At 47.2% G+C, this 43245-nt stretch carries 36 protein-coding genes, 1 tRNA gene and 1 pseudogene; 28 read left to right on the top strand and 10 right to left on the bottom strand.

The genetic code is table 11. From position 1 onward, the window contains the following. Window positions 1-96: 96 nt before the first annotated feature. Window positions 97-780 carry a DUF459 domain-containing protein gene (locus AC2JC8_RS03010; RefSeq protein WP_484594183.1) on the top strand — a complete coding sequence of 228 codons (684 nt, stop codon included), beginning with the start codon at window positions 97-99 and terminating at the stop codon, window positions 778-780. Window positions 781-797: 17 nt separating this feature from the next. Continuing rightward, window positions 798-1397 carry an AAA family ATPase gene (locus AC2JC8_RS03005; RefSeq protein ID WP_484400418.1) on the top strand — a complete coding sequence of 200 codons (600 nt, stop codon included), beginning with the start codon at window positions 798-800 and terminating at the stop codon, window positions 1395-1397. A 12-nt stretch (window positions 1398-1409) separates the two neighbouring features. On the opposite strand, the gene AC2JC8_RS03000 is transcribed toward AC2JC8_RS03005, so the two are convergent. Continuing rightward, entirely contained in the window at window positions 1410-2444 is a 1035-nt protein-coding gene (locus tag AC2JC8_RS03000) for a Gfo/Idh/MocA family protein (protein ID WP_484594182.1), read from the bottom strand. 19 nt (window positions 2445-2463) lie between these two features. After that, window positions 2464-2535, bottom strand: a tRNA-Thr gene (locus AC2JC8_RS02995). Between the two features lie 56 nt (window positions 2536-2591). Here AC2JC8_RS02995 and AC2JC8_RS02990 point away from each other — a divergent pair. After that, window positions 2592-2846: a DUF3493 domain-containing protein gene (locus AC2JC8_RS02990; RefSeq protein ID WP_484594181.1), complete on the top strand. Its 255-nt coding sequence runs from the start codon at window positions 2592-2594 to the stop codon at window positions 2844-2846. Window positions 2847-3184: 338 nt separating this feature from the next. Here AC2JC8_RS02990 and infB read toward each other — a convergent pair whose 3' ends face one another. Genes infB through AC2JC8_RS02970 form a run of 4 tightly spaced genes read right to left on the bottom strand, consistent with a single transcriptional unit; the run spans window position 3185 to window position 8729 of the window. Then, on the bottom strand, window positions 3185-6520 hold the full coding sequence (gene infB / locus AC2JC8_RS02985; protein WP_484594180.1) for a translation initiation factor IF-2: 3336 nt from the start codon (window positions 6518-6520) through the stop codon (window positions 3185-3187). A 42-nt stretch (window positions 6521-6562) separates the two neighbouring features. After that, window positions 6563-6874, bottom strand: a complete 312-nt coding sequence (locus tag AC2JC8_RS02980) for a YlxR family protein (RefSeq protein ID WP_484400422.1) — start codon at window positions 6872-6874, stop codon at window positions 6563-6565. After that, the gene (nusA, locus tag AC2JC8_RS02975) at window positions 6871-8214 is read right to left on the bottom strand and encodes a transcription termination factor NusA (RefSeq protein ID WP_484400423.1); all 1344 of its coding nucleotides are present in this window, start codon (window positions 8212-8214) and stop codon (window positions 6871-6873) included. The genes AC2JC8_RS02980 and nusA overlap by 4 nt, the downstream gene beginning before the upstream one ends. 41 nt (window positions 8215-8255) lie before the next feature. Further along, window positions 8256-8729 carry an LSm family protein gene (locus tag AC2JC8_RS02970; protein ID WP_484400424.1) on the bottom strand — a complete coding sequence of 158 codons (474 nt, stop codon included), beginning with the start codon at window positions 8727-8729 and terminating at the stop codon, window positions 8256-8258. 399 nt (window positions 8730-9128) lie between these two features. Between AC2JC8_RS02970 and AC2JC8_RS02965 the strand changes: the two genes are divergently transcribed. The 3 genes from AC2JC8_RS02965 to rpiA are packed head-to-tail and all read left to right on the top strand — an operon-like array spanning window position 9129 to window position 11742. Continuing rightward, complete coding sequence (locus AC2JC8_RS02965) at window positions 9129-9851, top strand: metallophosphoesterase (RefSeq protein WP_484400426.1); 723 nt, start codon at window positions 9129-9131, stop codon at window positions 9849-9851. A gap of 42 nt (window positions 9852-9893) precedes the next feature. Further along, window positions 9894-10976, top strand: a complete 1083-nt coding sequence (locus AC2JC8_RS02960) for a trypsin-like peptidase domain-containing protein (RefSeq protein WP_484400456.1) — start codon at window positions 9894-9896, stop codon at window positions 10974-10976. Between the two features lie 52 nt (window positions 10977-11028). Continuing rightward, window positions 11029-11742: a ribose-5-phosphate isomerase RpiA gene (rpiA, locus tag AC2JC8_RS02955; protein WP_484400427.1), complete on the top strand. Its 714-nt coding sequence runs from the start codon at window positions 11029-11031 to the stop codon at window positions 11740-11742. Between the two features lies 1 nt (window position 11743). Here the strand turns inward: rpiA and hisD are convergent, their stop codons facing one another. Continuing rightward, entirely contained in the window at window positions 11744-13042 is a 1299-nt protein-coding gene (gene hisD / locus AC2JC8_RS02950; RefSeq protein ID WP_484400428.1) for a histidinol dehydrogenase, read from the bottom strand. 112 nt (window positions 13043-13154) lie between these two features. Here hisD and rpsT point away from each other — a divergent pair, with 112 nt between their 5' ends. The 7 genes from rpsT (at window position 13155) to rlmN (ending at window position 25227) form a co-directional block, all read left to right on the top strand. Further along, window positions 13155-13460, top strand: a complete 306-nt coding sequence (gene rpsT, locus AC2JC8_RS02945) for a 30S ribosomal protein S20 (RefSeq protein ID WP_484400430.1) — start codon at window positions 13155-13157, stop codon at window positions 13458-13460. Window positions 13461-13478: 18 nt separating this feature from the next. Further along, on the top strand, window positions 13479-14285 hold the full coding sequence (locus AC2JC8_RS02940; RefSeq protein ID WP_484400431.1) for a TatD family hydrolase: 807 nt from the start codon (window positions 13479-13481) through the stop codon (window positions 14283-14285). 270 nt (window positions 14286-14555) lie between these two features. Continuing rightward, window positions 14556-17846 (top strand): DNA-directed RNA polymerase subunit beta, encoded by a 3291-nt coding sequence (gene rpoB, locus AC2JC8_RS02935; protein ID WP_484400432.1) that lies wholly within the window; start codon window positions 14556-14558, stop codon window positions 17844-17846. Window positions 17847-17899: 53 nt separating this feature from the next. Next, window positions 17900-19804: a DNA-directed RNA polymerase subunit gamma gene (locus AC2JC8_RS02930; RefSeq protein WP_484400433.1), complete on the top strand. Its 1905-nt coding sequence runs from the start codon at window positions 17900-17902 to the stop codon at window positions 19802-19804. 60 nt (window positions 19805-19864) lie between these two features. Continuing rightward, a complete protein-coding gene (locus tag AC2JC8_RS02925) occupies window positions 19865-23986 on the top strand; it encodes a DNA-directed RNA polymerase subunit beta' (protein WP_484419981.1) in 4122 nt (1373 codons plus the stop codon). A 3-nt stretch (window positions 23987-23989) separates the two neighbouring features. Then, window positions 23990-24163 carry a high light inducible protein gene (locus AC2JC8_RS02920; RefSeq protein WP_484400436.1) on the top strand — a complete coding sequence of 58 codons (174 nt, stop codon included), beginning with the start codon at window positions 23990-23992 and terminating at the stop codon, window positions 24161-24163. Window positions 24164-24180: 17 nt separating this feature from the next. After that, window positions 24181-25227: a dual-specificity RNA methyltransferase RlmN gene (gene rlmN / locus AC2JC8_RS02915; protein ID WP_484400457.1), complete on the top strand. Its 1047-nt coding sequence runs from the start codon at window positions 24181-24183 to the stop codon at window positions 25225-25227. Here the strand turns inward: rlmN and AC2JC8_RS02910 are convergent. Next, window positions 25224-26501 (bottom strand): AmpG family muropeptide MFS transporter, encoded by a 1278-nt coding sequence (locus tag AC2JC8_RS02910; protein ID WP_484594179.1) that lies wholly within the window; start codon window positions 26499-26501, stop codon window positions 25224-25226. The two genes, rlmN and AC2JC8_RS02910, sit on opposite strands and share 4 nt — an antisense overlap. 185 nt (window positions 26502-26686) lie before the next feature. Between AC2JC8_RS02910 and AC2JC8_RS02905 the strand changes: the two genes are divergently transcribed. The 5 genes from AC2JC8_RS02905 to AC2JC8_RS02885 all read left to right on the top strand — a co-directional run bounded on the left by AC2JC8_RS02905 (window position 26687) and on the right by AC2JC8_RS02885 (window position 29668). After that, window positions 26687-27469 carry a HEAT repeat domain-containing protein gene (locus AC2JC8_RS02905; protein WP_484594178.1) on the top strand — a complete coding sequence of 261 codons (783 nt, stop codon included), beginning with the start codon at window positions 26687-26689 and terminating at the stop codon, window positions 27467-27469. Window positions 27470-27534: 65 nt separating this feature from the next. Continuing rightward, the gene (locus AC2JC8_RS02900; RefSeq protein ID WP_461556157.1) at window positions 27535-27753 is read left to right on the top strand and encodes a DUF2997 domain-containing protein; all 219 of its coding nucleotides are present in this window, start codon (window positions 27535-27537) and stop codon (window positions 27751-27753) included. Next, window positions 27731-28123 carry a DUF1257 domain-containing protein gene (locus AC2JC8_RS02895; RefSeq protein WP_295457697.1) on the top strand — a complete coding sequence of 131 codons (393 nt, stop codon included), beginning with the start codon at window positions 27731-27733 and terminating at the stop codon, window positions 28121-28123. Before AC2JC8_RS02900 ends, AC2JC8_RS02895 begins: the two co-directional genes overlap by 23 nt. Before the next feature lie 14 nt (window positions 28124-28137). After that, window positions 28138-28449 (top strand): ferredoxin, encoded by a 312-nt coding sequence (locus AC2JC8_RS02890; protein WP_255132567.1) that lies wholly within the window; start codon window positions 28138-28140, stop codon window positions 28447-28449. Between the two features lie 7 nt (window positions 28450-28456). After that, on the top strand, window positions 28457-29668 hold the full coding sequence (locus tag AC2JC8_RS02885; RefSeq protein WP_484400440.1) for an aldo/keto reductase: 1212 nt from the start codon (window positions 28457-28459) through the stop codon (window positions 29666-29668). Window positions 29669-29670: 2 nt separating this feature from the next. On the opposite strand, the gene AC2JC8_RS02880 is transcribed toward AC2JC8_RS02885, so the two are convergent. After that, the gene (locus AC2JC8_RS02880; RefSeq protein WP_484400458.1) at window positions 29671-30417 is read right to left on the bottom strand and encodes a 16S rRNA (guanine(527)-N(7))-methyltransferase RsmG; all 747 of its coding nucleotides are present in this window, start codon (window positions 30415-30417) and stop codon (window positions 29671-29673) included. 50 nt (window positions 30418-30467) lie between these two features. Between AC2JC8_RS02880 and AC2JC8_RS02875 the strand changes: the two genes are divergently transcribed. Continuing rightward, window positions 30468-30893 (top strand): J domain-containing protein, encoded by a 426-nt coding sequence (locus AC2JC8_RS02875; protein ID WP_484400442.1) that lies wholly within the window; start codon window positions 30468-30470, stop codon window positions 30891-30893. Here the strand turns inward: AC2JC8_RS02875 and AC2JC8_RS02870 are convergent. Next, window positions 30890-32299, bottom strand: coding sequence for a class II fumarate hydratase (locus AC2JC8_RS02870; protein WP_484594177.1), 1410 nt, complete (start codon window positions 32297-32299; stop codon window positions 30890-30892). The genes AC2JC8_RS02875 and AC2JC8_RS02870 overlap by 4 nt on opposite strands. 80 nt (window positions 32300-32379) lie before the next feature. Between AC2JC8_RS02870 and AC2JC8_RS02865 the strand changes: the two genes are divergently transcribed. From AC2JC8_RS02865 to AC2JC8_RS02825, 9 genes and pseudogenes are all read left to right on the top strand, one after another. Beyond that, window positions 32380-32880: a DUF2231 domain-containing protein gene (locus AC2JC8_RS02865; RefSeq protein ID WP_255134190.1), complete on the top strand. Its 501-nt coding sequence runs from the start codon at window positions 32380-32382 to the stop codon at window positions 32878-32880. Next, entirely contained in the window at window positions 32880-33509 is a 630-nt protein-coding gene (locus AC2JC8_RS02860; RefSeq protein ID WP_484400459.1) for a DUF2231 domain-containing protein, read from the top strand. The genes AC2JC8_RS02865 and AC2JC8_RS02860 overlap by 1 nt, the downstream gene beginning before the upstream one ends. After that, window positions 33506-34444 (top strand): cytochrome c oxidase subunit II, encoded by a 939-nt coding sequence (locus tag AC2JC8_RS02855; protein ID WP_484400445.1) that lies wholly within the window; start codon window positions 33506-33508, stop codon window positions 34442-34444. Before AC2JC8_RS02860 ends, AC2JC8_RS02855 begins: the two co-directional genes overlap by 4 nt. Before the next feature lie 3 nt (window positions 34445-34447). After that, complete coding sequence (locus tag AC2JC8_RS02850; RefSeq protein WP_255133987.1) at window positions 34448-36139, top strand: cytochrome c oxidase subunit I; 1692 nt, start codon at window positions 34448-34450, stop codon at window positions 36137-36139. A gap of 3 nt (window positions 36140-36142) precedes the next feature. Continuing rightward, window positions 36143-36748 (top strand): cytochrome c oxidase subunit 3, encoded by a 606-nt coding sequence (locus AC2JC8_RS02845; protein ID WP_481930776.1) that lies wholly within the window; start codon window positions 36143-36145, stop codon window positions 36746-36748. A gap of 12 nt (window positions 36749-36760) precedes the next feature. Beyond that, window positions 36761-38275: a GMC oxidoreductase gene (locus AC2JC8_RS02840; protein ID WP_484594176.1), complete on the top strand. Its 1515-nt coding sequence runs from the start codon at window positions 36761-36763 to the stop codon at window positions 38273-38275. Continuing rightward, window positions 38272-40926: an MGH1-like glycoside hydrolase domain-containing protein gene (locus AC2JC8_RS02835; RefSeq protein ID WP_484400447.1), complete on the top strand. Its 2655-nt coding sequence runs from the start codon at window positions 38272-38274 to the stop codon at window positions 40924-40926. The genes AC2JC8_RS02840 and AC2JC8_RS02835 overlap by 4 nt, the downstream gene beginning before the upstream one ends. Window positions 40927-40950: 24 nt before the next feature. Beyond that, window positions 40951-42507 carry a GMC family oxidoreductase gene (locus AC2JC8_RS02830; RefSeq protein ID WP_484594175.1) on the top strand — a complete coding sequence of 519 codons (1557 nt, stop codon included), beginning with the start codon at window positions 40951-40953 and terminating at the stop codon, window positions 42505-42507. Continuing rightward, window positions 42504-43245, top strand: a pseudogene (locus AC2JC8_RS02825) (MGH1-like glycoside hydrolase domain-containing protein); the annotation flags it as partial. The gene AC2JC8_RS02830 and the pseudogene AC2JC8_RS02825, both read left to right, overlap by 4 nt.

Raw genomic sequence — 43245 nt, 5'->3', positions numbered from 1 at the left:
GTTGATCACTAACTAAGCAAATCGCTTAATTAGAGGAATAGAAATCGCCCCCGCTGACGCGGGGGCTTTTTAATGGTTGAACTCGTTTGCTAATAGATGGAAATTCCTACAAAACTGATTGCTTTTGGCGATAGTGGCATCTTTGGTTGGGGAGATAGTGATGGTGGTGGCTGGGTTGAAAGATTGCGTCGTCATTGGATGCCAAGAGAAAATGCTCCGGTTTTGTATAACCTTGGAGTAAGGGGGGATGGGCTTGAGCGCATCACTGCAAGGTTTCAATCTGAATTTAAGGCGCGTGGTGAATTGCGACGCCAGAGCCCTGAAGGCCTAATTATTGGAGTAGGCCTTAATGATGCTGCCCGCATAGGTAGAAGAGATGGTAGGCCGCAATTAGATTCAGATGCTTTTCTTTTTGGTATGGAGCAGTTACTTGCGAACGCCAAGAAATTAGCCCAAGTTTTCGTAATTGGGCTAACACCTGTTAATGAAGCGCAAATGCCTTTTGCCCAATGTCTTTGGTATCTAAATCAGGATATTAATTTCTACAATAATCTCCTTGAAGAGGCTTGCCTTGGATCAGGTGTGCCTTTTTTGAATTTGTGGAATGGCATTTCTGCTGAAACTAAATCTGTACCGCATACATGGGTTGATTCACTCTGTAGTGATGGAATCCATAGCAATAGTGCTGGCCATCAATGGATATTTGAGCAGGTGAGCTGCTGGCCGGAGCTATTGTTATGGGCCGGGCTGCCGCCCGAGGGTTCATGCAGGCTTAATTAGAAAATTATTAGAAAATTATGCGCATTGCAATTTCTGGCTCCCATTCTCTTGGTAAATCCACTGTGGTAAAGGATTGGAGTGAAGCTCACCCGCGTTATCTCGTGGAGGAAGAGCCCTATCGAGTTCTTTCGTTAGATGGACCTTATGAGATTGAATTTATGGATAGATCAACTAAACTACATAATGGACTGCAATTATTTTATAGCATTAGTAGAGTGCACAGATATTCACATATCACTGATAATGTTATCTTTGATCGTTGCCCGATTGATTATCTAGCGTATTCTCAGTATACTGCTGAAACGGGTAGAACAGATATTGATTCTGATTTTGTTTTGAGTATGGTAGATGCGGTTAGGGAGTCTTTGGATCATCTTGATATTTTGGCATTTGTGCCAAGCTCGATGGAATGGCCTGTATTAATTGAGGAGGATGGTATCCGCCCCCTAAATGTTGAGTATCGAGATTCTGTTGATTTAATTTTTAAAAAGATATATAGAGAAAATTTATATAATCTTTCGGCAGCGCTTGGAAATTTAAGATTAATTGAGTTAATTGGTGATCAGACACAAAGGCTGCATCAAATTCAGGCAGCGATTGAATCTTTTTCCTTTTGATAATTTTTGCTCCTAAATCATTATAGTGGTCCCTTTGCTTGCCGACTCCACAATTGCATCGGCTAATTGCAATCCGTTTATTGCTTGATCAAGATTAGCAATCTTTGATTTGCTTTTTGCGGAAGCGCAGTTGCTGAAATCAATTAACTCTTCCCTCAAAGCTCCTTGTATTTTTTCATCTATTTCTGGCCATAGATTGCCATCTGGCGAATTGATTCCTTCCTTGTTCCACACTTGTAACGCGCTATCAAGTGAACGTAGCTGAATGCTTTTATTAGATCCTACAATAATTAATTCAGAGTCAATGCAGCCATGCCAAGTACTTGTGGAAACATTGGTTGGAGCACCTTTTGGTACAAACCAGCTGGTTTCTGTGATTCCAATACAGTTATTTTCAAATTTGATTAAAGCAATGCAGGCCTCTGGTGATAAGTGATCGCCAAGGCGTCGTTCGTGCGCTGTTACGCATATTGGCTTACTATGAGTTAGCCAAAGTAGTAAGTCGAGATCATGAATAGATGATTCATAAATAGTGTGTACCCGATCGGCAATCGCAGCAAACCATGAGCTGCTAAGATTCCGTTTCGTTCGAATTGATATTAATTCTCCAAATTCTTTTTGATTAATTTGCTGCTTGATTAATCTATGATTTAATTCATAGCGTAAGATGAAGCCAACCTGTAGAATTGACCCGCTGCTCTCAGCTGCCTGCCTTAATTTATTTGCTTCTACAAAGTTAGCAGCAAGTGGCTTCTCTATGAATACTGGCTTGCCTGTAGCAACGGCCGCTAGGCACTGCTGATGATGCTGATCATCAGGTGTAACTATTGCGATTGCATCTATTTCATCATCATTAATTAATTCCTCAGCACTTTTGTATTGACGTTTTACGTTGTATTTAGTTCCTATTAATGCCAATTGTTCTTCCCGGGGCTCTGCGATTGCAAAGAGTTCAACGTTTGGCAGTGTATGAAATATATTTGCGTGCATACTGCCAAAGCGGCCTAACCCCGCTAATCCAACACGAAGTAATTTTGTTGATTTCATTTAGATTTTTGTTTTATGAAGCCGGTGATCGGAATTGAACCGACGACCTACTGATTACGAATCAGTTGCTCTACCCCTGAGCTACACCGGCAGCCGGATTAAATTAGCATTATGGATAAGTAAATCAACCTGCAGCGAGAGTGCCTAATGTCTAAGCCTTCTCAGCTTGATCCAGTTTTACGCGAACGCTTGCTTAAGGAAGCGCGTACACCTTGGCGCAGCCTACGCAGGGCTTTGTGGTTCACTCTTTTCGCTTCCGCCGCTGTTGGCGCTGCCACCATGGCAATGCGCAGTGCCTCCGGCGTTGCTGTTCCCTTCAGCGACCTTGGCATCCAATCCGCTGCTTTGCTGATCAGTGTCGCTTTGATTTGGCTTGATCGCAATCGCCAACCCCAGCACTGATCTCAATTGCCACTGCATCGTTAGAAGTAAAATAAGTGCCCAGAACAAGCATGTAAAACGGCTTTGCCCATGCCACAGGATTAGTTCGCTAAATGCTCCTGCCCGTTGATCTAGCCAAAACAAGACAGGCAGCTGGCTTATAGCAATTAGTGGTTTGAATAAACCTATGGGTAGGTTCATATTTCCTTGCAGTTGGGGTAGTAAAACTGCAAGGCTCCATAGCAAAAGTATTTCTACCTGTGGTGCAGGGCCAGATGTGCCGCCAGCAAAAATCAACTGCAGCAATAACAATTCAATGGGTAGCAGGCCGAGGCTAAGCAGCGGCAGCCAGCCAACCATTAGCTACTTAGTGTGCGGCGTTGAGTAACCATCTTGTACGCAACAAGGCGATCACCATCTTGCCAATCAGCAAAACGATCACAACCAATACCGCATTCAAAGCCTGTATTTACTTCTTTAACATCGTTTTTAACACGTTTCAATGAATCAAGATCGCCTGCATATATTTGTTGTTTGCCGCGGAAGAGCCGGAATTTACAATTGCGTTGCAAGCTGCCACTTGTTACATAACAACCAGCCACCGCACTCTTGCCAATACTAAATACTGCACGCACTTCAGCTTCTCCGAGGGATTGCTCAACCAACTCGGGCTCCAGCAGGCCTTCCATTGCCAACTGAATGTCTTCTAATAGTTTGTAAATAACATCGTAATCGCGTACATCTACACCCGCTGCTTCTGCGGCACGTTTCGCGCCGGATGCAAGTGAGGTGTTGAAACCTATTATTACAGCTCCTGATGCATAAGCTAAATCTACGTCGGTTTCGGTTATTTCTCCAGGAGCAGAAAGTAAAACTCGAACTTGAACTTCTCCTTGAGGTAGTTGTTCAAGCATGCCAAGAATTGCCTCAACGCTACCTTGAACATCTGCCTTAAGAATTAGGTTTAATTCTTTTAGTTCCCCTTCACTTGCCTGCCCAGACATCGACGTAAGTGATACACGACGGGAGGCCATCTGCTGCGCTAGTCGTGTTGCCCGTGCCTCGCTGGCGCGATCACCAACAACTGCGCGAGCTGCTTTCTCATCGACGTACACCTCAAACTCGTCACCCGCTGCTGGCACTTCACTAAAGCCCAGCACTTCAACGGCAGAAGATGGCCCGGCCTGTTTAACCCGCTTACCGGTGTCGTCCACCATCGCTTTAACTTTGCCCAACACGGGGCCTGCAGCCAAAACATCGGAGGGATGCAATGTTCCGTTTTGAATTAACAATGTCGCCACCGGACCTTTTGCTTTATCGAGGTGTGCCTCAATAACAGTGCCCTTAGCCATTCGATTTGGATTGGCTTTTAGATCTTCTACCTCAGTTACCAAAAGTATCATTTCCAATAGGGAATCGATACCAGTGCCTTTCAGAGCACTTACAGGCACCATTACGGTGTCACCACCCCAATCTTCTGGCAGCAAGTTTTGATCTGTTAGCTCTTGTTTAACTCGATCAAGTTGAGCTCCTTCTTTATCTATTTTATTAATAGCAACAACAATGGGTACTTCAGCGGCGCGGGCATGGCTGATTGCTTCAAGGGTTTGAGGCCTTACCCCGTCGTCTGCAGCCACAACAAGTACAGCTACATCTGTTACTTTCGTTCCACGCGCCCGCATTGCTGTAAATGCTTGGTGACCAGGCGTATCTAGGAAGGTAACTGTGCGGTGCTCATCACCATGTTGTACCTCAACTTGATATGCACCGATGTGTTGAGTAATGCCACCGGCTTCACCTGCAGCTACGCGAGTTTTGCGTATCGCATCAAGCAAACTCGTTTTGCCATGGTCTACATGACCCATAACAGTTACTACTGGTGGCCTACGAATTAGATGCTCGAAGTCGCTCTCCTCGATCATCTCAACGGTTTTCTTAGCAGCTTCTTCAACGTCGTCTTGCAGCACGGGAACGCCAAATTCCTGCGATACCGTCTCAATTGATGAGAGATCAAGGGTTTGGGTAACGGTTGCAATAATTCCTTTAAAGAATAGGGATTTAATAATTTCAGAACTTTCAACACTGAGCATGTCTGCGAGTTCTTGCACAGTGAGATTCCCTTCTGGGATCACCAGCATTTCGGGTCTTATTTGTTTCGCGTCCCGTGCAGCGCGCAGTTCCATTGCACGCCGCCGTTGTCTTTGACGGGTGGTTTCTTTTTTGCGTCGACGCAAAGCGACAGGCTTAGCTCCGCCAGTTGCGGGTGAAACCCTCGGTTTGCTTGGTCTTGCCAGGCTCGCTTGCAGTACAAATGCTTCCTGTTCGCCTGCAAATCCGCTGGTTTCGGCCGTTAGGGAATCGTCATTTTCACCGATGATGTGAACTTTTTGACGTTGCTTTTGCGGCGTACGACTGCGTAACGCCTCCAATTTGGCGCTGTCGTCCCAATCTGGACGCCGCGCTTTGCCTGCAGCTGTACCAGGGGCTGCAGCTGGACGGAATCCAGGCCGTTTAGGTGCATTGGGAGCTGTAGGGGCTCCAGGGCGTGTGGGCCCTTCACCTGGCTTGCGTGGGGCTTCACTGCCAGGGCGACTAGGCACCACTCGCCTGGGGCCTTCTGGTGCTGGACCCCTTGGCGCTCCAGGTTTCTGGAGCTGCATTAACTCACCAGGTGCAACTGGTTTGCGCATGGCTCCTGGCCCTGGCCTGGTTGGTGGAGCAGCTGGATCCCGTCGCATTGGCTTGCCCACCAATTCCAGGGAGGAAGCTGGCGGCCTGCCGTCTGGTTCGGCTCGTTTCGGCTGTGGAGGGCCCCCAGCTCTTACAACCGGAGATCCTGGCCTTTGCGGTGCAGGGGGCCGTTGCGGAACCGGCCTTTGTGGAGTTGCTGTGCGCATTGGCACGGCCGGGCGATTTTGATCACCGCCTCTTAAAGGAGGGGTTACGGGCCTCGCTGGTTTGGCGACAACAACCGGTTTTGGGGCCGGTGGCTTGATGCTCGTAATTTGCTTCGCTGGAGTAACTGGCTTCGCTGTCGTTACCGGCTTTGGCGCAGTAACTGGCTTTGGCGGAGCACTAACAATTGACACCGGCCGCACTGGCAGCACTGGCCGCACTGGCCGCACTGGTACAACAGGTTTTACCGTCACCAGCGGTTTTGCGTTAACCGGTTTTGGAGTTGAGGCTTTTGGTGTGGGTGGCTTAACAACCACTGGTTTTATAACCACCGGCTTGGCTGCTGCTGGCTTAGCCGCAACTGGCTTGGCAGCAACTGGTTTTACAACCGCTGGCTTAGCTGCTGCTGGGCTTTGGGCAGGGGTTGGTCTTGCTGGCGGAGCAGGCGGTGCAATTACTGCCGGCTTGTTAACTACGGCTGGCGCAACCGGGGTAGCAATTGCAGGGGTTGTTGGTGCAGCAACTGAAGCTTTTTTGAGGGTCAGAATTTTGCTGGCTGGTGCCTCTGCGCTTTTGCTGGGTGATGGGGGTTGGTTCCTGTCCCCATTCCCGGCGCCACCTCCGTTTACGCCACTGCCACCAAGAAGTGAGCGGATTTTGGCCGCTTCGCTGTCGCTGATGGAGCTGCTGTGGCTTTTCGCCGCAATCGACAGTTTCTCCGCAGCATCGAGCACATCTCGGTTTTCGAGACCTAGGTCTCGCGATAGCTCATAGATCCGGACTTTGCCGCCGCTCGTCATGCAGGTCTCCATTGGACGGGGCACTTTGTGCCTCCGTGCCCGTCACAGTGACGGGACGGTATTCATATTGCCTGAAGGGATGCCTTTGAGGCTGATTCCCTCCGGCCCAAGCCTTGAGGCGAGGGCGCTATAGATGGCGTCTTCAACGTTTACCCGTAGGGCCCGCTGTAGTTTGCGCCGCTTGCGGGCTTCTTCTAGGCATTGCTGCGTTGGGCAGAGATAGGCCGAACGACCCATTCCCTGATCAAGCTGAATACCTTCGCCCCCTCCTAACCGCACCACTCGCCAAAGTTTCTGACGATCTACCAAGTTACGGCAAGAAACGCATCGACGCATAGTGGTCATCGGGCTCACCGAGCCTCAAAAGTTGATTCACTTTCTGAAATAGTTTCTTCTTGGAAATCCTCCTCAATTGGATAAAGTTCGCGGAGACGTGCATCCTCTTCGGCCCGAGTTGCTTGCTCGGCTTCTAATCTGGCCTCTGCTTCCGCCTGTTGTCTCTCATCTTCTTGTCGCAACACTATTAGTTCAGCAACTTTTTCATCTTCCGTACCTTGGTCATATTCAGCGGAGTTTTTAATATCGATTTTCCAGCCGGTTAAGCGAGCTGCAAGACGTACATTTTGCCCTTCACGGCCGATGGCCAAGCTCAATTGATCGGGTGGTACGAGTACGTGGGCATGTTGCCCCTCAGGGTCTACTAGACGCACCATTTCCACCCTGGCGGGGCTTAAGGAATTAGCAAGATATTGACCTGGATCTGCAGACCAGCGAATTACATCTATTTTTTCTCCACGCAGTTCATTAACAACTTGCTGGATTCTTGAACCACGAGCGCCAATGCAGGCCCCCACGGGGTCAACCTCCCGCTCAACACTGTCTACCGCCACTTTTGTGCGTGGTCCAACGGCCCTTGAAGGGGGATTTGCCTCGCGAGCTACAGCAACTATTCGCACTGAACCCTCCTGGATCTCGGGTACTTCGTTCTCAAATAAATACACAACTAAGCCTGCATTTGATCGACTTACAAACATCTGAGGGCCACGCCTTGCAATTTCTGATACCTCTTTAAGAAAAACTTTGAAAGTAGCATTTGCCCTATAATTATCATTTGGAAGTTGGTCGCGGCGCGGTAATTCAGCTTCAACTTCCGGGCGGCCTAAGCCGCTACTAACGGCCATAATTACACTTTGCCGTTCAAAACGAATAACTCGTGCGGTGAGTACTGGATCTTCTAAATCAGCAAATTCTTCTTGAATCATTCGCCTTTGCTGGTCGCGCAATTTTTGGGCTAACACCTGCTTGGTTGATGCGGCGGCCATACGGCCAAACTCATCTTTTTCCGGGGTAACATCTAGCACCACAGTGTCACCCAGTTGCGCATCTTCTGCAACCTGTTGTACTTCTTCTAGAGCGATCTGATGATCCTCACTTTCAACTTCTTCAACGATTATTTTAGAGGCGAGCACTCTAAAACCCTCCTCTTCAAGATCTAGCCCAACATCAAAATTACTGAAATATTCTTCATCGAATGGATCTTCACTAATTCCAAGGTAAAGGGTGCGCCGGTAGCGCTCATAACCCTTCAAAAGCGCTTCGCGTAAAGCTGCTTCAACCACGTTAGGCGGTAATTTTTTTTCCTCGCTGATGTCTTCGATGAGGGTTGTTAGGCCCGGCAGCATTACAAGTGCCATAAAAAATTCAGGTTGTAGGGAAAAAGAAAACGGTAGGGAGTTCAGGATTCAAGCTTTGGGTTAGCCAGGCGCACTTCGAAAACCTCTGGCCTGGGGATTCGCACAACCCGCCCCCGCAGGTTGATCTCCACTGCGTCGTCATCACGTCCTAGCAGTGAGCCCTCACGGCTAGTTTCAACGCCAGCTTTATCTCTGTGCAAAACGCTCACCGGGAAGCCACGAAAACTGCGGAAATCTCGATCATCAAGAAGCACATTCCCCACTCCGGGGCTTGTAACTTCAAGAACATAGGCCTCGCTAAGTAGGGGTTCCGCTTCAAGTGCATCACTAAATGCACAACTAAACGAAGCACAATCTTCAAGGCTTATATCGGTGCCATTGGTTCTGCCAAGAGCGATCACCAAAGCTTGGGGATTGCGGTGGCTATGCAATGCAACGCTGTTAATTTCAAACCCCATTGGATTTGCAATTAAAGTTGCCAGGTTTTCCAGTGGTGGTAGTGATGAATGAGCCAAGGGCAAGTAACTCGTAGGGCCTCCCGGCCCGCAATCGCAGGATAATTACGATTGCCCAAAAGCTTCAGCCTTAAGGCTGCTGCTGCTGGTTACCCGCCGGGCACTTGTGAATCTTAAGACTCCGCCGGCTTTGGGGGCAACTCAATAGAAGGTGCTTCGCCATAAAAATCAGTTGGTTGGGGCTCACTGCGAAGAGCTGCATTTGAATTGATGCAACCACCGCGCTCTTGCGCGTATTGGCATACGCGCGCCCACAGCTTGGCGCGGCTGCCCAAAGCACCAGCACTGAACCGCACTTCGTTAGCGCTGCCCGAAGCGGGATTGATGGTTGCCTCACATAGAGGGCAGACTTGTACTGAATTATCCAAATTGTTAGTTGGCAGTCGATTCAGTTTAGTTATGGCCGTTTCAATTCTCCAACTAAGTGATCCACATCTGCTGGCAAACCCCCTTGGTTGGTATCGGGGCGTGCAGCCATTTGTTGCTTTAAAAAACGGCCTGGAAAGGGCTCTCTTACAAATTGGACGCCCACCAAACTTGCTGTTGCTAACGGGCGATCTATGTCAAGACGAATCCTGGGCCGGTTACGCGCTTTTACGCAATTTATTGGTTCCTCTTGGCATTCCAATCGCTTTACTTGCAGGTAACCACGACCATCCCCAGCTGCTGAGAGCCTGTCTTGGCCGAGTAGCCCATGTGGCGCCAGCTCTAATTCCTATTGGCGGTTGGCAGTTGTTACTTCTTGATAGCCATTGGCCTGGGGAGGTGGATGGCTGGATCTCAAAAGCTCAGCTTCATTGGGCAAAAAAAGTCTTAAATAATCAATACGATGATTTGCTCGTGGCGGTGCATCATCCCCCTGAAGCGCAACGGGAGGGATCTTTATTTCTAGATCGGCTTGTAACTTTTGCTAAACCTAAAATTGTGTTGATGGGGCACATACATCAACATCGGCGTGATACCCACGCAAAAACTACTTTGCTGGGCTGCCCTTCAAGTTTTTTACAGTTCAAGCCCACCCAGATTTGCCCTTTGGGGTTACCGCATCAATGTGGAGCTCGTTTTGTGGAGCTCGAAGCCGATGGCACCTGGCAGGAAACATTGTTGCGCTGGCCTAACTAGGCTCATATGGTTCTGATCTGAAAACGATTGCTGCGGGCTTGCATAACAGTTTTATTTGGGCTGATCCTCGCTTTTTCAAAGCCGCTAGCAGCCAATGCCGAGCATGGTTTTGTAGCCAAAGCGGTTGCTAGAACTGCTCCAGCGGTGGTTCGCATAGATACTGAAAGGGAGGTGCGCAATAGCGGTTTTGAGCCTGGTCTTGAAGATCCTTTACTGCGCGAATTATTTGGCGATCTTCCTAACAGCCACCGTGAAAATGGCCAAGGTTCTGGTGTGGTGATCAATATTAATGGCTTGGTTTTAACCAATAATCACGTGGTAGACGGTGCTGATCGGGTTCAAGTAACCCTGGCTGATGGCCGCCAACTTGATGGCGATGTGGTGGGTACAGATCCAATTACAGACCTGGCAGTTGTGAGGCTTCCAGGGGGCACCAAAGATTTGCAGGCGGCCCCTCTTGGTGATTCCAACGCACTGGAGCCAGGCGATTGGGCTATCGCCCTTGGCAATCCTTACGGCCTTGATAGCACCGTTACTCTTGGCATTGTGAGCAGCTTGCATCGCAATATTTCCAGCCTTGGTTTTACTGATAAGAGATTGGAATTAATCCAAACTGACGCTGCAATTAATCCTGGTAACTCAGGTGGTCCGTTACTAAACGAAGAAGGCGAAGTAATTGGTTTAAATACCCTTGTGCGAGCTGGCCCTGGGGCTGGCTTGGGTTTTGCAATTCCAATCAATTTGGCCCGGGGGGTAGCCCAAAGCTTGGCTGCCGGCACACCAGTGGTGCATCCCTATCTGGGTCTCCAACTGGTTCCCCTCACCGCCCGTAGAGCTAAGGATCACAATGCTGATCCCAATGCTTTGCTGCAGTTGCCCGAACGAGATGGGGCCCTAGTGCAACAGGTTTTGCCCCAAAGCCCAGCAGCAAAAGCGGGATTGCATCGAGGTGATTTAGTAATTTCTGCCGGCCGTAAACCTGTGCACGCCCCCGCTGATTTGCTAGCGGTGGTTGAAGGTTCAACAGTAGGTGAATCGTTGGATTTGGAGGTGTTGCGCGGCAGCGAAAACCTTAAATTAGCGATTCGTCCCGCCCCGTTACCTGAATCGGCTTCCCAGGGATAGTTAGGGGGATTTGTGTTCCATTGCTAGGTTCGCGAAACACAGCAACCTCGTGATGCCAAATCTTCAAGATCAGATGAAGCAAGCCGTAGCACTGGCAGCCGTTGATCAAGTTGTTAGTGGCATGGTCTTGGGGTTGGGTTCTGGTTCTACAGCAGCTTTGATGATCAAGGAGGTGGGAGCACGCTTGAAAGATGGTCGCTTAAAAGATTTAGTTGGTGTTACCACATCATTTCAAGGGGAGGTGCTCGCAGCTGAACTTGGAATTCCTCTGCAAGCTCTGAATGCTGTTAACCGTATTGATTTGGCAATTGATGGGGCTGATGAAGTAGATCCTGCTTTTCAGTTGATTAAAGGTGGTGGTGCTTGTCATGTACAGGAAAAACTTGTGGCAGTGAGGGCAAAACGATTTGTGGTGGTGGTTGATTCCAGCAAACTTGTAGATACTCTCAATCTTGAGTTTCCTCTCCCGGTAGAGGTGCTACCAGGTGCTTGGCGGCAGGTTCAAAGCCAATTGGAATCTTTAGGCGGCATGGCTCAGCTGCGAATGGCGGTAAAAAAGGCTGGCCCAGTTGTTACAGATCAGGGGAACTTAGTCCTTGATGTGAAATTTATTGGCGGTATCAAAGATTCTGCCGCCTTGGAGTCAACAATTAACAACTTGCCTGGAGTATTAGAAAATGGTTTATTTATTAACTTAACTCATCAGGTTTTGGTAGGTGAAATAATTAATGGTGAACCAAAAGTTCGTGATCTTGTGAAGCGATGATTCAAGTTTTATGTTCAATTCTTAGTCGTACAGATTCACGATGGCTATGTAAACCTTCGCTGGCCGCAAGGGCCATGATTGCAGTACCTGTTGCTTGCAAAGCTTGGTGATTAAATTCAATCAAGCTTGTGTGACGCATAAAGGTTTCAACGCTGAGGGCTCCACTAAAGCGCGCCGTGCCAGAGGTGGGGAGGGTGTGATTTGGGCCAGCGAGATAATCACCAGCGGCTTCTGGGGTGTAACTACCAAGGAAGATCGCTCCGGCCTGTTGAATCCTTTCCGCCAAGGTATCTGGATCGCAAACTTGTAGTTCTAAATGTTCAGGGGCGAAGCTATCTGAAAGTTTTGCTGCCTCTTCAATGCTTTGGCAGAGCACCACCAAGCCCCAATCACGAATTGAAGCACTGGTGAGTTCTCGCCTGGGGTGATCTTGCAGTTGTTTTTCCACTTCAACAGGTACAGCGCGGGCAATACGCTCGCTTGTGGTGAGCAGGATTGCGGCGGCTAGGGGGTCGTGTTCCGCTTGAGCCAGAAGATCTGCTGCTACCAAAATGGGATCAGCGCTGTCGTCGGCGATGATCAAAACCTCGCTGGGTCCGGCAAGAGAATCAATGCCAACCCTGCCAAATAGTGCTTTTTTGGCGAGGGTTACGTAGAGATTGCCAGGGCCACTGATCACATCAACCCGAGGAATACTTTCGGTGCCCCAAGCCAACGCTGCAATTGCCTGAGCTCCACCAACGCGATAAATCTCATCAATGCCGGCTAGGTGAGCCGCGGCTAGTACTGTTGAATTAATTTGGCCATCAGGGCCTGGTGGGGTAACCATCACGCGATGTTTAACCCCGGCCACTTCGGCTGGAATTGCATTCATTAATACGGTGCTGGGATATGAAGCTCTGCCGCCGGGCACATACAAACCAGCCCGCTCCACCGCCCGCCATCGCCGCTTAAGTTTTTCGCCATGGGGCCCTTCAAGCATTATGTCGGCAGGTAATTGCTTGGCGTGAAACGTTTTTATTCTTGTTTTTGCGAGCTGTAAAGCCTCCTGTAGTGGTTCAGCTGTGAGTTGCCAAGCGCGCTGTATTTCTTCGGGGGGAACTCTTAGCTCCTCAAGCTTTGCGCCATCAAATTTTTCGGTGTAGTGCTTTAGGGCTTGATCACCTCCTAAGCGCACCTGTTCAATAATCGTGTCAACGGTGTGGCGTGCTTCTTGCGATTTCGGGTTGTTGGTGCGGTTGCCGATCGCGGCCAGCATCGTTGCGGCTTCCTTTGGATCGCTCAGCAACTTCAGCAACATGGCTGGATTTTTTACGCACTTTTGCCTAAAGCTACCGCTGTTTGGGTTTCGCAATGATGGGGGGCAGCAAGGAGCTAGGATTTTGGTTTGATGTTCTGCTCAGTAACACCAAGTGGCCAATAACAAATCTGCTGAAAAGCGTATTCAGATTGCAGAGCGCAATAGGGTGCAAAATCGCACCTACAAGTCTGCTTTACGCACTCTGATGAAGCGTTGCTTTACTGCCTGTGAGGCCTATGGCAGCAAGCCGGGAGCTGAATCTAATGTGATAGTCCAGGATTCATTGAGTGCTGCATTCAGCAAAATTGATAAAGCAGTGAAAGTTGGGGTGCTGCATCGCAATACAGGAGCTAACCAGAAATCACGTCTTAGTGCGGCAGTTAAAAAGGCAACTACAGAACTTGCTCCAACAGCCTAGGTTTAATTTCCTAAGTGGATGGGCGAAGTTTTGCTGCCGTTAATAGATAGCCATTGCCACATTGTTTTTCGTGAGTTCGACGACGACCTAGAACTGGTTGCCGAGCGTTGGCGAAATGCAGGTGTGCAGGCTTTATTGCATGCATGCGTTGAACCCGCTGAAATTCCAGGAATAAAAGCCCTCGCCGATCAATTTCCTGAGCTGCGCTATTCAGTGGGCGTACACCCTCTCAACCCTCAGCATTGGCGGCCAAATAGTATTGATGTTCTTAGGGAAGCAGCTACAACAGATAAACGCGTTGTTGCTATTGGGGAATTAGGCCTTGATCTTTTTCGAGCCACAAATTTGCTGGAGCAGCTGGAGATTCTTACAGCACAGTTGAACTTGGCTGAGGAATTGAAACTGCCGGTAATCATCCATTGCCGAGATGCAGCGGCTGCAATGCTTGAGCTTCTGCAGCATCGCCGCATTCAAGGCCATCAATTAACCGGGGTAATGCATTGTTGGGGCGGCACTCCAGCTGAGATGGAAGCTTTCCTGGAATTCGGCCTTCACATCAGCTTTAGTGGCACGGTTACTTTCCCAAAAGCCCACGAAACTCATCAATGCGCCCGCCAAGTGCCGGCCAACCGTTATTTAGTGGAAACAGATTGCCCCTTCTTGGCGCCAGTGCCGCGCAGAGGGAAGCGCAATGAGCCAGCGATGGTGCGCCATGTGGCGGAAAGAGTGGCGGAGCTGAGGGGGGAAACCCTTGAACAGGTTTGTATTCAAACAAGCGCAAATGCAGCTCTGCTTTTTTCTTTGCCTTATCAGGCTTTTGTTTAGGTTTCGCTTTCCCGACATGTTCCTTGACAGAATCCGCCCTCTTCTGGGTATGATTAGCTATTGGCCCAGAAGTGGGCTGAACTGCCCTCTCACTCCGCGGGCTTTGTTGCCGAAGGTTCCCCTGGTCTCCATCCATTGAGCAATTGTTGAACATGGCCGCCCCTTGTTTCTGCGAGGGGCGGCTGTTGTCTTGGCAATGCGCAATTTTTGGATCTCTTTGGCGCCGAGGTAACCGCTAATTAACCCTCCTTCTGACCTGCAGGTTTACGCATGAGCAGCGCGATTCAAGTCGCCAAGACTGCCACTTACCTTCCTGATTTAGTGGAGGTACAGCGTGGGAGTTTTAAATGGTTCTTAGAAAAAGGCTTGATTGAAGAGCTTGATAGCTTTTCGCCTATCACCGATTACACCGGCAAACTGGAGCTTCATTTTGTTGGTACTGAGTACCGGCTAAAACGCCCACGCCATGATGTGGAAGAGGCAAAACGCAGAGATGCAACTTTCGCCTCCCAAATGTATGTTACTTGTCGATTAGTTAATAAAGAAACTGGTGAAATCAAAGAGCAGGAAGTGTTTATAGGCGAATTACCTTTGATGACAGAGCGTGGCACTTTCATCATAAATGGTGCTGAGCGTGTAATTGTTAATCAAATTGTTCGCAGCCCAGGTGTTTACTTCAAAGACGATCAAGATAAAAACGGACGTAAAACCTATAATGCCAGCCTTATCCCTAATCGAGGCGCTTGGCTTAAATTCGAAACAGATAAGAATGATTTGTTACATGTTCGTGTAGACAAAACACGTAAAATTAATGCCCATGTTTTGATGCGGGCAATAGGCTTATCTGATAATGATGTTTTAGATAAATTACGTCATCCTGAATATTATCGCAAATCTATTGAAGCTGCCAATGAAGAGGGTATTTCTTCTGAAGATCAAGCACTACTTGAGCTCTACAAAAAACTGCGCCCAGGTGAGCCTCCGTCTGTAAGTGGTGGTCAGCAGCTTTTGCACAGTCGCTTTTTTGATGCCAAGCGCTACGATCTTGGCAAAGTTGGTCGTTATAAAATCAACAAGAAACTCCGTCTTGCTATTCCAGATGCGGTGAGAACACTCACCCCTGAGGATGTACTTTCAACTATTGATTACTTAATCAATCTTGAACTTGATGTGGGTGGTGCCAGCCTTGATGATATCGACCATTTGGGTAATCGCCGCGTTCGCTCTGTTGGCGAATTACTACAAAACCAAGTTCGGGTTGGTTTAAACCGCCTTGAACGCATCATTAAAGAAAGGATGACCGTCGGTGAGACAGATTCCCTCACCCCGGCTCAATTGGTTAATCCAAAACCACTAGTAGCAGCAATAAAAGAATTCTTTGGCTCCAGCCAGTTAAGCCAATTTATGGATCAAACTAATCCATTGGCTGAACTTACTCACAAAAGACGTATTAGCGCCCTTGGCCCAGGGGGTCTTACCAGAGAACGCGCTGGCTTCGCTGTGAGAGATATTCATCCATCTCACTACGGTCGAATTTGTCCAATCGAAACACCTGAAGGACCTAATGCTGGTTTAATCGGTTCTCTAGCAACTCACGCCAGAGTTAACGAATATGGTTTTATTGAAACTCCTTTTTGGCGCGTTGAAAACGGTCATGTAATCAAATCCGGCGATCCTATCTATATCGCCGCTGATCTAGAAGATGAATGCCGTGTTGCCCCAGGTGATGTGGCAACAAATTCAGACGGTCTTATTACAGCCGAATTAGTACCGGTTCGTTATCGCCAAGATTTTGAAACAGTTCCACCAAATCAAGTTGATTATGTGCAATTGTCGCCAGTTCAGGTAATTTCAGTTGCAACATCGTTGATCCCATTCCTTGAACACGATGATGCAAACCGAGCGCTTATGGGCTCAAACATGCAACGTCAAGCTGTACCACTACTCAGGCCAGAAAGACCCCTTGTGGGAACCGGCCTTGAAACTCAAGTGGCTAGAGATTCAGGCATGGTTCCTATCACTAACGTGAACGGAGAGGTTGTTTTTGTAGATTCAACTCAGATTATTGTTCGCGATGATGAAGGTAATGATCATTATCATATTCTTCAAAAATATCAGCGCTCTAATCAAGATACCTGCCTTAATCAACGACCTATAGTTGGTCAAGGTGATAGTGTGATAGCAGGCCAAGTATTAGCTAACGGTTCCGCCTGTGAGGGCGGTGAAATTGCTTTAGGTCAGAATGTATTAGTGGCTTACATGCCATGGGAAGGTTACAACTATGAGGATGCAATTCTTGTTAGCCAGCGTTTGGTTCGCGAGGATTTATATACATCCGTTCATATTGAAAAGTACGAAATTGAAGCTCGTCAAACAAAGCTGGGTCCTGAAGAGATAACTAGAGAGATTCCCAACGTTGCAGAAGACAGCCTTGGTAGTCTTGATGAAATGGGCATCATACGAATTGGAGCATTCGTAGAGAGTGGTGATATTCTCGTTGGAAAGGTAACTCCCAAAGGAGAATCTGATCAACCCCCTGAAGAAAAGCTCTTAAGGGCAATTTTTGGAGAAAAAGCTAGGGATGTTAGAGATAATTCTCTACGAGTTCCTAATACCGAACGTGGAAGAGTAGTTGATGTACGTATATATACTCGCGAACAAGGTGATGAACTTCCCCCTGGCGCAAATATGGTGGTAAGAGTTTATGTGGCGCAACGTCGTAAGATTCAAGTTGGTGATAAGATGGCTGGCCGCCACGGCAATAAAGGAATTATCAGTCGTATTCTTCCCCTGGAAGATATGCCTTATTTACCAGATGGAACGCCCATAGATATAGTATTAAACCCCCTTGGTGTTCCCAGCCGGATGAACGTGGGCCAAGTATTTGAGTGTTTGATGGGTTGGGCTGCAGATAACCTCCACTCTCGATTTAAAATAGTGCCATTTGATGAAATGCATGGGGCTGAAAAATCGAGAGAAACTGTACAGATGTATCTTGAAGAAGCTAGAAAACAACCTGGCAAAGAATGGGTATACAACCCAGATAATCCAGGTAAAATTCAGTTAGTTGATGGCCGTAGTGGCGAACCTTTTGATCAACCGGTAACAGTTGGCAGAGCCTATATTCTTAAGCTCGTTCACTTAGTAGATGATAAAATTCACGCTCGTTCCACCGGTCCATATTCTCTTGTTACCCAGCAACCATTGGGGGGCAAGGCCCAGCAGGGTGGCCAGCGCCTTGGGGAGATGGAGGTTTGGGCCCTTGAGGCCTATGGCGCCGCGTACACCCTCCAGGAACTGCTTACGGTTAAATCAGACGATATGCAGGGTCGTAACGAGGCTCTTAATGCAATCGTTAAAGGCAAGCCAATACCTCGCCCCGGTACGCCTGAATCCTTCAAGGTGTTGATGCGTGAACTGCAATCTCTTGGCCTTGATATAGCTGTATACACAGATGAAGGTGCTGAAGTTGATTTAATGCAAGACGTCAACCCGCGTCGCAGTACCCCCAGTAGGCCCACCTATGAGTCCCTTGGTGTAGCTGATTACGACGAAGATTAATACTTAAGCGTCCTGATCAAAGTTGTCCTGAAGCCCCCTTTTGCCCACCGGCCATGACCAACAGCAACACCCGTACCGAAAGCCACTTCGACTACGTCAAAATCACGCTCGCTTCCCCTGAGCGCATTATGGATTGGGGGCAGCGCACCCTGCCCAACGGCCAAGTGGTGGGCGAAGTAACCAAGCCTGAAACCATTAATTACCGCACCCTTAAGCCTGAAATGGATGGCTTATTTTGTGAAAAAATATTTGGACCATCCAAGGATTGGGAATGCCATTGCGGCAAATACAAAAGGGTTAGACATCGCGGCATCGTTTGTGAACGTTGCGGCGTGGAAGTTACTGAAAGTAGAGTGCGCCGCCATCGCATGGGCTTTATTAAGCTTGCGGCACCTGTATCCCATGTTTGGTATCTGAAAGGTATACCAAGTTATGTGGCGATCCTTTTAGATATGCCCTTAAGAGATGTGGAGCAGATTGTATATTTCAATTGTTATGTGGTTCTTGAGCCCGGTGATCACAAAACTTTGAAATATAAGCAGCTGCTCACTGAAGATGAGTGGCTGGAAATCGAGGATGAAATTTTTGCTGAAGATTCTGAGATTGAAAATGAGCCAGAGGTTGGCATTGGTGCTGAAGCATTAAAGCGTTTGTTGGAAGATTTAGAACTGGTAAAAATAGCCGAGGAATTACGCGAAGATATAAACGGTAGCAAAGGGCAAAAACGCGCCAAGCTCATCAAACGCTTGAGAGTAATTGATAATTTTATAGCTACTGGCGCTCGGCCTGAATGGATGGTTCTCGATGCTATCCCAGTTATACCGCCAGATTTGCGGCCCATGGTTCAGTTGGATGGTGGGCGTTTTGCTACTTCTGATCTAAATGATCTTTATCGCAGAGTAATTAATAGAAACAATAGACTTGCGCGGCTTCAGGAAATACTTGCTCCTGAAATTATTGTTCGGAATGAAAAAAGGATGCTGCAGGAAGCAGTAGATGCCTTAATTGATAACGGACGCCGTGGCCGAACTGTCGTTGGAGCTAATAACAGACCGCTTAAATCCCTTAGCGATATTATTGAAGGTAAACAGGGGCGATTCCGTCAAAACTTGCTTGGTAAGCGTGTTGATTATTCTGGTCGTTCCGTAATTGTAGTTGGTCCGAAACTTAAAATGCATCAGTGCGGCCTTCCTAAGGAAATGGCCATCGAACTTTTCCAGCCGTTTGTTATTCATCGCTTAATTCGTCAGAACATTGTTAATAACATTAAGGCCGCAAAGAAAATGATTCAGCGGGCTGATGATGAGGTGATGCAGGTGTTGCAAGAAGTTATTGATGGACATCCCATAATGTTGAATCGTGCTCCAACTTTGCACCGCCTTGGAATTCAAGCTTTTGAACCTAAATTAGTGGATGGCCGTGCAATTCAATTGCATCCTCTTGTCTGTCCAGCCTTTAACGCCGATTTTGACGGTGATCAAATGGCTGTGCATGTTCCTCTTTCTCTTGAGGCTCAAACCGAAGCTCGTATGTTGATGCTTGCCAGCAACAATATTCTCTCTCCTGCAACTGGGGAGCCGATAATCACACCTTCTCAAGATATGGTGCTTGGTTCTTATTACCTAACCGCTGTCCGTAAAGAGAATGCCATACCGGAATTTGGTGATCGGGCATGGAGCTTTGCAAGCCTCAGTGATGTGTGCAACGCATACGCTGAAAAGCGTATCAAGCTACATGATTGGTTGTGGGTTCGCTTTAGTGGTGAAGTTGAGGACGATGATGAAGCAACAGAACCACTAAAAAGTGAAACCCTCAGTGATGGCACCAGGGTGGAGCAGTGGAAATATCGCCGTGATCGTCTCGATGAAGACGGTGCCTTGATCAGTCGCTATCTACTAACCACCACTGGACGAGTTGTTATGAACCGCACGATTATTGATGCGGTGGTTACTAGGTAATTCGCCCTGCTTTTGTTTATCAGCTAAATCTCTCTTAACTATCCCCTTCCGTTTTAGGTCATGACCAGCACCTCCAAGCCCGCCGCCCGCAAATCTTCCAGCAAGTCGAAGGCAGCCAAGGCCGCAGAAGCCGCTGCGCTGGCAGCTGCAGAAGCAGCGGCAAAACGTGAGCCCTCGCGGATGGCTCCACCTTTCCGTAATCGAATTATTGATAAAAAAGGTTTGCGAGGTTTGGTTGCTTGGGCTTATAAACACCATGGCACAGCTACCACTGCTGCGATGGCCGACGATCTGAAGGATCTTGGTTTTCGTTATGCTACCCAGGCGGCAGTATCTATTTCTGTAGATGATTTAAAGGTGCCAGAGGATAAACCTCAATTGCTTGAAGATGCAGAGAAGCAGATAACCCAAACTGAAGAGCGTTATCGCCTTGGTGAAATTACGGAGGTGGAACGTCATACCAAGGTTATTGATACCTGGACTGAAACTAACGAACGTTTAGTAAATTCTGTTAAGCGTAATTTTGATGATAACTATCCTCTTAATTCCGTCTGGATGATGGCCAACTCTGGCGCTCGTGGCAATATGTCTCAGGTGCGTCAGTTGGTGGGAATGCGTGGTTTGATGGCAAACCCTCAAGGGGAGATCATCGATTTACCGATTCGTACTAATTTCCGGGAAGGTTTAACAGTTACTGAATATGTAATCTCTTCCTATGGTGCACGGAAGGGTTTAGTTGATACAGCGCTACGCACTGCGGACTCTGGTTATCTAACTCGCCGCTTGGTAGATGTTGCTCAAGATGTAATTGTAAGGGAGGATGATTGCGGTACAATGCGTAGCATTATTGTTGCCGCTGAAGATAACGGTCGATACCGTAATCGCTTGGTTGGAAGGCTTATCGCTGAGCCTGTTTTAGCTGCTGATGGCACCATCATTGCTGAACGAGATACTGAAGTTGATCCTCTACTAAGTAAGGCGATTGAAAAGGCAGGAGTTTTAGAGGTTCGAGTTCGTTCCCCCCTCACCTGCGAAGCGGCCCGTTCTGTATGTAGGAAGTGTTATGGCTGGGCTTTGGCATACAACGAATTAGTCGATTTAGGAGAGGCTGTTGGTATTATCGCCGCCCAATCAATCGGTGAACCTGGAACTCAGCTCACCATGCGTACCTTCCACACCGGTGGAGTTTCCACTGCAGAAACTGGGGTTGTTCGATCTTTGGTAGATGGCATTGTTCAATTTGATTCCAAGGCAAGGGTTCGTCCACACCGCACTCCCCATGGTGTTGAAGCCCAAATCGCTGAAGTTGATTTTAGTCTTACACTAAAACCAAACACTAAAGGTAAAAATCAGAAGCTAGATATTACAACCGGATCCATTCTGTTCGTTGCCGATGGCGCGAGTGTTCCTAATGATATGATTTTAGCCCAGATATCTACCGGTGCTGCAGTTAAAAAGAGCATTGAGAAAGCTAGCAAGGATGTAATTTGTGATTTAGCTGGCCAGGTGCGTTACGAAGATGTTATTCAACCTAAGGAAGTTCCAGATCGTCAAGGTAACATTACTCTCAAGGCGCAACGTTTGGGCCGGCTTTGGGTTTTCGGTGGAGATGTATATAATCTTCCTCCAAATGCATATCCTGTTGTTAAGGCTGCCAGTGATGTTCACAACGGTGATGTACTTGCCGAAAGTCGTCAAATTAGTGAGTATGGCGGAAGTGTAAGGCTTCGGGAATCTCAAGGTGACTCAAGAGAGGTGGAAATCGTTACATCTAGTATGCTGCTTAAAGACTGTAAGCTAATTGCCACCACTACCCATAGCGGCCAGATTTGGCATCTTGAAGGCAAGGATAATATCCGTTATCGGCTCAATACCGAGCCAGGTACAAAGATTGCAAATGGTGAGGTAATCGCCGAACTTACAGATGATCGCTTTCGCACTCAAACCGGCGGTTTAATTAAATTTGCCCCTGGTCTTGGTATCAAAAAAGCGCGCAGTGCAAAGCATGGTTATGAGGTTTCAAAAGGCGGAATTTTACTTTGGATTCCACAGGAAACCCATGAGATAAATAAAGACATTTCACTGTTAATGATTGAGGATGGTCAGTGGATTGAGGCTGGAACTGAGGTTGTTAAAGATATATTTAGTCAAACCGCAGGTATCGTAACTGTTACGCAGAAAAATGACATCTTGCGTGAAATAATTGTGCGCTCAGGTACTTTGCATTTAGTAGCTGATAGCAAGGTGTTGAGCCGTTTTGCTGAAGAGGGCAAAATGGTTAACCCCGGTGAGGAAATAGCTCCTGGTTTAGTGGCAGAAGCGATGTTATTTGTTGAATCTGTAGATACCCCAGAAGGTGGTGCATTGCTATTGCGTCCGGTGGAGGAATATGCAATTCCGGATGAAGCTCATCGGCCAGAACTTGGTAACGTAAAACAAGCAAACGGACCATCGTTGGGTCTTAAGGCTGTTCAGCGTCTCACCTTTAAAGATGCTGAGCTTGTTAAATCTGTTGATGGAGTTGAGTTGTTGCGCACTCAGCTTATTCTTGAAACATATGACACTACTCCCCAGATGACTGTGGACGTGGAAATGGTTCCAGATAAGCGCGCAAAAACTATTGATCGCTTGCAACTCGTAATTCTTGAATCACATTTAGTTCGTCGCGATACTCTCTCTGATGCTAGCCATGGTTCCACCCACACTCAGGTGAAAGTGGCGGATGGTGATTCAATTAAGCGTGGTGATATTGTAGCAACAGTTCAAATTCTTTGTAAGGATGACGGTGTTGTTCAACTTCCAGATAGTGCTGAGGGGGAACCGATAAGGCGCTTGATTGTTGAAAGGCCTGACGACTTACTGGAAGTAAAACTTCTACAAGGGAAGCCCACCGCGGTTATCGGCCAGCGCATTGTTGAAGGTGAACCTCTTTCAGATGATTTAGTTGCACCCTGCAGCGGTCAGGTTGAATTGGTTTCAGCCACATCTGTAAGTTTGCGAGTAGGTAGGCCCTATATGGTTTCACCAGATTCAATCTTGCATGTGCGCGATGGTGATCTCGTTTTGCGAGGTGACACCTTGGCACAGCTGGTTTTTGAACGCGCAAAAACTGGCGATATTGTTCAGGGTTTGCCTCGGATTGAGGAATTGCTCGAGGCTCGCCGGCCCCGTGAATCGGCGGTGTTATGTAAGAAAGCTGGCAGTGTAAAAATCGAACAAAAGGAAGATGAAGATTCACCTACAGTTTCGGTTGTTGAAGGTGAGGAGTTAAGTACTGAATATCCAATCCTGCTCGGACGCACCGTGATGGTGAGCGATGAGCAGCTTGTGGAATCTGGTGATTTGCTCACTGATGGGCCCATTAATCCCCATGAATTGCTGGAGGTTCTATTTGAGGATTTGCGTTCTCGCAATGCCTCGATGGATGCTGCAAATCAGGCCATATCTCGTTTGCAAACCGCTTTGGTTCAAGAGGTACAAAATGTGTATAAATCTCAAGGGGTAACAATCGACGACAAACATATTGAGGTGATTGTTCGCCAGATGACTAATAAAGTTCGAGTTGAGGATGCAGGTGATACAACTCTTCTGCCCGGTGAGCTGATTGAGTTGCGTCAAGTTGATCAAGTGAATCAAGCAATCGCCATCACAGGCGGTGCGCCCGCTGAATTTACACCTGTCTTACTTGGCATCACAAAGGCTTCTCTGAATACCGATAGCTTTATATCGGCTGCGTCCTTCCAAGAAACCACTCGGGTTCTTACGGAAGCTGCAATTGAAGGTAAGAGTGATTGGCTACGTGGCTTGAAAGAGAACGTGATCATTGGCCGTTTAATTCCTGCAGGTACTGGTTTCAGCGGGTTTGAGGAGGAGCTAAAAGCAGAAGCTGGTCCTCATCCAGACATCCTCGATGAGGAGAATGCAAGCTACAGAAGGGCTAGTGCTCTTAGGCCCGATTACACAGTTGAAATGCCCTTGCCTCAACCAAGTGCAGCTGTTTTAGATGATCCTTCAGATGATGAAATGCAAGCCACTCGCAGCCGCCATGGCATTTCGGAAGGTAGCAATTTTGCTGCTTTTGCCCGTCCGGCAGGTGAAGAATTAAGTGCTGAAGAGCTATTGCCAGATCCTGAAGCCCTAGAAGGTTTATTGGAAGAGGGCTTACTAAGCGAGGAGAGCTGAAAAATGATTTCTACGCCTCAACCATTGCAACCTACCTTGATACCAAAACGGCAGTTACCTCGATTTGGTTTCCATACCCACTGTGAGCTATTAAATGGTCGTGCTGCAATGCTCGGCTTCATTTCTTTGCTAGCTGTTGAAATTTGGATTAAGCACGGCTTACTTGTTTGGCCCTAAATCCGCCACTGCTTGGGATGGGTCGAGCTGCCCTTGAGGCATGGGTGCAGGAGCGGGGGCAGGCCGCTTTTAGGGGAAGGCAACTACATGATTGGCTTTATTCCAAGGGTGTGCGTGAACTCGATCAAGTTTCGGTGTTGCCAAAATTATTTCGGCAACAACTATTAGAACAACCTCCTACAGATGCCTTTGACTGGATCGGTCGCTCCCGAGAATTAGAACGCAATGTTGCACTTGATGGCACCACTAAATTGCTACTTGCTACCCACGATGGCCTCAGTATTGAAACAGTAGGTATTCCTAATCCCGATCGACTCACGGTATGTGTAAGCACGCAGGTGGGTTGCGCTATGGCATGTCGTTTTTGCGCTACCGGCAAGGGTGGTTTTCAGCGTTCACTTGCTGTTCACGAAATTGTTGATCAAGTTTTAAGTGTGAGGGAGGTGATGCAGCAACGTCCGAGCCACGTCGTTTTTATGGGGATGGGTGAACCATTATTAAATATCGACGCAGTTCTAGCCTCAATCGATTGCTTATGTACAGATTTAGGGATGGCTCAACGTCAAATCACTATTAGTACTGTTGGTGTTCCCAATACATTGCCAAAATTAGCTGCTCTTGCTCAAGAGCGTTTAGGGCGGGCTCAATACACTCTTGCAGTGAGTTTGCATGCGCCAAATCAACAGTTGCGGGAGGAATTAATTCCCACCGCCCATGCTTACCCTTTGGAGAAACTGCTTTCTGATTGCCGTGATTATGTTGTTGCAACAGGCCGTAGATTAAGTTTCGAATATATTTTGTTAGGTGGTCTTAACGATCATCCAGCGCAAGCTCTAGACCTTGCTGATCTTGTTAGCGGCTTTCAGAGCCATGTAAATTTAATTGCTTATAATCCGATCGAGGAAGAAACATTTAAACGCCCGAGTTATGCTGCTGTGGAGGCGTTTAGGCGCAATTTGCAAAGTCGTGGAATTGCCGTAAGTGTGCGCGCTAGCCGCGGCCTTGATGCAGATGCAGCCTGCGGACAATTACGGCGTCGTTTCAATAATTTGGTTTCAACTTAGATCTGATCTTTTGCTGGATCAAAAGCTCCCCTAGCTTCCCGTTCCTGCCATGGCGCCACATAGGCAAGCAATATGAAGGCTGGTATTGCTGCCGCTGCACTAAATAGAAAAAAAGTAGACCATCCCAACCGTTCTGCCAACAGACCTGCAGGTGCAGATAACAATGAACGACTCAAGGCGTAAACACCGGAAAGCAAAGCGTATTGAGTAGCTGAATAGCGGGGGTTGCAGAGGCTCATTAGTAGTGCCACGAATGCCGCTCCCACCATGCCGCCACCAATATTTTCTAATGCCGCCGCAAGCATTAAGGCAAAAGTGCCCCCCTGAAATTGTGCCAAGGCCCAGTAGCTCAAATTGCCAACTGCCCCAAAGGCACTAAAAATCCAAAGAGAGCGATTCATGCCGAGATAACTAAACAAAATGCCACCAACTATCGTGCCTAAAATTGTGGCGCCAATACCCCAGGCCCCTTGAACTAAACCAATGGTTGCTTCGCTGAATCCATTACGGCTTAGAAAAGGAATAGCCATTGCATTTAATAATCCATCTGGCCAGCGATAAAGTAACACCAGTAGCAATAAAATAGGCGCCTTATTCGCTCCAGTTCGGTTTAGGAATTCTTTGGCGGGGCCAATAATTGCCTGGCGCAAACTTGTAACTGGTTTGCTTAGAGGCGGCACACTTGGGGCAGTAATAGTGATAGGAACCACTAACAACATGATTCCTGCTGCTGCAATAAATGCAGCGGGCCAGCCATAGGTGCCAGCGAGTAAGAAGCCACCAGAACTTATTGCCAAACCTGCAGCGCGATAGCCAAGTGATGCGCTAGCGGCCCCAGCGCCCCGCTCCTCTTCTGGTAGCAAATCAGTGCGATAGGCATCCACAACAATGTCTTGGCTGGCGCTGCAGATCGCCAGGCTTAGGGCCACAAGACCAATGGCGGTTAGAGCTTTTGGGTTTGTGCTCGGTTGCAACAACGCCATCGAGCCAATTACCAGCGCCAACAGCAGTTGTGTAACAAGAATCCAGCCCCTGCGGCGGTCTGGCCAGGCAATGGGCCAGCGATCCAGCAAGGGTGCCCAAAACATTTTTAAGGTGTATGGCAGTTCAGCAAGGGGGAGTAAGCCAATTAAAGGAAGAGGAATATTGCTTGCGCTGAGCCATCCTTGAAGCAATTTGCTGCCCACCATGTAAGGAGCACCGCTTGCCACCCCCTCCATTCCCACCGTAAAAATGCGCTTACTGCTGGCGCGATTATTTTTTGGATTATTCATCGGCACAGGGGCTTTGCAACAGTGAGAATAGAATGCAATTCGTAGGTGAATTCGATGGCATTTTTTAGATCTAAGCTGCTGCCGGCTTTAATCCTTTTGCTTTTTTCAGCTGCGCTTTTTGCGGTTAGCGCTCGTATCTGGCTGCCCGGTGATATGGCTGCGCCAGCGCCACTGGCCTGAGCTCAATGACTAACCACAGTGAATTGGTTATCGAGCTAGCTCTATTGGAAGAGGAGTTGGAGGCGGAGGAGGCCCTTGATCCGCTTGATTTAATTCCGACAGATAGCGATTGCCCCCAAGGGCATGAGCAGCAGCAAAAATTACTGGATCAGGCTCTTATTGATTTAGCTGGAGATCACGAAGAGCAATTGCAAGGGTTGAAATTCTTTTGTGAGCACCGCGATCCTCGGGCGCTGCCGCTACTGATGCCTTTGCTTAAAAGTAGTTGCCCAATTCTGCGCATGAGCGCTGTTTATGCCCTTGGCCGCAATCCAAATCCAGAGGCATTACCTATTTTGCTGCCTCAATTGCAGCAGGAGAGCAATGGGTTTGTGCGCAAAGCGCTCGCTTGGACCCTTGGGAACTACGCCGATCCACTGGTGGTTTCGGCACTGCTCCAGGCCTTAAGCACAGATATCGCTGCGGTGCGTCTTTGGGCCGCCAGCTCCCTCGTTGATTGCAACTTGAATAACGAAGAGCAACGAACTGAGGTGGCACGCCAGTTGCTCCTGAGCTTGCGTATTGATACCGAGCCTGCAGTGCGAAGCAACAGCGCCTGGAGTTTGGGGCGACTAATCGCAGATTCAGAATTGCAACTAGCTAGAGAGCTGCAGGAGGAAATGAAGGAGGCGCTTGTGCAGGCCTGTCTTCACGACAGTGATTCCGGGGTGAGGGACGACGCCTTAAACGCGGTTGAGCAGTTAAACGATCCAACCCTTATGGCGCGTTTGCAGAGTGGTTGGGTTTGATCTCGCGTATCTGATCGCAGCTAATAAATAAAATTGGGTAAGCTCATACAAGCGAGGAAGCGCTTATGCCACAACAAACCATACGCTTTTGCATTCGCCCTAACGGCGTTGTGGAAGAACTTGTTGAAGGCGTGCAAGGGGAGGGCTGTTTGCAGTTAACTAAGCTGATCGAAGCAAGGTTAGGCAGTATCCAGCGTTGTAATTCCACTTCCGATTATTACCTTTCTGCTTCCGCAGAACTTCACCAAAAACAAATCAGTAATGTCTCACTTCAGCACGATTAAAACTGAGCTTCGCGATCGTGCTGCATTACTGGCAGCACTGAAAGATATTGGCCAAACCCCAACTGAAGTAAATCAGCTGTTGCGTGGCTACCAAGGCCAAACGGAAGTGGCTGATCTTTGTTGCCCGCAGCCTGAAGGGGGCGACATTGGATTTCGTTGGAACAGCACTGAAAAACGCTATGAGTTGGTAACTGATCTTGATTTATGGCGCTTACCAATTCCTTTGGAACGCTTTATGGCTCAATTAACCCAGAGATATGCGCTGCATAGCATTCTTAGTAGTGCAAATGCCGAAGGCTTTGTTGTTAGTGATCAACGGGCAAGTGTTGATGGCAGCATTGAGCTGGTAGTTACCCGCTGGCAGGGTTGATTGCCAAGCTTGCCGTGAGCATCGATCCTTCTATTGCTTTTGCAACCCAACCCCTTGCCGCGCCGGGCGAGAGCAGCACAGGTAAAGAGCCCCTGCTGGGGGGTAGTTTGCGCCAGGAGGCAATTTGGGTTGATGAAGATGTTTGTATTGGTTGCCGTTATTGCGCCCATGTGGCTTGCAACACTTTTTTAGTGGAACCCCATCGAGGTAGATCGCGGGTAATCAGACAAAACGGCGACAGCCTTGAACGGGTGCAGGAAGCTATCGACACATGCCCAGTGGACTGCATCCATTGGCTGCCGTTTGAGCAATTGCCTAGCCCGTAAGCCAGCCATGATCCCCACTCGCCGTTTTGGCAGAACCGAGCTGGCAATGCCACTCTTGAGCCTTGGGGGAATGCGTTTTCAACAGAGTTGGAGTGATTTGCCCCTGGCTGAGATCAAGCTTGAAGGCCAGCAAAACCTTGAGCAAATCCTTGTAGCAGCTATGGCTGCTGGCATGCACCACATTGAAACAGCAAGGTTTTATGGCAGTTCTGAATTGCAACTTGGCCAGTTATTGGCGAAGCATCATGATCCGCAGCGAATTTTGCAAACAAAAATTGCGCCTAATTCAGATGCAAAAATATTTGAATCGCAGCTGGAACGCAGCTTCAACTTGCTGCAGGTGCAAAGGGTTGATCTACTCACCTTGCATGGCATAAATCTTGCTGAACATTTAGATCAATGCCTGCGGCCAGGTGGATGCCTCGATGTTGTACAGCGTTGGCAAAAAGACGGCTGCATTGGCCATGTTGGTTTCTCAACCCATGGGCCGCTCGAATTGATTGAAATGGCAATCGCAAGTGGCGATTTTGCCTACGTAAATATCCATTGGTACTACATTCGCCAAGATAATAGCCCCGCTTTAAATGCTGCTAGGGATCAAGATATGGGGATTTTTCTAATTAGCCCCACCGATAAAGGTGGCCACCTTCACTCTCCTTCTAAACGCTTAAAGCAACTTTGCAAACCTCTACATCCGATCGTATTTAATGATCTGTTCTGTTTGAGCGATCCTCGGGTCCACACTATTAGCGTAGGGGCTGCAAAAGTTGAGGATTTAGATTTACATTTAAAAGCCGTAAAAATGTTGCCAAATGCCAAAGAGTTGTTGCCTCCTATCTCGGCTTCGCTGCAGCAGGCCCTCGAGGATTCACTTGGTGAAGCCTGGCTAAAAAGTTGGCAGCAGGGGTTGCCTCGATGGCAAGAAACCCCAGGCAAGATCAACTTGCCAGTGCTGCTTTGGCTTAACAACTTATTGCAGGCATGGGATTTAGTGAGTTATGGCAAGGCCCGTTATGGCCTTCTAGGGCAGGGTGATCATTGGTTTCCAGGTAACAATGCTGATGTATTTGAAGCGCCGCTTGCCAGTGCGGGCTCGGTATCCGAACTGGAATTAAAGGCGGCCCTTGCTGAAAGCCCATGGCGTGATGAAATTCCGGCAATCCTGCGCAAGCTCAAGGCAAACCTTGGCGGCACGGCCCTGCAGCGTTTGGGTAATTAGAGCTAGTTGTTGCCTCCCCCTAGGGGTTGCTTTGCCGGTATTCCCACCGCCCTTGGATAAGCAGCTGGGCAAGGGCCTTTGGGGGTTAGATGGATTACGTGCCGCTGGCCCCTGCCTTCAGGGAGCTCTAAGGCTTGGGGCTCCCCGGCCCTGGCCTGCAATATTGCGCAGATTTCACAGAGTTTTTGCTGATCTACGGCATTCCACTGCCCCCGATAAAGCAGAGCTGTGGCATTTGGGGCCAGTAGAGGCACTAAGTATTCAGCTACCACCGCAGCTGGTGCTACTGCCCTTGCTACCGCCAATTGAAATTTGCCGCGGCAATTGGGATTTCGGCCGCTTTTTTCAGCTCTTTCGCAGCGCAGTAAAATTCTTTCTGCAAGCCCCAACTCCTGGGCCATTGCTCTAACCGCCTCAAGTTTTCTACCAACTGAATCCACCAGGGTTAGCTGGGCCTTAGGGAGCGCGATTGCGATTGCAAGGCCTGGAAAGCCACCACCAGTGCCCACATCCACCACTTCAAACCCTTTTGAGTTTGCAGCTGTTGCAGCGGCCCCCGATAACCAGGGCTGAAGGGGCCAAAGGCTATCGAATACTTGGCCGATCCAGTAATCGGGCCCTTCTACCAGCCGGGTGAGATTTAGTTGCTGGTTCCAATGCCGCAATAAAACCTGCAGCTGTTGCAATTGCTGCAGCTGTTGCTCGTTTGGCTGCCAACCCAGCAGCTCCCAGGGAAGATCGTTGCTCAGGGTTTGGAAAGTAAGTTTCCCTAGGATCGCAACAAGCAGAACCCAGCGGCTTGGCTTCCACCGGCCCCCATATCAATCTTTATGCCCTGCTCGGCGTAAAACGGGAGGCCAGCCAGGATGAATTGAGGGCGTCTTTTCGCAGCCTCAGCAAACGCTTTCATCCAGACACCACCGAGCTTCCGGCCGCTGAAGCTAGTGAGCGTTTTCGGGCTTTGCAAGATGCAATGGCAGTTTTGAGCGATCCAGAGCAAAGACGCAATTACGATTCAACACTCAATGATTTATTCATAGATCAAAGTAAAAATTTAAGCAAGAATTCAGGTAAAGATTCAAGTAAAGTTTCAATCCAGCAAACGATTATTCCCGAGCGCCGAGCTTTATCCGGAGGCGAGTTATTCGCCCTATTGCTGCTTGGGGGCGCTTTGGTTTTTAGTTTATTAATCGGGCTGGCATTGGCATTTCTGGGCCGTTTTTAATCTTGAGTGGCGGTCATTTCTTTTGGGTTTACATTGCGATCAAATGCTTCAGCGCTGATCGCATCAAGGGCAAGGGCGGCCTCCCGTAAAGAAAGCCCTTCAGCATGGGCATGTTGAGCAATTTTTGCTGCTTGGTCGTAGCCAATCACTGGTGCTAGGGCTGTGACAAGCATCAAGGATTGATCGCGATAATGTTCAACTTTGTTGATATTTAATTTCATCCCTTCTACAAGATGCACCCGTAGGGAATAGCAACATTGGCTCAGTAATTCACCACTACGAATTAAATTAAGCGCTATTAGAGGCTTGTACACATTCATTTGGAGGTGGCCGCCACTGCCACCGATAGCAACTGCTTGATCAAGGCCCATCACTTGAGCAGTAGCCATTGCCACAGCTTCGCATTGGCTGGGATTCACCTTGCCAGGCATGATTGAACTGCCGGGTTCATTAGCAGGCAGAAGCAGTTCAGCTAACCCGGCCCGTGGTCCGCAAGCGAGCAAGCGAATGTCGTTAACAATTTTATGAAGCGCCCCCGCCAGTAGCCGCAGGCGAGCCATCTGTTGCACCAGGGCGTCGTGGCTACCCATTAAGGCGAAACGGTTGCCATTGCAGCTCCAATTCACCCCCTCCCAGCTGCTCAGCAATTCACAGGTAGCGGCAGCGAAACCGGCCTTTGCCCCAAGGCCTGTGCCAACGGCTGTTCCCCCTAAAGGTATCTGCCGTAATTCTTCAAAACCCGCTTCGATTCGTGCGGCGGCGCTGCGCAATTGGGCCGCCCAGCCTCCCACTTCTTGGCCAAAGGTGAGGGGTACTGCATCTTGTAAATGGGTACGACCGATTTTCACCACATCAGCCCAGGCAGCAGCTTTCATTTCAAAGCTTGCGGCTAAATCGCTTAGTGCTGGCAGAAGCTGAAGCCGTTGCTGACGCTCGCTCGCTAGCTGAATGGCACTGGGAAATACATCATTGGTGCTTTGGCCTTTATTCACATGATCGTTTGGATGCACGCAATTTTTAGTGCCTAAAGGTTCACCAGCCAGTTCGCAAGCGCGATTGGCGATTACTTCATTCACGTTCATGTTGGTTTGGGTGCCGCTGCCGCTTTGCCATGTGGAAAGCGGAAATTGCAAATCCCATTTCCCGATTTCCACCTCCTGTGCTGCCTGGCTAATCCAGTTGCAGCGTGCTTGATCGATGAGGCCAAGTTTGTAATTTGTTTTAACTGCCGCCCGTTTAATTATTGCGATGGCATGGATCATGGGGGTGGGGATGGGGTCTTGCCCTAGTTGGAACATCAAGCGAGCCCGTTCTGTTTGGGCACCCCAATAGCGATCTGCGGGCACCTTCACCTCCCCAAGGCTGTCGGATTCCAGGCGCCAGGGGCCAGATAGAAATTGATCCATAAAGCAAATTGGTAGATTTCACACACTCTTAATCCTGCGGCACTATCAAGGAATATGAAAGAAGCGTTTTTGGTTCGCTCATGCTCGAGCACCTGCTGCCGCCATTAAACGATCACAACTTGCCCTGGATGGACACGATTCATCCGATCGTGGTTCATTTTGTGATCTCGATGGCATTAATTTCAGTATTTTTTGATTTTATTGGTGTTATTGCGGGAAAACGAGCCTTATTTGAGGTGAGCTGGTGGAACTTGTTATTTGCTACAACTGCAATTTTTGTTGCAATCATGTTTGGCCAAGTAGAGGCTGGTTTGGCTAATCCCTACGGCGCATCTCGCGATATTTTAAATATACATAGCACCATTGGTTGGTCTCTCGCAGGAATTTTATCTGTGTTAACGGCCTGGCGCTATGTATTGCGAGCCAAAGATCCCCTTAGTTTGCCGCTTGCATTTCTCGGCGCTGATTCTTTATTAGCGGCTTTGGTGGTGGCACAAGTTTATCTGGGTGATCAGTTAATTTGGGTTTATGGATTGCATACGGTGAAGGTGGTGGAAGCGATGCGGGCGGGGTTGGTGTGATGCAGTTTTTTAATGTGGTGCTCCAATCAGAGGCGCCCTTAAATCAAATAGCAGCTGGATTAGGAGCAAATGATCTCCCATATAGCCTGCCGATTCACCCTAACTTGGTACATCTCACGATCGGCTTATTCGTTATAGCGATTGCTTTTGATTTTGCTGGTGCTTTATACCCGTTAGAGAAGCGAATTTTCAGATTTTTAGCCTTGCCTGTTACAAGGGCCGGTTTCCATGATGTGGGTTGGTACAACCTGCTGGCCTGCTCTGTAATTAGTTTTTTTACGGTGGCAGCAGGTTTTTATGAAATGCTCACTGCGGTGCCGCTACCTGGGGTAATTAGCACCTTTGGCCTTGAGGGTTTTGTTTCAATGCTGTGGCATGGGGTGGGGGGAGTTTTATTGCTTGCTCTGATTGTTTTAATGACAATTTGGCGTGGTTACCAGCGTTTCCTATGGCGCAAAGATCTTGGCAGGCAGGTGCAATGGATTTATCTTTTTAGTGGAGTGTTAATGATGGGTTTGATGGGAATTCATGGCACCGTGGGCGCTCAACTGGCGGCTGAATTTGGCGTGCACATCACGGCAGATCAGCTCTTAGCAGCTGGCGCTAATCTCAGAGAAGCTTTGCCATGACAAGCAGCCCTCCCTCCCGGATTAATGTTTCAGCGCTGGCAATAGTTAGCGTATGGACAGGAGTATTAGTTGTATTTAGCTTTTGGATGAGCCGCCAGGCTTATCGCTGGCTACCGGTTCAGGCGTCCACTGCGGCGCCGTTGGTAGATGGCTTATTTAGTTTTGAAACGGCTCTTGCCACCTTTGTATTTTTTGGTGTGGTATCAGTAATGGGTTGGGTTGTGCTTTTTAATAGAGCTGAAAAGTATGATACCAGTGATGCTGAACCAGTTGAAGGTAATACTAAACTTGAGATTATTTGGACAGTTATACCCGCACTAATTGTGTTTGGTATAGCTTTTTATTCTGTTCGTGTTAACCAAAAGCTTGCTGTGCTGGGCCCGATGGAGCACATCCATCGCGGCGATCCAATCGAGGAGGTGGGGGGGTTCTTAGGCGATCGCTTACCTGCAGAACAAGTGGAAGTAACAGCAAGGCAATGGTCTTGGCAATTTAATTATCCAGATGCGAAAGTTAGCTCCACAGAATTACATTTACCAGTAGATAAACCCGTTACTTTTAGATTGGTTAGCGAAGATGTGATTCATGGTTTTTACGTTCCTGCTTTCAGGTTAAAGCAAGATATTATCCCCGGTAGGGCAATTAATCTAAACCTCACCCCCACCCGCGAAGGGCGCTACCGCTTGAGGGATTCGATGTATAGCGGTACCTGGTTTTCTACAAATCAAGCTGATGTTGTGGTGGAAAGTGAAGAAGAATATAGTGATTGGTTGAAACAAGCGGCTACTCAGCCTCTGCAACCTGGTTTGAGTGATGCAATTATTGAATATAAACAACGCCAAAGTGAAGGCGCAAGGGGATGGCCCACTGTTGTGCCTGCTCCAGCCCCAATGGTAAATGTGCCCGGCTCAAATCAACTTCCCCACAACGGTTAAATCATGACACTTGCTTCTTATGATCCTCGCGTATTGAAATCAAATGCACCTGTACCAGGCGCCCCAGACAATTGGAAACGATTTTTTAGTTTTAATACCGATGCCAAGGTAATAGGTATTCAATATATAACCGTTGCAATCTTTTTTCTTCTGATCGGTGGTTTGCTAGCCATGATTATGAGGGGCGAATTAATTACTCCCGAGAACGATCTCGTGGATCGCACTGTATATAACGGGCTTTACACGATGCATGGCACTATCATGCTATTTATGTTTATTTTTCCGGTATTAAATGGTCTTAATAATTTATTAATTCCAACAATGATTGGCGCTCCGGATATGGCGTTCCCCAAGCTGAATGCAGTTGCATTCTGGTTGGTTCCAATTTTTGGGGTGATTTTAATTTCCAGCTTTTTGCTTCCAGGTGGCCCTGCTAATTCTGGTTGGTGGTCTTACCCGCCGGTGAGTACACAAAATCCCCTTGGCAATTTTGTGAGTGGTGAAGGGATGTGGCTCACAGCCGTAGCCCTTTCAGGGGTTTCTTCGATCATGGGTGCAGTTAATTTTGTAACCACGATTATTCGGATGCGTGCTCCTGGCATGACATTTTTCCGTATGCCGATTTTTATCTGGACAGTATGGGCTGCTCAAACACTTCAATTAATTGGCTTGCCTGCTTTAACCGGTGGTGCAATTATGTTGTTATTTGATTTAGTAGTAGGTACTAGTTTTTTCCAGCCTGAGGGCGGCGGCGATCCCGTTCTTTATCAACATTTTTTCTGGTTCTATTCTCACCCGGCGGTTTATGTAATTATTCTGCCTGTTTTTGGTATTTTCTCTGAATTATTTAGCTGCCATTCACGTAAGCCTGTTTTTGGTTATAAGTTTGTTGCCCTAGCCTCTTTTGCAATTGTATTTCTTGGCTTAATTGTCTGGGTGCATCACTTCTTTCCCAGTGGTGTACCGGAATGGATGAGAAATTTATTTATGGTTACAACTATGCTTATCTCGGTGCCAACTGGTGTGAAGGTTTTTGCCTGGTTAGCAACAATATGGGGAGGCAAATTACGTTTAAATACCCCGATGCTTTTTAGCCTTGGCGGACTTTTTAATTTCGTTTTTGCAGGCGTTACTGGCATTATGCTCGCCACGGTGCCGATAGATATTCATGTTAATAATACTTACTTTGTGGTTGGACATTTTCATTACGTTATTTATGGCGCTGCAGTAATGGGTATTTACGCAGCTATATATCATTGGTTCCCTAAGTTTACTGGTAGAATGTACTATGAGGGTCTGGGGAAGTTGCACTTTTTTCTAACCTTTATTGGTACAAACCTTAACTTCTTTCCAATGCACCCCCTCGGCTTGATGGGAATGCCGAGGCGAGTGTCTTCCTATGATCCCGAATTTACCTTTTGGAATGTTGTAGCTAGTTTGGGTAGTTTTCTATTAGGAGTTTCAATTATTCCGTTTCTCTTAAATATGATTAGTTCATGGGTTCGAGGCCCGCAAGCTCCACAGAACCCATGGAATGCCATTGGTTTGGAATGGTTGCTTCCCTCACCTCCTCCAGCTGAGAATTTTGAAGAAAATGTGCCCACTGTTATCAGCGGACCCTATGGCTACGGCACAGGGAAACCACTTGTGGAAAACCAGGCGGCCTATGAAACCCAATCTCCTTTAGAGGCATAAAGAATGGAATCCACCACAGCTAATAATGAAAGCCATGGTATGAACGCCAGCCACGGTATGCACGCCAGCCATAACCTCACCGGTTTTATTATTTTTCTCTGCTCAGAAAGCGTAATCTTTATTGCCTTTTTCTCTGGATTTGCATTATTAAAGTTAAATGCGCTTGATTGGTTGCCGATTGGGGTAGAAGGCCTGGAATGGCAAACTCCCTTAATAAATACTTTTGTGCTTGTATCTAGTTCTGGCACGATTTATTTGGCTGAACGGCAAATGGCGCGCCAAAACATTTGGGGATTTAGAGGTTGGTGGTTAGCAACCATGGCTTTGGGGGGCTATTTCCTTTGGGGGCAAGCAGTGGAGTGGAGCGGCCTGCAATTTGGCTTTACTTCTGGCACTTTCGGTGGCACCTTTTATCTACTCACTGGTTTTCATGGTTTGCATGTGCTAACAGGAGTGTTGCTTATGTTGTTAATGCTGGTGAAATCGTTTATACCTAATAACTACAAAGGTGGAGAGCAGGGAATCCAGGCCACCTCCCTGTTTTGGCACTTTGTAGATGTGATCTGGATCATTCTATTTCTGCTTATTTATGTGTGGCAACGTTCTTAAGGAGGAATCCCAATGATCATTGACGACTCGCATTACGACGTGATCATTATCGGTAGTGGTGCTGCAGGAGGCACCATGGCTGGTGCCCTTTCATCAAAAGGCCATAAGGTGCTGCTGCTAGAGAGGGGCGGGCAGATGGCCTTGGCAGATCAAAATGTTGCTGATGTGGATTTATTTAGAAAAGATAGATATCATCCGGCAGAGCGTTGGTTCGGCCCTGATGGCGATCCTTTTCCTCCTCAAACAATTTATGGATTAGGTGGTAATACAAAAATTTGGGGCGCAGTGCTCGAGCGCATGCGCGAAAAAGATTTTGAAGCCGTTCATTTGCAAGCCGGGATATCACCTTGTTGGGAAGTAGGTTATTCAGATTTTGCCCCTTTTTATGATAAGGCTGAACAATTATTCCATGTGCATGGCTTATGTGGTGCTGATCCCACCGAGCCGCCAAGAAATAACTCCTTCGTGGGAAAACCAAGGCCCCTGGAACCTTTTTTAGAGCCACTACGTGAAGCACTACTGCGCCATGATTGTTATCCCTATGATTTACCAATCAGCTGGTCTAATAATCAAGAGGATCCAAGCGGTGATGCTGAAGTATTTGGGGTAGCCGAGGCGATCACTCATCCTGATTTCAAGTTAAGAACTGGAGCTAAAGTTAGCTGCTTACATGTTGATCCCTCGGGCAGCGAAATCAAAGGTGTGGAGGCATTGATTAATAATCAGGCATGGCTATTTAAGGCTAATTATGTTGTACTAGCTGCCGGCGCAGTTAACACTCCTGCTATTCTATTGCGTTCTACTAGTGATGCCCACCCGAGAGGTTTAAGCAACGGCTCCGATCAGGTTGGCCGTAATTTAATGAAGGTACAACTCACTTCTATCCTTCAATTAGCAACCGTACCTAATTCTGGTCGCTATCAGCGATCATTTGGAATAAATGATTATTACTGGGGCGATAAAAATGTTAAATTTCCCCTTGGGCACATCCAGAGTTGTGGAGGAGTTTTGCAGGATGCATTGTTTGCTGAATCGCCTCCGGTATTATCTTTAGTTTCTAAATTATTACCTAATTTTGGTCTTGAAGAGTTAGCAGCTCGTTCTGTTGCTTGGTGGGCTATGACTGAGGTGTTACCAGATCCCCATAATAAAATAACGTTGCAAGGCGAGCAGATCAGGCTTAATTACATTGCAAATAATACTGAAGCCCACGACCGTTTGGTGTATCGCTGGATTGATACATTAAAGGCAATTGAAGCCGATCCTTTAACCCATGTGGTGCGCCAATCACCTACCCATCCCAGAGGGGAGGCACCTATTAGTGTGATGGGTTATGCCTGCGGCACCTGCAGAATGGGTAGTAATCCTGCCACGTCGGTGGTTGATTTAGAAGGGAGGAGCCATGAGATAAAAAATTTATACATTGCTGATGCAAGTGTATTTCCAAGTTGCCCTAGTATTGGGCCAGGGCTAACTATTATAGCCAATGCATTACGTGTGGCTAATCATTTAGAGGCAGTGCTGTGAGTTCAGAGCAGCAACGTATTGCAGAGCGCGATGAAGGGCATAAAGCATGGGGATTGTGGGGTAGTTACTTAAGTGATAGGCAATGGGGCACTGTAAGAGAGGATTATTCGGCGGATGGCAACGCCTGGACCTCTTTCCCCCACGATCAAGCTAGATCTAGGGCCTATCGCTGGGGAGAGGACGGTCTTCTAGGTATAAGTGATACCCATGGCCGAATTTGTTTCGGTATCGCGCTCTGGAATGGAAATGATCCAATTTTGAAAGAGAGACCCTTTGGCCTTGGGAATGGCGAGGGAAACCATGGTGAGGATCTGAAGGATTATTTTTATCATCTTCTTAATACTCCAACCCATAGCTTTATGCGTGGGCTATATAAGTATCCCCAAGCCGAGTTTCCTTATAAGCATTTAATTCAGGAAAATTCTAGCCGTAGCCGGCAGCAGCCTGAATATGAGTTGCTTGATACTGGTATCTTTTCTGAAAATCATTATTTTGATGTTTTTGTTGATTACGCAAAGGCAAGTTCTACCGATATCTTGATACGAATTAAGGTTGTAAACCGCGGCCCTGATACAGCAGCTTTAAAGCTGATTCCAAGTCTTTGGCTTCGAAATGAATGGGATTGGGGATATAGGGAGAATTGGAGAAAACGTAAATCAATCCAGTGCAATGAAACTGGCATAAGTACAGATGATATTCATGAGCTTGGCTCATATTATTTAACTTGTGATCAACCAGGTGAATGGATATTCACTGAAAATGAAACAAATTCCCAGCTCCTTTATAACAAGCCAAATTGTCAGCCATTTGTAAAAGATGCATTTCATCGTTATATTGTGAATGGAGAGCATGATGCTATAAATCCAGCCAGAGTTGGCAGTAAGGCTGGCTTAGTATTGGAGAAGAAGCTGTTATCAAAAGAGGAGTGGATTGTGAATCTACGATTAAGTGATTGTTTGATCTCAGAGCCATTTGGTGAAAGCTTTGATTGTATAATTAATAACCGAGAAAAGGAATGTATTGCCTATCTTGATTCTATCTCTGTTGGTTTAAGTGAGGATGATTCACTAATTTTTAGATCGGCAGTAAGTGGTTTGTTGTGGTGTAAAAAGTTTTATCATTGGAGTGTTGCTCGCTGGTTAAACGGTGATCCAAACCAGCCAGCGCCACCAGAAGAACGAAAACATAGTCAAAATGCATATTGGAGCAGGCTTTATGCTGATGACATTATATCAATGCCAGACAGTTGGGAGTATCCATATTTTTGTCAGTGGGATTTGATGTTCCATTCCGTTGCATTTGCGGTAATTGATCCAGAAACTGCAAAACAGCAGTGCATGTTATTGAGATCCCCAAATTATACTGCTCCAAATGCACAAACACCAGCCTATGAATGGGCACTATCTGATCCCAACCCACCTATAGGTGCATGGGCTGCGTTAAGAATTTTTCAAATTGAGCGGCGTGAAAAAGAACGTGGAGATTATACTTTCCTTCGTTCTGCAATGATTAAACTTTTGCTTGAATACGGTTGGTGGGCTAATCGTAATGATAGATCTGGCGATAATGTTTTTGAAGGTGGATTTCTTGGTTTAGATAATATTGCTGTGTTTGATAGGCGTTTCCCCTTGGCTGATGGTAGCAGAATTGAACAATGTGATGGCACTGCTTGGATGGCTATGTTAAGCCTTAACTTATTACAAATTTCAGTTGAACTAAGTACTCAGGATCCTGTGTATTCTGATCTTTGTGAGAGGTTTGTTTTTGATTTTGCGCAACTTGCCATCACTCTTAATGTTCCATCTTTAAACGGTCGTGATTATGTTAGCTGGGATGAGGAAGATGGTTTTTATTATGATGTTATAAAACGCCCTGATAACTCCTGGACCTATCTTAGAACCAGATCTGTATCAGGTTTAATTCCGTTGCTTGCAGTGGCAAGCTTTGATGTTGCGACTGTTGAAAGGTTGCCCTGGTTAGATACAAGCAAAACATTTGCTAGATTTTTTAGCGAGCGCTCATCTCACACTTGGTTAGAGGATAATATTGGTTCCTGGCATAACAATAGATCTTTATTCAGCCTGGTTCCCAAAGATAAGTTGCAAAGGATTTGTTGGTATTTATTTAATGAAGATGAATTTTTGTCCCCCTTTGGTATACGTTCTCTTTCGAAGGTATATGAAAAGTCTCCTTATACTTTCCGAGAGGGTTCCCAAGAGCAAACCCTTGCTTATAACCCTGCTGATAGCCCGGTGGCTATGTTTGGTGGCAATTCCAATTGGCGCGGTCCAGTTTGGATGCCCATTAATTATTTAATTATTGAAGCATTGCAGAAGTTTGGTCATTATTATGGCGATACTTTTATGGTTGAATTTCCTACAGGATCTGGTAATTTTATTAGCTTATGGGCTGCATCTCTTGAGCTAGAGGCGAGGTTAGCAAATCTATTTAGATTAGATCAAAATGCTCAAAGGCCCTTTAATGGTAATAGTGAAAAAATTGCAAATGATCCAAATTGGCGTGATTTAATACTATTTAATGAATATTTTAACGGTGATAATGGTGCTGGCGTTGGAGCTAGCCATCAAACAGGTTGGACTTCGATGGTTTTAAAAATGATTACCCAATTAAACCGCTACACTCCCATGTAGTGTTTTCTTTATGTGCAGCTCATCATGACGAACCATTATGAGGTGGTGATTATTGGCAGTGGTGCTGGCGGTGGTACTCTTGCCCGTTGCCTTGCAGAAGCCGGTAAAAAAGTTTTGGTTCTTGAACGTGGCGACTGGCTGCCTCGCGAACCTCAAAATTGGGACCCTTCTGAAGTTTTCCAAAATGATCGTTATGTATCTATTGATCCATGGAAGGATCGAAATAATAAACAATTTCAGCCCGGTAGCCATTATTTTGTGGGTGGTGCAACCAAGCTTTATGGTGCAGCTCATTTCAGATTGCGGGAGAGAGATTTTGAGGAGTTAATTCACGTTGATGGCATCTCTCCTGCTTGGCCTCTCCGTTACAACGATTTTGAGCCCTATTACACAAGGGCTGAAGCCATGTATCACGTTCATGGTGAACGGGGTGAAGATCCCACTGAACCAAGGGCCAGTGCACCTTACCCTTACCCACCCATTAAGCATGAACGGCGCATGCAGCAATTGGTCGATGGCTTTAAAGCTGTGGGATTGCATCCTTTTCATGCACCAACTGGGGTGAATCTAGATGAGGCCAATCTTCCTTTTAGTGCTTGTGTGAAATGCAATAGATGTGACGGTTTTCCCTGTCTACTCCATGCAAAAGGGGATGCTGAGGTTATGGGCATAAGGGCAGGTCTTGGCTTAACTAACAGTTCCCTAACTCTTTTAACCCGCTGCCATGTTTTGAAATTAAATACCAATTCAGCTGGAGATACTATTACAGAAGTACTTGTTGATAGAGATGGGGAAAAACTAAAATTCACAGGTGATATTGTTGTTGTTAGTTGTGGAGCCGCTAATTCTGCCAGGCTGCTTCTCATGTCTGCAAACGATAAGCACCCCAATGGTCTAGCTAATCGATCAGACCAGGTGGGCCGCAATTATATGTATCATAATTGCAAGGCAGTTGTTGCTTTGGGGCGGGAGCCTAATGATACCATCTTTCAAAAAACTATTGCCGTTAATGATTGGTATTTTGGCGACAATGACTTTGATTTCCCCATTGGTAATATTCAGATGACGGGTAAAACTAATGGTGCAATGATGAAGGGATACAAGCCTAAGCTCACAGCCCTTGCTCCCACTTGGTCTATGGATAAGCTGGCTGAAAGATCCCTAGATTTTTGGCTGCAAACTGAAGATTTACCTAAGTCTGATAATCGCGTAACTGTTGATTCAAGCGGTCAAATAACCCTTAGCTATTTAGCAACAAATGATCGTGCATCGAGTGAATTGATGAACAGACTTGAGCGTGTACTTGAAAAATTATATCAACAGGACCACTTGGCTGAGAGGCAGATATATTTTGCTTCCGATATGGCAATTGCGGCGGTTGGTCATCAGGCTGGAACTTGCAGGTTTGGCACTAATCCAGAGGATTCAGTTCTCGATTTAAATTGTAAGGCCCACGACTTAGATAATTTATACGTAGTTGATACAAGCTTCTTCCCTAGTATTGGGGCAGTTAATCCGTCTTTAACAGCTATCGCAAATGCAATCAGGGTATCAGAGCATTTAGTTGAGAGGTTAGGATGAATTCAACTCAATTTAGCCAATCTGCTGAATATGGTCGGTTGCATAGCTCCTCAGTTGATGCTGTTGATTGGCATCTTTGGGGAACCTATCTTCCCGACCGTCAATGGGGAACAGTGCGTGAATGTTATGAGGAGGATGGTGATGCCTGGAAGGCTTTCCCCCATGATCATGCACGATCAAGGGTTTATAGGTGGGGCGAGGATGGATTATTTGGTTGGACTGATCGTAATTGTCACTTATGCTTTGCCCCAGCTTTTTGGAATGGAAGGGATCCCATTCTTAAAGAGCGACTTTTTGGATTAGCTAATCATGAGGGAAATCATGGGGAGGACGTAAAAGAGGCCTATTACCATCTAGTAAATACTCCCACCTACAGCTACGCTAAAGCTTTATATGTGTATCCAGTTAGTAAATACCCATACGAGCAGCTTCTGGCTGAAAATGCAAAACTAACTCGCAATGATCATGAATTTGAAATTGAAGAAACAGGTGTTTTAAATAATAATAACGTTTTCCACTGTACCATCGAGTATGCAAAAGATTATTTTGACGATACATTCATTCGAATCCGTGTTAAGAATCTTTCCTCGGAACCAGCATACATAGCTGTGTTACCAACGCTCTGGATCCGCAATTCCTGGAAGTGGGGTTATCCAGGCATTAGCAAAAGGAATATAACTGTTAATTCTGATGGCTCTTTGTTTGTGCCTGAGTTGTTAGGCCCAGGGGTTCAACGTT

The organism is Synechococcus sp. (assembly GCF_982614295.1).
The sequence above is the reverse complement of the archived record's forward strand: the minus strand, read 5'-3'. Positions and strand labels throughout refer to the sequence as shown.

What these genes read in the sequence shown, in the direction of transcription:
- AC2JC8_RS03010 (WP_484594183.1), top strand. Translation starts at nt 97, where the DNA reads ATGGAAATTCCTACAAAACTGATTGCTTTTGGCGATAGTGGCATCTTT.
- AC2JC8_RS03005 (WP_484400418.1), top strand. Translation starts at nt 798, where the DNA reads ATGCGCATTGCAATTTCTGGCTCCCATTCTCTTGGTAAATCCACTGTG.
- AC2JC8_RS03000 (WP_484594182.1), bottom strand. Translation starts at nt 2,444, where the DNA reads ATGAAATCAACAAAATTACTTCGTGTTGGATTAGCGGGGTTAGGCCGC.
- AC2JC8_RS02990 (WP_484594181.1), top strand. Translation starts at nt 2,592, where the DNA reads ATGTCTAAGCCTTCTCAGCTTGATCCAGTTTTACGCGAACGCTTGCTT.
- infB (WP_484594180.1), bottom strand. Translation starts at nt 6,520, where the DNA reads ATGACGAGCGGCGGCAAAGTCCGGATCTATGAGCTATCGCGAGACCTA.
- nusA (WP_484400423.1), bottom strand. Translation starts at nt 8,214, where the DNA reads ATGGCACTTGTAATGCTGCCGGGCCTAACAACCCTCATCGAAGACATC.
- AC2JC8_RS02965 (WP_484400426.1), top strand. Translation starts at nt 9,129, where the DNA reads ATGGCCGTTTCAATTCTCCAACTAAGTGATCCACATCTGCTGGCAAAC.
- rpiA (WP_484400427.1), top strand. Translation starts at nt 11,029, where the DNA reads ATGCCAAATCTTCAAGATCAGATGAAGCAAGCCGTAGCACTGGCAGCC.
- hisD (WP_484400428.1), bottom strand. Translation starts at nt 13,042, where the DNA reads ATGTTGCTGAAGTTGCTGAGCGATCCAAAGGAAGCCGCAACGATGCTG.
- AC2JC8_RS02940 (WP_484400431.1), top strand. Translation starts at nt 13,479, where the DNA reads ATGGGCGAAGTTTTGCTGCCGTTAATAGATAGCCATTGCCACATTGTT.
- rpoB (WP_484400432.1), top strand. Translation starts at nt 14,556, where the DNA reads ATGAGCAGCGCGATTCAAGTCGCCAAGACTGCCACTTACCTTCCTGAT.
- AC2JC8_RS02930 (WP_484400433.1), top strand. Translation starts at nt 17,900, where the DNA reads ATGACCAACAGCAACACCCGTACCGAAAGCCACTTCGACTACGTCAAA.
- AC2JC8_RS02925 (WP_484419981.1), top strand. Translation starts at nt 19,865, where the DNA reads ATGACCAGCACCTCCAAGCCCGCCGCCCGCAAATCTTCCAGCAAGTCG.
- AC2JC8_RS02920 (WP_484400436.1), top strand. Translation starts at nt 23,990, where the DNA reads ATGATTTCTACGCCTCAACCATTGCAACCTACCTTGATACCAAAACGG.
- rlmN (WP_484400457.1), top strand. Translation starts at nt 24,181, where the DNA reads ATGGGTCGAGCTGCCCTTGAGGCATGGGTGCAGGAGCGGGGGCAGGCC.
- AC2JC8_RS02910 (WP_484594179.1), bottom strand. Translation starts at nt 26,501, where the DNA reads ATGAATAATCCAAAAAATAATCGCGCCAGCAGTAAGCGCATTTTTACG.
- AC2JC8_RS02905 (WP_484594178.1), top strand. Translation starts at nt 26,687, where the DNA reads ATGACTAACCACAGTGAATTGGTTATCGAGCTAGCTCTATTGGAAGAG.
- AC2JC8_RS02900 (WP_461556157.1), top strand. Translation starts at nt 27,535, where the DNA reads ATGCCACAACAAACCATACGCTTTTGCATTCGCCCTAACGGCGTTGTG.
- AC2JC8_RS02895 (WP_295457697.1), top strand. Translation starts at nt 27,731, where the DNA reads ATGTCTCACTTCAGCACGATTAAAACTGAGCTTCGCGATCGTGCTGCA.
- AC2JC8_RS02885 (WP_484400440.1), top strand. Translation starts at nt 28,457, where the DNA reads ATGATCCCCACTCGCCGTTTTGGCAGAACCGAGCTGGCAATGCCACTC.
- AC2JC8_RS02870 (WP_484594177.1), bottom strand. Translation starts at nt 32,299, where the DNA reads ATGGATCAATTTCTATCTGGCCCCTGGCGCCTGGAATCCGACAGCCTT.
- AC2JC8_RS02865 (WP_255134190.1), top strand. Translation starts at nt 32,380, where the DNA reads ATGCTCGAGCACCTGCTGCCGCCATTAAACGATCACAACTTGCCCTGG.
- AC2JC8_RS02860 (WP_484400459.1), top strand. Translation starts at nt 32,880, where the DNA reads ATGCAGTTTTTTAATGTGGTGCTCCAATCAGAGGCGCCCTTAAATCAA.
- AC2JC8_RS02855 (WP_484400445.1), top strand. Translation starts at nt 33,506, where the DNA reads ATGACAAGCAGCCCTCCCTCCCGGATTAATGTTTCAGCGCTGGCAATA.
- AC2JC8_RS02850 (WP_255133987.1), top strand. Translation starts at nt 34,448, where the DNA reads ATGACACTTGCTTCTTATGATCCTCGCGTATTGAAATCAAATGCACCT.
- AC2JC8_RS02845 (WP_481930776.1), top strand. Translation starts at nt 36,143, where the DNA reads ATGGAATCCACCACAGCTAATAATGAAAGCCATGGTATGAACGCCAGC.
- AC2JC8_RS02840 (WP_484594176.1), top strand. Translation starts at nt 36,761, where the DNA reads ATGATCATTGACGACTCGCATTACGACGTGATCATTATCGGTAGTGGT.
- AC2JC8_RS02830 (WP_484594175.1), top strand. Translation starts at nt 40,951, where the DNA reads ATGACGAACCATTATGAGGTGGTGATTATTGGCAGTGGTGCTGGCGGT.